52 protein-coding genes, 2 tRNA genes and 1 pseudogene (1 of these 55 cut by a window edge) are annotated in these 55987 nt (G+C 70.8%); 36 read left to right on the top strand and 19 right to left on the bottom strand.

Annotation, left to right across the window (positions count from 1 at the left end; genetic code table 11):
- Positions 1–135, top strand: partial view of a catalase gene (locus AQY21_RS12735; RefSeq protein WP_058098022.1) — the 3' portion only. The gene continues 1914 nt to the left of window position 1, outside the view; 135 of the gene's 2049 nt are visible here — the last part of the coding sequence; its start codon lies beyond the left edge, outside the window; it ends in the stop codon at positions 133–135.
- Between the two features lie 125 nt (positions 136–260).
- Here AQY21_RS12735 and AQY21_RS28645 read toward each other — a convergent pair whose 3' ends face one another.
- Entirely contained in the window at positions 261–524 is a 264-nt protein-coding gene (locus AQY21_RS28645) for a DUF4102 domain-containing protein (RefSeq protein ID WP_152988214.1), read from the bottom strand.
- Between the two features lie 193 nt (positions 525–717).
- The gene (locus AQY21_RS12730) at positions 718–1404 is read right to left on the bottom strand and encodes a response regulator transcription factor (protein ID WP_058098021.1); all 687 of its coding nucleotides are present in this window, start codon (positions 1402–1404) and stop codon (positions 718–720) included.
- Positions 1405–1537: 133 nt separating this feature from the next.
- Between AQY21_RS12730 and ribA the strand changes: the two genes are divergently transcribed.
- Together ribA and AQY21_RS12720 are read left to right on the top strand one after the other, a co-directional pair.
- Complete coding sequence (gene ribA, locus AQY21_RS12725; RefSeq protein ID WP_058098020.1) at positions 1538–2599, top strand: GTP cyclohydrolase II; 1062 nt, start codon at positions 1538–1540, stop codon at positions 2597–2599.
- The gene (locus tag AQY21_RS12720; protein ID WP_238986768.1) at positions 2596–3132 is read left to right on the top strand and encodes a L,D-transpeptidase; all 537 of its coding nucleotides are present in this window, start codon (positions 2596–2598) and stop codon (positions 3130–3132) included. The genes ribA and AQY21_RS12720 overlap by 4 nt, the downstream gene beginning before the upstream one ends.
- 4 nt (positions 3133–3136) lie before the next feature.
- Here the strand turns inward: AQY21_RS12720 and AQY21_RS12715 are convergent, their stop codons facing one another.
- On the bottom strand, positions 3137–3886 hold the full coding sequence (locus tag AQY21_RS12715; RefSeq protein WP_058098019.1) for an SDR family NAD(P)-dependent oxidoreductase: 750 nt from the start codon (positions 3884–3886) through the stop codon (positions 3137–3139).
- 101 nt (positions 3887–3987) lie between these two features.
- Complete coding sequence (locus AQY21_RS12710) at positions 3988–5187, bottom strand: class I SAM-dependent RNA methyltransferase (RefSeq protein WP_238986767.1); 1200 nt, start codon at positions 5185–5187, stop codon at positions 3988–3990.
- Positions 5188–5351: 164 nt separating this feature from the next.
- On the opposite strand from AQY21_RS12710, the gene AQY21_RS12705 reads away from it, so the two are divergent.
- Complete coding sequence (locus tag AQY21_RS12705; RefSeq protein WP_058098062.1) at positions 5352–6146, top strand: VOC family protein; 795 nt, start codon at positions 5352–5354, stop codon at positions 6144–6146.
- An 89-nt stretch (positions 6147–6235) separates the two neighbouring features.
- On the opposite strand, the gene AQY21_RS12700 is transcribed toward AQY21_RS12705, so the two are convergent.
- Positions 6236–7024 carry a metallophosphoesterase gene (locus AQY21_RS12700; protein WP_058098018.1) on the bottom strand — a complete coding sequence of 263 codons (789 nt, stop codon included), beginning with the start codon at positions 7022–7024 and terminating at the stop codon, positions 6236–6238.
- Positions 7021–8001 (bottom strand): diacylglycerol kinase family protein, encoded by a 981-nt coding sequence (locus AQY21_RS12695; protein WP_058098017.1) that lies wholly within the window; start codon positions 7999–8001, stop codon positions 7021–7023. The genes AQY21_RS12700 and AQY21_RS12695 overlap by 4 nt, the downstream gene beginning before the upstream one ends.
- Before the next feature lie 364 nt (positions 8002–8365).
- Between AQY21_RS12695 and AQY21_RS12690 the strand changes: the two genes are divergently transcribed.
- The 3 genes from AQY21_RS12690 to AQY21_RS12680 are packed head-to-tail and all read left to right on the top strand — an operon-like array spanning position 8366 to position 10988.
- A complete protein-coding gene (locus tag AQY21_RS12690; protein WP_058098016.1) occupies positions 8366–9571 on the top strand; it encodes an isochorismate synthase MenF in 1206 nt (401 codons plus the stop codon).
- Positions 9571–10227 (top strand): isochorismatase family protein, encoded by a 657-nt coding sequence (locus AQY21_RS12685; protein ID WP_058098015.1) that lies wholly within the window; start codon positions 9571–9573, stop codon positions 10225–10227. Before AQY21_RS12690 ends, AQY21_RS12685 begins: the two co-directional genes overlap by 1 nt.
- Positions 10218–10988 carry an SDR family oxidoreductase gene (locus AQY21_RS12680; protein WP_058098014.1) on the top strand — a complete coding sequence of 257 codons (771 nt, stop codon included), beginning with the start codon at positions 10218–10220 and terminating at the stop codon, positions 10986–10988. The genes AQY21_RS12685 and AQY21_RS12680 overlap by 10 nt, the downstream gene beginning before the upstream one ends.
- Positions 10989–11026: 38 nt before the next feature.
- Here AQY21_RS12680 and AQY21_RS12675 read toward each other — a convergent pair whose 3' ends face one another.
- Positions 11027–11269, bottom strand: a complete 243-nt coding sequence (locus tag AQY21_RS12675; RefSeq protein ID WP_238986766.1) for a phosphopantetheine-binding protein — start codon at positions 11267–11269, stop codon at positions 11027–11029.
- Between the two features lie 11 nt (positions 11270–11280).
- Positions 11281–12900, bottom strand: a complete 1620-nt coding sequence (locus AQY21_RS12670; RefSeq protein ID WP_058098012.1) for a (2,3-dihydroxybenzoyl)adenylate synthase — start codon at positions 12898–12900, stop codon at positions 11281–11283.
- 197 nt (positions 12901–13097) lie between these two features.
- On the opposite strand from AQY21_RS12670, the gene AQY21_RS12665 reads away from it, so the two are divergent.
- Both AQY21_RS12665 and AQY21_RS12660 read left to right on the top strand, forming a co-directional pair.
- Positions 13098–14447 carry a condensation domain-containing protein gene (locus AQY21_RS12665; protein ID WP_058098011.1) on the top strand — a complete coding sequence of 450 codons (1350 nt, stop codon included), beginning with the start codon at positions 13098–13100 and terminating at the stop codon, positions 14445–14447.
- 59 nt (positions 14448–14506) lie between these two features.
- Positions 14507–14959 carry a GNAT family N-acetyltransferase gene (locus tag AQY21_RS12660; protein ID WP_058098010.1) on the top strand — a complete coding sequence of 151 codons (453 nt, stop codon included), beginning with the start codon at positions 14507–14509 and terminating at the stop codon, positions 14957–14959.
- Here AQY21_RS12660 and AQY21_RS12655 read toward each other — a convergent pair.
- Entirely contained in the window at positions 14956–15390 is a 435-nt protein-coding gene (locus AQY21_RS12655) for a hypothetical protein (RefSeq protein ID WP_058098009.1), read from the bottom strand. The two genes, AQY21_RS12660 and AQY21_RS12655, sit on opposite strands and share 4 nt — an antisense overlap.
- Positions 15383–16003, bottom strand: coding sequence for a DUF5671 domain-containing protein (locus tag AQY21_RS12650; RefSeq protein WP_058098008.1), 621 nt, complete (start codon positions 16001–16003; stop codon positions 15383–15385). The genes AQY21_RS12655 and AQY21_RS12650 overlap by 8 nt, the downstream gene beginning before the upstream one ends.
- Before the next feature lie 200 nt (positions 16004–16203).
- Here AQY21_RS12650 and AQY21_RS12645 point away from each other — a divergent pair.
- The 8 genes from AQY21_RS12645 (at position 16204) to der (ending at position 24255) form a co-directional block, all read left to right on the top strand.
- Positions 16204–16278 (top strand) — tRNA-Gly (locus AQY21_RS12645).
- 242 nt (positions 16279–16520) lie between these two features.
- The gene (locus tag AQY21_RS12640) at positions 16521–17783 is read left to right on the top strand and encodes a class I SAM-dependent methyltransferase (RefSeq protein WP_058098007.1); all 1263 of its coding nucleotides are present in this window, start codon (positions 16521–16523) and stop codon (positions 17781–17783) included.
- A gap of 158 nt (positions 17784–17941) precedes the next feature.
- Entirely contained in the window at positions 17942–19339 is a 1398-nt protein-coding gene (gene gndA / locus AQY21_RS12635) for an NADP-dependent phosphogluconate dehydrogenase (protein ID WP_058098006.1), read from the top strand.
- 160 nt (positions 19340–19499) lie between these two features.
- Positions 19500–19573, top strand: a tRNA-Cys gene (locus AQY21_RS12630).
- Positions 19574–19725: 152 nt separating this feature from the next.
- Positions 19726–20637 carry an EamA family transporter RarD gene (gene rarD / locus AQY21_RS12625; RefSeq protein WP_058098005.1) on the top strand — a complete coding sequence of 304 codons (912 nt, stop codon included), beginning with the start codon at positions 19726–19728 and terminating at the stop codon, positions 20635–20637.
- A 41-nt stretch (positions 20638–20678) separates the two neighbouring features.
- Positions 20679–21386: a tetratricopeptide repeat protein gene (locus AQY21_RS12620; protein WP_058098004.1), complete on the top strand. Its 708-nt coding sequence runs from the start codon at positions 20679–20681 to the stop codon at positions 21384–21386.
- A gap of 83 nt (positions 21387–21469) precedes the next feature.
- Entirely contained in the window at positions 21470–22792 is a 1323-nt protein-coding gene (locus AQY21_RS12615) for a PQQ-binding-like beta-propeller repeat protein (RefSeq protein ID WP_058098003.1), read from the top strand.
- Entirely contained in the window at positions 22789–24255 is a 1467-nt protein-coding gene (gene der / locus AQY21_RS12610; protein WP_058098002.1) for a ribosome biogenesis GTPase Der, read from the top strand. Before AQY21_RS12615 ends, der begins: the two co-directional genes overlap by 4 nt.
- On the opposite strand, the gene AQY21_RS12605 is transcribed toward der, so the two are convergent.
- The 3 genes from AQY21_RS12605 to AQY21_RS12595 form a co-directional block, all read right to left on the bottom strand.
- Positions 24252–25121 (bottom strand): hypothetical protein, encoded by an 870-nt coding sequence (locus tag AQY21_RS12605; protein ID WP_058098001.1) that lies wholly within the window; start codon positions 25119–25121, stop codon positions 24252–24254. The two genes, der and AQY21_RS12605, sit on opposite strands and share 4 nt — an antisense overlap.
- 56 nt (positions 25122–25177) lie before the next feature.
- A complete protein-coding gene (gene serS / locus AQY21_RS12600) occupies positions 25178–26470 on the bottom strand; it encodes a serine--tRNA ligase (protein ID WP_058098000.1) in 1293 nt (430 codons plus the stop codon).
- Between the two features lie 62 nt (positions 26471–26532).
- Positions 26533–26892 (bottom strand): hypothetical protein, encoded by a 360-nt coding sequence (locus AQY21_RS12595; RefSeq protein WP_058097999.1) that lies wholly within the window; start codon positions 26890–26892, stop codon positions 26533–26535.
- Between the two features lie 145 nt (positions 26893–27037).
- Between AQY21_RS12595 and meaB the strand changes: the two genes are divergently transcribed.
- The 5 genes from meaB to AQY21_RS12570 all read left to right on the top strand — a co-directional run bounded on the left by meaB (position 27038) and on the right by AQY21_RS12570 (position 30220).
- On the top strand, positions 27038–28051 hold the full coding sequence (gene meaB / locus AQY21_RS12590; RefSeq protein ID WP_152988218.1) for a methylmalonyl Co-A mutase-associated GTPase MeaB: 1014 nt from the start codon (positions 27038–27040) through the stop codon (positions 28049–28051).
- Entirely contained in the window at positions 28035–28616 is a 582-nt protein-coding gene (locus AQY21_RS12585) for a methylated-DNA--[protein]-cysteine S-methyltransferase (protein WP_058097997.1), read from the top strand. The genes meaB and AQY21_RS12585 overlap by 17 nt, the downstream gene beginning before the upstream one ends.
- Positions 28617–28771: 155 nt before the next feature.
- The gene (gene rpmB, locus AQY21_RS12580; RefSeq protein WP_011748713.1) at positions 28772–29047 is read left to right on the top strand and encodes a 50S ribosomal protein L28; all 276 of its coding nucleotides are present in this window, start codon (positions 28772–28774) and stop codon (positions 29045–29047) included.
- Positions 29048–29450: 403 nt separating this feature from the next.
- Positions 29451–29867: a DUF6484 domain-containing protein gene (locus tag AQY21_RS12575; protein WP_058097996.1), complete on the top strand. Its 417-nt coding sequence runs from the start codon at positions 29451–29453 to the stop codon at positions 29865–29867.
- A complete protein-coding gene (locus tag AQY21_RS12570) occupies positions 29867–30220 on the top strand; it encodes a hypothetical protein (RefSeq protein ID WP_058097995.1) in 354 nt (117 codons plus the stop codon). Before AQY21_RS12575 ends, AQY21_RS12570 begins: the two co-directional genes overlap by 1 nt.
- Here the strand turns inward: AQY21_RS12570 and AQY21_RS12565 are convergent.
- From AQY21_RS12565 to tssH, 5 genes are read right to left on the bottom strand one after another with little or no spacing between them, the layout of a single operon-like run.
- Positions 30208–31152, bottom strand: a complete 945-nt coding sequence (locus AQY21_RS12565) for a hypothetical protein (protein WP_058097994.1) — start codon at positions 31150–31152, stop codon at positions 30208–30210. The genes AQY21_RS12570 and AQY21_RS12565 overlap by 13 nt on opposite strands.
- A 1-nt stretch (position 31153) precedes the next feature.
- Positions 31154–32125 carry a DUF4150 domain-containing protein gene (locus tag AQY21_RS12560; RefSeq protein ID WP_058097993.1) on the bottom strand — a complete coding sequence of 324 codons (972 nt, stop codon included), beginning with the start codon at positions 32123–32125 and terminating at the stop codon, positions 31154–31156.
- Positions 32122–33186, bottom strand: a complete 1065-nt coding sequence (locus tag AQY21_RS12555; RefSeq protein ID WP_058097992.1) for a 3-oxoacyl-ACP synthase — start codon at positions 33184–33186, stop codon at positions 32122–32124. Before AQY21_RS12555 ends, AQY21_RS12560 begins: the two co-directional genes overlap by 4 nt.
- The gene (locus tag AQY21_RS12550) at positions 33183–34289 is read right to left on the bottom strand and encodes a DUF2169 domain-containing protein (protein ID WP_058097991.1); all 1107 of its coding nucleotides are present in this window, start codon (positions 34287–34289) and stop codon (positions 33183–33185) included. Before AQY21_RS12550 ends, AQY21_RS12555 begins: the two co-directional genes overlap by 4 nt.
- Positions 34290–34297: 8 nt before the next feature.
- Entirely contained in the window at positions 34298–37117 is a 2820-nt protein-coding gene (tssH, locus tag AQY21_RS12545; protein WP_058097990.1) for a type VI secretion system ATPase TssH, read from the bottom strand.
- Between the two features lie 174 nt (positions 37118–37291).
- Between tssH and AQY21_RS12540 the strand changes: the two genes are divergently transcribed.
- From AQY21_RS12540 to tagF, 14 genes are all read left to right on the top strand, one after another.
- A complete protein-coding gene (locus AQY21_RS12540) occupies positions 37292–39397 on the top strand; it encodes a serine/threonine-protein kinase (protein WP_058097989.1) in 2106 nt (701 codons plus the stop codon).
- Positions 39398–39496: 99 nt separating this feature from the next.
- Positions 39497–40687, top strand: coding sequence for an ImpA family type VI secretion system protein (locus AQY21_RS12535; RefSeq protein WP_058097988.1), 1191 nt, complete (start codon positions 39497–39499; stop codon positions 40685–40687).
- 57 nt (positions 40688–40744) lie between these two features.
- The gene (gene tssB / locus AQY21_RS12530; protein ID WP_058097987.1) at positions 40745–41290 is read left to right on the top strand and encodes a type VI secretion system contractile sheath small subunit; all 546 of its coding nucleotides are present in this window, start codon (positions 40745–40747) and stop codon (positions 41288–41290) included.
- A gap of 3 nt (positions 41291–41293) precedes the next feature.
- Entirely contained in the window at positions 41294–42808 is a 1515-nt protein-coding gene (gene tssC / locus AQY21_RS12525) for a type VI secretion system contractile sheath large subunit (RefSeq protein ID WP_036760981.1), read from the top strand.
- Positions 42809–42948: 140 nt separating this feature from the next.
- Entirely contained in the window at positions 42949–43437 is a 489-nt protein-coding gene (locus AQY21_RS12520; RefSeq protein ID WP_058097986.1) for a type VI secretion system tube protein Hcp, read from the top strand.
- Between the two features lie 26 nt (positions 43438–43463).
- Complete coding sequence (locus AQY21_RS12515; RefSeq protein ID WP_058097985.1) at positions 43464–44210, top strand: type VI secretion system baseplate subunit TssE; 747 nt, start codon at positions 43464–43466, stop codon at positions 44208–44210.
- The gene (gene tssF, locus AQY21_RS12510; protein ID WP_058097984.1) at positions 44210–46072 is read left to right on the top strand and encodes a type VI secretion system baseplate subunit TssF; all 1863 of its coding nucleotides are present in this window, start codon (positions 44210–44212) and stop codon (positions 46070–46072) included. The genes AQY21_RS12515 and tssF overlap by 1 nt, the downstream gene beginning before the upstream one ends.
- The gene (gene tssG, locus AQY21_RS12505; protein ID WP_058097983.1) at positions 46036–47073 is read left to right on the top strand and encodes a type VI secretion system baseplate subunit TssG; all 1038 of its coding nucleotides are present in this window, start codon (positions 46036–46038) and stop codon (positions 47071–47073) included. The genes tssF and tssG overlap by 37 nt, the downstream gene beginning before the upstream one ends.
- Positions 47073–48293: a type VI secretion system-associated FHA domain protein TagH gene (gene tagH, locus AQY21_RS12500; protein ID WP_058097982.1), complete on the top strand. Its 1221-nt coding sequence runs from the start codon at positions 47073–47075 to the stop codon at positions 48291–48293. Before tssG ends, tagH begins: the two co-directional genes overlap by 1 nt.
- Positions 48290–48763, top strand: coding sequence for a type VI secretion system lipoprotein TssJ (tssJ, locus tag AQY21_RS12495; protein WP_058097981.1), 474 nt, complete (start codon positions 48290–48292; stop codon positions 48761–48763). The genes tagH and tssJ overlap by 4 nt, the downstream gene beginning before the upstream one ends.
- An 11-nt stretch (positions 48764–48774) precedes the next feature.
- The gene (gene tssK, locus AQY21_RS12490) at positions 48775–50109 is read left to right on the top strand and encodes a type VI secretion system baseplate subunit TssK (RefSeq protein ID WP_058097980.1); all 1335 of its coding nucleotides are present in this window, start codon (positions 48775–48777) and stop codon (positions 50107–50109) included.
- A gap of 9 nt (positions 50110–50118) precedes the next feature.
- Positions 50119–51513, top strand: coding sequence for a type IVB secretion system protein IcmH/DotU (icmH, locus tag AQY21_RS12485; RefSeq protein ID WP_058097979.1), 1395 nt, complete (start codon positions 50119–50121; stop codon positions 51511–51513).
- Complete coding sequence (gene tssM, locus AQY21_RS12480) at positions 51514–55044, top strand: type VI secretion system membrane subunit TssM (protein ID WP_058097978.1); 3531 nt, start codon at positions 51514–51516, stop codon at positions 55042–55044.
- The gene (gene tagF / locus AQY21_RS12475) at positions 55026–55517 is read left to right on the top strand and encodes a type VI secretion system-associated protein TagF (RefSeq protein WP_058097977.1); all 492 of its coding nucleotides are present in this window, start codon (positions 55026–55028) and stop codon (positions 55515–55517) included. The genes tssM and tagF overlap by 19 nt, the downstream gene beginning before the upstream one ends.
- On the opposite strand, the pseudogene AQY21_RS12470 reads toward tagF, so the two are convergent.
- Positions 55504–55987 (bottom strand): annotated as a pseudogene (locus tag AQY21_RS12470) (type VI secretion system tip protein VgrG); the annotation flags it as partial. The gene tagF and the pseudogene AQY21_RS12470 sit on opposite strands and share 14 nt — an antisense overlap.

Genomic DNA, 55987 nt, shown 5'->3' with positions numbered 1-55987 from the left:
ACGCCGGGCGCGCAGCCGCTGCTGGACCGCGCGGGGATCGAGCCGGACGAGGGCGTCACCGACCTTGCCGCCCTGCCCCGGGCGGCCGCCCGCCGCTACTGGGCGCGCGAGCCGAAGGTCCGCGACCTGGCCTGACCCATGGCCCGCGCCCGTGGGACGGCATGACGGCTGGGCGATGTGTCATGGCGACAAGCGGAGCGGGATCCCATGCTCTGCTTGTCCTGGCAACCTTGCGCCCCGCCGCGCGCTCCGGCGCCGGTTCAGAAAGGCAACATGACCCGTCCTCCGACAGGAAACCGAAATCCCTGTTCATGCGCCTTGCGATGAGCGCAAGCAGCATCGCGACCTGCCGGATCTGCGCATTCCGAAGCGATTTGCATCCAGCGGACCTGCTCCGGCAACCAGCCGCGTGCCGCCTGAAGCCGCAGCAGGACTGCCGGCTCACGCGCCGCCTTCCGGCTCAGATCGGGGAAATCGCCCAGGCCAATCCGGACCCGGCCGCCGGCGCTGCTCAAAATCCGCATGGCGGGCCGTCTTCCGTGTGGAAATATCCTCGGGGGGTGCGGGGGGCGAAGCGCCCCCGCGCGGCGGCGCAAAAGGGAAACCTGGCCGCCGGTCTGAGCCGGGGCCGGGTCATCATGTGGCCGCATCCTCCGGCCACCGGGCTTCGCAATCAGAACCCGCCAGCCCGGCGCGGGTTCCCCCGATCAACATAGATCAAGCCACCAGGCGATAGCCGCCGGATTCGGTGACCAGCAGCCGGGCGTTCGAGGGATCGGGCTCGATCTTCTGGCGCAGGCGGTAGATATGCGTCTCCAGCGTATGCGTGGTCACGCCGGCATTGTAGCCCCAGACCTCGTGCAGAAGCACGTCGCGCGGCACTACCCCGTCCTGGGCGCGATACAGGAATTTCAGGATGTTGGTTTCCTTTTCGGTCAGGCGGATCTTGCGCTCCTTCTGGTCGATCAGCATCTTCATCGCCGGCTTGAACGTATAGGGGCCAAGCTGGAAGATCGCGTCCTCGGACTGCTCATGCGTGCGCAGCTGGGCACGCAGCCGCGCCAGCAGCACCGGGAACTTGAACGGCTTGGTGATGTAGTCGTTCGCGCCCGAATCCAGGCCCAGGATGGTGTCCGCGTCGGTATCGTGGCCGGTCAGCATGACGATGGGGCACTTGACGCCCTGCTTGCGCAGCCGCTTGCACAGTTCGCGCCCGTCCGTGTCGGGCAGGCCCACGTCCAGCACCACCAGGTCGAAGATCGCGCCCTTGGTCCTTTCGACCGCCTCATGGCCCGAGCCCGCCTCGAACACCTCGAAATCCTCGGTGGCGACCAACTGCTCGGCCAGCGCCTCGCGCAGGTCTTCCTCGTCATCGACCAGCAGGATCTTTTTCAGTCCGGCCATTCTTGCCTCCTTTGGCGTTATGGCGGAAAACTGTGGCGCGGCGCGGCAGGCGTCCAGCGGTTTGCAGCAATTCTCACATGGAGTTGTCGGAAATCCGCCCTATGTTTCAGATTGTTTCAACCATGCTGGCCCGATGACCCTGATCCCGACCCTCACCGAGACCCTTTCGCGCGCCCGCGCCGACCTGCGCATGGGCCTGCCCGTGGTCATCGGCGGCCAGCTTGTCGCCGCGGTCGAGACGCTGCGCGCCGACCGGCTGGCATCCATGCGTGCCCTTGGCCCGGCCGTGCTGGCCATCACCGAGCCGCGGGCCGAGACGCTGAAGGCCCGGGTCTACGACCGCGATCTGGCGCGGATCGAGGTGCCGGGCGATGCGGACCTCGCCTGGTTGCGGGCCGTGGCCGATCCGGCGGGCGACCTGATGACGCCGATGAAGGGGCCGTTCCGCAGCCCGCGCGGCGGCGAGGTGGACGCGCATCGCGCCGGCATCGCGCTGGCGAAATCGGCGCAACTCCTGCCCGCCGTGCTGGTGGTGCCCGTGGCCAGCCCGCCCGAGGGGCTGACCCGGCTCTCGCCCGGCCCGGCGCTGGCGCAGATGGCGACCGAGGCGGCGATGGCCCCCGTCGCCGCCGCCCGGCTGCCGCTGCTCGCGGCCGAGAACTCCAAGCTGCACATCTTTCGCCCCGACAATGGCGAGGCCGAGCATTACGCGGTCGAGATCGGCGCCCCCTCGCGCGCGGCGCCGGTGCTGGCGCGGCTGCATTCGGCCTGCTTCACCGGCGACGTGCTGGGCAGCCTGAAATGCGATTGCGGACCGCAATTGCACGCCGCGCTGACCGCCATGGGCCAGGCGGGCGAGGGCGTGCTGCTCTATCTGAACCAGGAGGGGCGCGGCATCGGCCTGGCCAACAAGATGCGCGCCTATGCGCTGCAAAACCAGGGTTTCGACACGGTCGAGGCCAATCACCGGCTGGGTTTCGAGGATGACGAGCGCGATTTCCGCATCGGCGCCGGCATCCTGAAGAAGATGGGCTTCGACGCGGTTCGGCTGATGACCAACAACCCGAAAAAGGTCGCCATGCTGGAGGGCCACGGCATCCGCGTGGCCGAGCGCGTGCCGCTGATCACCCCCAGGAACCGCCACAATACCAGCTATCTGGACGTGAAGGCTTCGAAATCGGGCCATCTGCTGTGAGGCTGCTCTTGACGCCCATGGGGCTGCGGGCCGGGCCGCGGGTCATCCCCTGCGCGGTCGGGCGCGGCGGCATCCGCGCCGACAAGGCCGAGGGCGACGGCGCGACGCCCATCGGCCGGCATCGCATCGTCGGCCTGCTCTACCGCCCCGACCGGGTGGCGCGGCCCAATGGCTGGGCGCGGCCGATCCTGCCGGGCGACCTGTGGTGCGACGCCTCGGGCCACCCGGCCTATAACCATCCGGTGCGCGCGCCTTTCGGCCCCAGCCACGAGGCGATGCGGCGCGCCGATCCGCTTTACGACATCGTGCTGGTGACGGACTGGAACTGGCCGCAGGCCCGGCCCGGCGCGGGGTCCGCCATTTTCCTGCACCAATGGCGCCGGCCGGGATTCCCGACCGCAGGCTGCGTCGCCATGGCGCGGCGCGACTTGGCTTGGCTCGCCTCGGCCGTTACGCCGGGCGATGTGCTGGAGATCCCCGCCCTGCCGCGCTGGCCGGCGCGCAAACCCGCCAGCCAGCACGGCAAGGACTGAGGCGTCACAGCGCCGTATAGCCGCCATCCACCAGGTGATAGCTGCCGGTGATAAAGCTCGCGCGGTCCGAAAGCAGGAAGACGACGAGGCCCGCAACCTCATCCGCCCGGCCCAGCCGGCCGATGGGATGGCGGGCCACCAGCGCCTGCTTGACCTCCTGATCCAGCTGGTCGAGCAGCGGCGTGTCGATGAAGGCCGGGCCGACCGAGTTCACCCGGATGCCCTGCGCCGCATATTCCAGCGCCGCGTTCTTGGTCATGCCGACCACGGCATGCTTGGCCGAGACATAGGCCCCGGCCCCGTTGAACCCGACCGAGCCGAGGATCGAGGCCATGTTCACGATCGCCCCGCCGCCGGCTTCCAGCATGGCCGGGATGCCGTAGCGCATGCCGTAGAAGACGGCGTTCAGGTTGACGTCGATGACCTTTTGCCAGCCGTCCAGCGGGTATTCCCCGACCGGGGCGCTGGGGCCGCCGATGCCGGCATTGTTCACCAGCAGATGCAGCCCGCCCAGCCCCTTGGCAACCTCGACGGCCTTGCGCACCGCATCGGGGTCGGAGACGTCGCCCGCCACGGCCTCGGCCCTGCCGCCCGCTGCGACGATCCTGTCGGCGGTGGCGCGGGCGGTCGCTTCATGCAGGTCGGCGGCCACCACCGTGGCGCCCGAGGCCCCGAGTTCCAGCGCGATCGCCTCGCCCAGCCCCGAGCCGGCGCCGGTCACCAGGGCGATCTTGTTGTCGAAACGAATGTCCATGCGGTTCTCCTGCGCGGTTTTCGGGCAAGCATAGCACCCGCAAGGAACCAGTCCCTGCGACCAATCGTATCAATGCAGCCGCCCCGGCCGGGGTTCCCCGTTCACAGCGGCCCGGTCTGCCACAGCCGGATCTTCAGCCCGCCATGGGCGACATAGGTCCCCGGCTCGCGAAAGGGCAGGCCCGTGGCGCGGGCCAGCGGCGCCTCGCTGGTGACCAGCCCGACGCGCCAGCCCCGGAACCGCTCGCGCAGCACCTCGCCCATGGCGGCATGCAGGCCGAAAAGCGGTCCCTTGTTGCCGATGCGGGCGCCATAGGGCGGGTTGACGATGACCAGGCCCGGCGGCCCTTCGGGGCGCTGAAGCTCGCCGATGGCGCGATTCTCGAAACTGGTCCAGCCGTCCAGCCCGGCGCGGGCGGCATTCTCGCGGCTCATGCGGATCGCGCCGGGGTCGCGGTCGCTGCCGTGGTAACGAGGCTGCGCCGGAACGGGCGGAACCGGCGCGCTGCGCATCGCCTGCCATGCCTGCGCGTCATGGCCCGGCAGCTGTTCAAAGGCGAAACGCCGCAGCCGTCCGGGGCGCAGGCCCGCCGCGATCTCGGCCGCCTCGATGACGAAAGTGCCCGAGCCGCACATCGGGTCCAGCACCGGCTCGCGCCCGTCGAAACCGCATTGGCGCAGGAACATCGCCGCCATGGTCTCGCGCATCGGCGCCTTGCCGACCGCCTGCTTGTGGCCGCGCCGGTGCAGCGACTCGCCCGAGGTGTCCAGACTGATGGTGCAAAGGTCGTCCTCGATGCGGATCTTCAGCGTGACGGGTGCATCCTCGGCGATGGGGGCGCCCAGCGTGTCGCGGATGGCCGCCTCGATGCGCTGGGTGATGGCGCCGGCGTGGTAGATGCGGGACTTGCGGCTGCTCGCCTCGATGCGGACCGGCACGTCGGGGCGCAGCCAATCGGCCCAGGGAAAGCGGCGGGCGCGCTTGTCGAGCTGCGCCGGATGCAGGGCGCGAAAGGCGCCGATGCGGGCCAGCACGCGCGTCGCGCCGCGGATTTCCAGGTTGGCCCGCCAGACATCCGGCCAGCCGCCGGTGAAGGTCACCCCGCCCGGCTGGACCTGCGCGTCCCAGCCGAGCGCGCGGGCCTCCTCGGCCAGCGGTTCCTCCAGCCCCGGGGTGGCGACCAGGAAGATCTCCATCCGCGCCGGATCGGCGGCAAGCGGCGCCGGTTCGGGCTGCGGCCGGGGCGCGATGGGGGCGGCGGGGGTCTTGGCGGGACGTGTCTTGGGGGCGCGGGGCTTCATCGGGTTCCGGCTGGCAAAAAAGGCCCCGCATCATGCGCCGCGGCGCGGGCGAAGGCAATCCGCGCTTATTGTCGCCGGAATGGCGTCAGTATTCCCCGATTGACGCCATTTCAAGCCATGCGCTTCGCGCCTATCTTGGCTGCAACAAGATCAAGGAGAGCATGATGGCCACGAGTGACGCCCCCATCCAGATCGGCCGGGTGGCCCTGATCGTCAACGACCTGGGCCGGGTCGGGGATTTCTATCGCTCCGTCATCGGGCTGGAGCGGATCTCCGGCAATGGCGAGGAAATGGTGCTGGGCGCCGGCGGCAAGCCGCTGCTGGAGCTGCGCCACGACAAGGCCGCCCGACCGCGCCCGCAAGAGGCGGGGCTGTTTCACACCGCCTTTCTTCTGCCGGATCGCCAGGCCCTGGGGCGCTGGCTGCGTTTCGTCGCCGATCAGGGCATCAGGCTCGACGGCGCCTCGGACCATCTGGTCAGCGAGGCGATCTATCTGCGCGACCCCGAGGGCAACGGCATCGAGATCTATGCCGACCGCCCGCGCGAAGCCTGGCAGCATGACGGCAGCGAGGTGCGGATGGATACCATCGCGCTGGACCTGGCCGACCTCATGGCGGCGGCCGACGGCGATTGGACCGGCGCGCCCGCGGAAAGCGTGGTGGGGCATGTCCACCTTCAGGTCGGCGATGTGGCCGCGGCCGAGGATTTCTGCATGAACCGGCTGGGCATGGAGCGCATGGCGCATCGCTTCGGCGCCAGTTTCTTCGCCACCGGAGGGTATCACCATCACCTGGCGGGCAATGTCTGGAACAGCCGCGGCGCCGGGCCGCGCAGCGCCGATTCGGCCGGGCTGGCCGAGGTGGTGCTGGCCGCCGATCCCGATCGGTTGCAGGCGCTTGGAGCGGCGGAGCTGCGCGATCCCTGGGACACGGTCTTCCGCGTCGAGCCCAAGGGCTGAGCCGGAATGGGGGCTCTGCCCCCGCGCCTCTCCGGCCCTTCGACGGGCCGGAGAGGCGCTCCCCCGGGATATTTCTCCACGAAAGAAGCTCAGACCGGGCGCCAGAGCCTGTTCCGGCGGGTGAAGCGCAGATATTCCGGAGCGCGGAAACCCGGCTCGGTCATCGGCGCGACATGGCGTTCGACCAGCAGGTCGGTGCCGGCGAACTCCAGCACGGCGAATTCGTTCTGGCGGTCGCCGGGGCGGGCGCAAAGGGCGGTTCCGGCCTGTACTTGCAGGATCGGCCGCCCCTGTTCGCCCAGGAAGGCGCCGATCGACCACAGGTGCAGGTGGCCGCTGAGCACCAGCTGCACCTCCTCGGCCTCGAAACGGGTCAGGGCCGGGCCTGCGCCCTGCATCAGCGCCTTGTCCACCTGCGGGCGCTGCTGCATCGGGTGATGCAGCGCGACGATGTTGATGCAGGCCGGGTCGAGCCCCGCGATCACCCGCGCCACCTGCACCGGCGTGATGATGCCGCGCTGCCAGGCCATCGGATCGACGCTGTTCACGCCCTGCACCCGCAGATTGCCGACATGGCCGACCGGTTCCAGATTCCCCGCGATGGCGCGGCGCCAGCGGCGATAGGGGCGCATCATCCGGTCCGCCAGCTTGTAGAGCGGGATGTCGTGATTGCCGGGCACCGCCAGCAGCGGCGCCTCGATCCGGCGCAGGAAGGCCGCGGCCTGCGCGAATTGCGCCGAGCGGCCGCGATGGGTCAGGTCGCCCGTCACCACCACCAGATCGGCGCGCGCGGCATTGATCCTGTCGAGCAGCGGCTCGACCAGCGGCTCGCGTTCCAGCCCGAAATGCAGGTCCGAGAGGTGCAGGATGCGCGTCATCCGGCATCCCGCCCGCCGCTTTCGGCCGGGACCAGCACGTTCAGCGCGCCCCGGCGCACGCGGATGCGAAAGGGCGAATCCATCCAGGTCTTCTCGCCGTCATGGGCGACATATTCGTGGCGCGGCACGGTCTCGAGCTCGAATTCATCGGCACAGATCAGGTCGAAATCGGCATAGCGCGCCGTCTTGCCCAGGGCCAGCCGCAGCGCCGAGCGCACCAGCGGCCCCGGCCGCTTCGCCCGCGCCAGCAGCAGCGCCATCTGGCCGCGCCGCACGCAATCGGCCCCTTCCAGCCCGAAGGTGTCGAGCTGGAAGGCGCTTTTCGCCACGAAGGCCAGTGCGGTGGTGAAGCGCCGTTCCTCGCCATTCGCGCGCACCGTCAGATGCAGCGGCCGGCGCAGCGTCCATAGCGCCGCCACCGCCGACCAATAGGCCGCCAGCCGCGAGCGGCCCCAGCGGCGATAAATGCTTTCGCGGCGCCGCAGGATCTCGGGATAGGCGCCGAAGCTGACATTGTTCAGGAAGATCATGCCGTTCATCTCGCCGACATGGACGCGGCGGATGCGGGGCGCGTCGAAGATCTTCAGCGCCGCCTCGACCGTCTCACCCGAGCCGAGGTCGCGGGCGAAATAGTTGAAGGTGCCGCCGGGGATCACCGCCATCGCCGCAGGCGTGCCGGCGACCGCGCCGGCGACGGCCGCCTGGGTGCCGTCGCCGCCAGCCGCGACGATCAGGTCGAACCCCTCGGCCACCGCCGCGCGGGCCATGGCGGGCAGGTCGGCGCCCCGGCCGGTGCCGCGGACCTCAAGCGCGGCCACTCGGCCTTCCAGCGCGGCGCGCAACTGGCCGGCGATATCCTCGCCCGCCTCGCGCCCCGAGCCCATGTTCACGATGGCGCAGATCCGCGCCTTGGCCAGATCGAAATCGGGGCTTTCGGCCGGATCGCCTTGGCTGGTCATCTCGTCGTCTTTCCGCATTGCCACGCCTCGCAACCCCCTCGGCCGGCCCCGGGTTCCGGCCCCGTGCCGGGCCGTGGCTGCGACAATTCGCCGGCGGGAAATAATCCTGATCTTTTTACTTGCCTTTCCGGGAGTGCTTTGACAGATTGCGCCCGGGAAGCTGAGGGGCGGGATTTCCAGACACCCACCCGACCGGCCGCACCCCTTGGGGATCGCGGCGGTCCGCCACCCGAGACATCAGTTGCCTAACCCTGCGCAGGAGAGCTCTGCCCCGGATATCTGATCGCAGCATCATCCATGCCTGCGCAACCCGCGCCATGTTCATCGTCGCGGGCCGCCACCGGGATCGGGGACGAAATTTCTTTGAAAAACGAGATGCATCATGAACATCCGCCTGTCCGAGGCGCCGAAGAACACGGCGTCGCCTGTGCCTGATCCGGTTCTGTTCGGTTTCGACGGCCCTTCGGGGCGTATCCTGGGCCGAGGCCCCGCGCGGCAGATCGCCCCCGGAAATGCCGCGACGCTGGAGACGCGGGTGGCGGCGGCCCTTGCCGCGGCCGCGCCGGGCGAGATGATCGGCGGCGCCCTGCCCTTCGACCGCGAGGACGAGGACTGCCTGTGGCAATGCCGGCGCAGCGAGGCGCCCGCACCGACCGGCATCGCGCCGCAGGGCCTGCCGCTGCCGGGCTGGCGCCTGGCGGCCGAGCCCGCCGCGGGCGATTATGCCGGCGCCGTGGCGCGCGCGCTTGGCATCATGGCCGAAGAGGCGGGCAGCCGGAATGCGCTGGAAAAAATCGTGCTGGCGCGCACGCTGCTGGTCGAATCCACCGCGCCGATTCCGGTCGAGGCGCTGATGGCGCGGCTGCGCGCCGACCGCAGCGTGACTGCCTTTCGCGTGGCGCTGCCCACCGGGCCGAACCATCCGCAGGGCCGCGCGCTGTGCGGCGCCACGCCCGAACTGCTGGTCGAGAAACAGGGCCGGCGCATCGCCTCGCATCCGCTGGCGGGCTCGGCACGCCGGCTGGCCGATCCGGTCACCGACCGCGCCGCCGCCGAGGCGCTGTCCGGCTCGGCCAAGGACCACCGCGAGCATGCGCTGGTGGTCGAGTCGATCCTGGACACGCTGGCGCCCTATTGCCGCGAGCTGGGCTGCCCCGAGGGCACCTGCATCACCTCGACCCGCAGCATGTGGCATCTGGGCACGCGGATCGAGGGCCGGCTGAAGGACGAGGGCACGCCCTCGGTCGTGCTGGCCTCGGCGCTGCATCCGACGCCAGCGGTCTGCGGCGTGCCGATGGCGCGGGCGGCGGGCTTCATCAAGGCCCTTGAACCCCTGGCGCGGGATTTCTATGCCGGCGCGGTCGGCTGGTGCGACGCAAGCGGCGACGGCGCCTGGCATGTCGCCATCCGCTGCGCCGAGATCAGCGGCCGGCAGGCGCGGCTATACGCGGGCGCGGGGATCGTCCCCGGCTCGGACCCGATGGCCGAGGCCGCCGAGACCGGCGCCAAGTTCGGCGCGCTTCTGGCCGCCCTGGGCCTGCCGCAGGACGCGGCGCTTCAGGGCGTGCCCTGCAACGGAGAGACCTGATGGCCCTGCCCGGCATCGCCCCATACGCCCCCCCGACCGAGGCCGAGCTGCCCGAGGCCCGCGGCCCCTGGCAGCCCCGGCGCGACCGTCTGGCGCTGCTGGTCCATGACATGCAGCGCTATTTCTGCCGCATCTATCCCGAAGGTGCGCCGCTGGCGCCGGTGGTCGGCAATATCGCGCGGCTGATCCATGCGGCGCGGGCGGCGGGCGTGCCGGTCTTCTATACCGCGCAGAAGGGCAACCAGTTCCGCCCGGATCGCGGGCTTCAGGCCGATCTCTGGGGGCCGGGGATGAGCGCCACCCCCGAACATGAGGAGATCCTGCCCGAACTGGCCCCGGCGACGGGCGACATCGTGCTGGTCAAGCACCGCTACAGCGCCTTCCAGCGGTCGAACCTGGAACATCTGATGCGCGCGCGCGGCCGCGACCAGCTGATGATCTGCGGCGTCTATGCCCATATCGGCTGCCTCGCCACCGCCGTCGAGGCGTTCCAGCGCGACATCGAGGCCTTTGCCGTGGCCGATGCGCAGGCCGATTTCTCGCGCGAGAAGCAGGACATGGCCATGGAATGGATCGCCGCCACTTGCGGCGTGCCGCTGTCCACCCGGCAGGCGCTGAACGCGCTGGAAGCGCAAGAGGTGAAGTCATGCGCCTGACCGGATTCGAGGGCCGGACCGCCATCGTCACCGGCGCGGCCGGCGGCATCGGCCGGGCCGTGGTCGCCGCGCTGCTGGACGCCGGCGCGAAGGTCGTCGCCAGCGATACCGAATCGGCGCTGGCCGCGAACCCGGTCGCGGGCGCCGAGAACCGGGCGCTGGACGTGCGCGACGGCGATGCCGTCGAGGCCCTGGTGACCGAAGTCGAGGCCGCGCATGGCCCGCTGGCGCTTGGCGTCCATGCGGCCGGCGTGCTGGCCATCGGGCCGCTGCTGGATCTCACGCCCGAGGAATGGGAGCGGGTGATCGGCGTGAACGCCCGCGGCACCTTCCATGTCACCCGCGCCTTTGGCCGGGCCATGGTGCGGAACGGCGGCGGCGCCATCGTCGCGGTCAGCTCGAACGCGGCGGGGATTCCGCGCACGAACATGGGCGTCTATGCCGCGTCCAAGGCGGCGGCGACCATGCTGGTCCGCTGCCTGGGACTAGAACTGGCGGCGCAAGGCGTGCGCTGCAACATCGTGGCGCCGGGCTCGACCCTGACGCCCATGCAGACCGGTATGTGGACCGAGGACGGCGGCGCCGGCGAGCGCGCGGTGATCGAGGGCAGCCTGGAAGCCTATCGCACCGGCATCCCGCTGAAGAAGCTGGCGACGCCCGAGGACATCGCCGGCGCGGTGATGTTCATGCTGTCGGACCAGGCGGGCCATGTCACCATGGCCGACCTTTACGTCGACGGCGGCGCGACCCTGCGCGCCTGACCCGCTTCACGGCCGGCCCGTCACGGCCGGCCGGTCATTCACATCCGGGACGCGATCAGCGCCCACCAATTGTCCAGCGTCGGCTCGCGGGCCAGCTCCTCGAAGCTGGCCTCGATGCCCATCTGCTTCAGTTCGGACGAAAAGGTCATCACCGCGATCGAATCGAGCCCGTAAAGGACGAGGTTCTCGCCCGGCTCGATCTCGCATTCGTCCTCGATCATCTTCTGCACGCGGGCGGCCAGCCATTCGGGGCTGAGATCGGTCTTTTCGGCAATATCCATCATTGGTCCTTTCAGGCGGTTTCGGCCACGAGGCTGTCGCGCAGGCGGCGCTTGTCGATCTTGCCCACCGCGGTCAGCGGCAGTTCGGGCAGGAAGCGGAAACGGTCAGGCAGCTTGTATTCGGCCACGCCCAGCTCCAGCAGGTGCCGGCGCAACGCCGGCGGGGAGAGCTTGCCCGCCCCCTCGCGCAGCACCAGGAAGGCACAGCTTTTCTCGCCCAGATGCGCGTCGGGCGCGGCGACCAGCGCGGCATGGGTGATGTCGGGATGGCGGACCAGCAGGTTCTCGATTTCCTCGGCGGCGATCTTTTCGCCGCCCCGGTTGATCTGGTCCTTGATGCGGCCGACGACGCGCAGGTTGCCGCCCTGCCACACCACCACGTCGCCCGAGTGATAGAAGCCCTCGGCATCGAAGGCTTTTTCATTGTGCTCGGGGCTGCGGTAATAGCCGCGGAAGGTATAGGGGCCGCGGGTCGCCAGCGCGCCCGGCGTGCCGTCGGGAACAGGATTGCCGTCCTCGTCCAGGATGCGCACCTCGTCGTCGGGGCTGATCGGTCGGCCCTGGGTGGTGAAGATCACCTCGGGCGGATCGTCCAGCCGGGTGTAGTTCACCAGCCCCTCGGCCATGCCGAAGACCTGCTGCAAGCGGCAGCCCAGCAGGTCGGGGACGCGGCGCGCGGTCGCCTCGGCGAAGCTGGCGCCGCCGACCAGCATCAGCTCCAGGCTGTCCAGCATGGCGCGGCGGGCGGAATCCTCCTCGACCGCGCGCAGCCACAGCGCCACGGCGGGCGGCACCAGCGGCACCATGGTGATCCGCTCGCGCGCGACGATCTGGAAACAGGTCAGCGGCTCGGGGCTGGGGGCCATGACCACCGTGCCGCCGGCATGGAACACCCCCAGCGTGCCCGGCGAACTCATGGTGAAGTTGTGCCCCGCCGGCAATGCGCAAAGAAAGCGCGTGGCCGAGGTCACGCCGCTGATCTCGACGCTGGCGCGGATGCTGTAGTCGTAGTCGTTATGGGTGCGCGGGATCAGCTTAGGCGTGCCGGTGCTGCCGCCCGACAGCTGGAAAAAGGCGACCTGATCGGCCGGGGTCGGCCCCGCGCCCTCGGGCAGGTCGCCGCCAGGGGTCAGCCAATGCTCCAGGCTGCGCTCGGGCTCGTCCTCGCCCAGCAGCAACAGATGCGCGACGCCGCCGGCCCGCAGTTCCTCGGCAAAGGCGTCGTCGCGGAACAGCTCGTGCTGGCGCGAGGCGATGACCACCCGCGGCGCGATCTGGCGGACATATTCGGTCAGCTCCAGCCGGCGATGGCTGAACAGCGCGTTGACCGGCACCACGCCGATTCGCAGCAGCGCGAAGAAGGCGACGAAGAACTCGGCCACATTAGGCAACTGCACCACCGCCGTATCGCCATGGCCCAGCCCCTGCTGCGCCAGGCGGGCGGCCAGGTTGCGCGACAGCCGGTCCAGATCGGCATAGCTGAAGCGCCGGTCGCCGCAGACCAGCGCCTCGGCCTCGGGATTGGCGGCCAGCTGCGCGTCCAGGATATGGGTCAGCGGCTGGTCGATCCAGTAGCCGGCCTCTCGATAGCGTTGCGCGAGATCCTGAGGCCAGGGACTGAATTCGATCATGGGACACCTGCTTTTGGACGGCTATTCCGGCTGGCAACAACCCGCACAAGGCACCTGCGGCACCTTGACGGGCGTCAATAGTTGAGTATTTTTATCCCGCTTTCTCTCTCGAAGCAAGCCAGCCGCCGCCCCCGGGTTGCAACCAAGCCAGCACTCTCTCGTTCAGATCGCCAAACTCCCGCATGGGAGAGGATTTCATGACGCATCATCACGCCGAGGGGCTGTGGCTGCCCCTGACGCTGGCCCAGCTGGATTTCTGGGAAGAGTTCCGGTTCCATCCCGGCGAGGCGGTCTCGACCGTCGCCCATGCCATCGAATTGCGCGGGGTCGCGGATCCCGGGGCGCTGGCCCGCGCCATAACGGCCACCATCGCCGAGACCGACATCATGGCGCTGCGCTTCAGCCTGGGTGCCGATGGCCGGCCGGTGCAGCGGGTCGATCCCGCGCGCCGCCCCGCGCTGCGCCATCTCGACCTGTCGGACCGCACCGATGCGCGCGAGCATGCCTTTGCGCTGATGCAGGCCGATGTGGACGCGGCGCTGGACCTGCTGGACCAGCCCATCGCGGCGCAATGGCTGATCCGGCTGGCCGAGGGGCATTGCCTGTGGTTCAACCGCGGCCATCACATCGCGCTGGACGGCTATGCCATGGGCCTGATCGAACGGCGCTGCGCCCAGCTTTACGCCGCTCTGGCCGAGGGCGCGGATCCGGGCCAGCCGCTGCGCCCGCTGGCCGATTATCTGAACGAGGAGACCGACTATCGCGCCAGCCCGCGCCACGCCGCCGATGGGCGGCATTGGGCCGAGGTGCTGGCCGCCGAGCCGCGCCCCAAGGTGCTGCGCAAGGGGTCCGAGGACTATCCCGCGGAGGCGCTTTGCGCCGCGCATGACCTGTCGGCGCTGCGCCCCGCGCTGATGCGGCAGGCGCAGGAGGTCGGCATGGGCTGGCCGGACCTGCTGACGGTGCTTTGCGCCGCCTGGGCGGCGCTGCATCTGCGCGACGGCTCGGCCGAGCGGCTGGCCGAGGACCGGGGCCGCATCGCCATGCCGGTCTGGCTGCCCTATATGAGCCGCATGGGCAGCGTCGCCGTCTCGGTCCCGGCGCTGGTGGTGAACATTCTGCCGCTGGACGTGACCCTGCACCCGGACGAACCGCTGGCCGGGGCGCTGGACCGGCTGGGCGCGCGGCTGCGCAAGCTGCGCCGCCATGGCCGCTATCGCATCGAGCAGATCGCCGAGGATTACGGCATGGAGCCGCGCAGCCGCTTCTTCTTCTCGCCGCTGATCAACGTGCTGCCCTTTGACGAGGCGCGCTTCGCCGGCTGCGAGACCGCGCGGCATGTGCTGTCGAACGGGCCGGGCGACGGGTTCAACATCACCATTCGCGGCGATGGCGAGGCGCAGGGGCTGGAGCTGCTGGTCGAGGCCGATCCGACCCTGACTCCGCCCGAGGATTTCACCCGGCTGTCCGGGGGCCTGCCGCGCTTTCTTTCGGCAGCGCTGGCGCCCGAGAGCCTGTCGCGCCCGCTGGCGGGCCTGCCGGGCTGACACGCCCTTGCCCGCCCCCTTTGCCCGGGCGCAGACTGCGCCGGACGGGAGGGGACGGGATGGACAGCGACATGCGCCTCGCCACGGCCGGCGATCTGGCCAGGGTCAGGGAACTGGTGGACAACGCCTATGGCCATTACATCGCCCGCATCGGCCGCAAGCCGGGGCCGATGCTGGACGACCATGCCGCGTGCATTGCCGCCGGCCGGACGCATCTGCTGGAACGGGACGGCGCGCTGCTGGGCCTGATCGTGCTGGTCCCGCAATCCGATGCGCTGCTGGTCGAGAATGTCGCCGTCTCGCCCGCCGCGCAGGGGCTGGGGCTTGGCCGCCGGCTGATGGATTTCGCCGAGGCCCGCGCCCGCGCGCTGTGCCTGCCCCGGCTGCGACTCTACACCCATGTCGCGATGATCGAGAATCAGGCGATCTATGCCCGGCTGGGCTATGCCGAGACCTGCCGCGTGCACGAAGCCGGGCTACACCGGATCTACATGGAAAAGCCGCTGGCCTAGTCGCGATAGGGAATCGTCGCCCCTGCCCCCGGCCGCTGCGGCCCGGCCGGGATGAAGCTGCGCGCGCTGCAACCCGTCTCATCGCGCTCGGCCAGCCCGGGCGAACGGCGCGGCGGCAATTCGAACCCGGCGCAAAGCCGATAGCTGCGCGGCCCGGTCACTTCGTAGCGATAGGGCACGCCTGTGAAGGGATCGGCCAGCCGCACCTGCCAGTCGCAGGGCGGCGTGGTCTCCAGCGCCTCGGGCAGGCGGTCGCCGTTCTCGCGCGCCAGGCAGACCACCAGCCGGCCGAGATCGGCCAGGTCGCTTTCGCGCTCGCGGTCGCGGCGCTCCTTGCGGGCATGGCCGGGGCCGCCGGTCAGCGCCAGCCCGGCGACGACGGCGACCGCAGCCAGCAGCGCGATGGCGATGGTGGCCCAGCCCTTAATCATTCAGCTCGTCCCGGTAATAGGCAAAGACCAGCCCTGCGACCCCGGCCACCAGCGCGGCCTTGGCAGCGAAACGCGCGGTCAGATCGCCATTGAGCAGCGTGTAGATGACGTAGATGCCATCCGCCAGGAACACCAGCGCCACCACCAGCAGCGTCAGCGAGGCGAACCATTTGCGCACCAGCGACCGCCGCCGCCCGGCATCGCCCAGGCTCATCCGCGCCACCCTGCGGTTGAGGAGCAGAAACAGCGGCACGAAGGCGATCAGCGAGGCGATGGACCAGCGCATCGAGCTGCCCGGCCCGTAATAGGGCCTGTCGGCCGGGTCGGGGAGCAGCCGGTCGATCAGCGCCATGCCCAGCTCGCAGACATGCCAGCCGATCATGCCCAAGGACAGGAACAGCAGGCCGTAAAGCAGCGCCTCCTGCGCCGAGGCATAGGGTCGCGGGCGCGGCACCGGCGGCAGGCCGGGGACCGCCTCCCAGCCGCCCAGCGCCTCGTCGATCTCGGGCGCGGACCAGCCGGCATGGGCCAGCGCCCGGGCGATGCCGTCGCGGTCGCCGCCCTGCGCCATGGCCCGGCGGACGAATTCGGAAAGCTGGTCGGATGGTTTCATCGGCACCCCCTGTCTGGCCGGCAGGTTTCGCCATGCGCAAGGCCCGGTCAAGCCTGTCTGGACCCTGCCCGTGGGCAGTTTCGCCCTGCCCCGGCGTCGCGGCGAAAATTTTCCCGAAGGCGCGATTTTTCCCCTTGCACCCCCCGGCGCGCTCCCATAAATGACGCCTCACCGAAGGCGAAGCGCCATCGGGACGGAGCGCGGGCGTAGCTCAGGGGTAGAGCATTACCTTGCCAAGGTAAGGGTCGTGAGTTCGAATCTCATCGCCCGCTCCAAAATTCTTCCTTCGGGATCAAGCGAAAAGCGGCCTTCGGGCCGCTTTCGGCTTTTCGGCCCCGGCCTTCAATCAACCTGAAGCAGATCGTTCACCCCGCCTCTGGCCATTTTCCGGGAATTGGCGCTAGTATGGCAATCGGAGTTGCCCCGGCTGCCATGTCCGGGACAGTCGTCAGGAACAAGCTGCCGCGCGTCGCAACCACAATCCCCCGAATCGCGGCCAGCCAAGCGTGAGGTAATCATGCCGGCTCTGGAAGCTCTGATCGAACGGAAACTGCAACGACTCGACGTGCCGCTGGCCGTCCGCCTGCCCTCGGGACGGCAACTGGGCCCGCCCGATGCACGCGTGACCATCGCCTTCAAGGACATGGCCGCGCTGGCGCCGCTGGCCTCGGCCCGGCTGGGCCGGCTGGGGGACGAGATCGTCCGCGGCCGCGCCCGGATCGAGGGCTCGATGCGCGACCTGATGCGGGTCGTCGCCGCCCTGGTGCCCGGGGATGGCCAGCCGATCACGCCCAAGCCCTGGCAGCGGCTGTTCTATCATCTGCTCTCTGTGCTGCACCACAGCCGCAGCCGCGATGCAAGGCAGATCCGCGCGCATTACGACGTCTCGGACGAGTTCTATGCGCTCTGGCTCGATCCGCGCCGGGTCTATTCCTGCGCCTATTTCGCCAAGCCGCAGATGACGCTGGCGCAGGCGCAGGAGGCCAAGCTGGACCTGATCTGCCGCAAGCTGGACCTGCGCCCGGGCGAGCGCTTCGTCGATATCGGCGCCGGCTGGGGCGGGCTCTTGCTGCATGCGGCGCGCCATTACGGCGTCGATGCCACCGGCATCACCCTGTCGCAGAACCAGTTCGACCATGTCAGCCGGATCATCGCCGACGAGGGTCTGGGCGATCGGGTGCGCATCCGGCTGTGCGACTATCGCGACCTGGTGCCCGACCGGCCCTTCGACAAGCTCGCTTCGGTCGGCATGTTCGAACATGTCGGGCGCGCCAGGATGGGCACCTATTGCGAGACCCTGCGCCGGCTGCTGCGGCCTGGCGGGCTGGCGCTGAATCACGGCATCGCCGCCTCGGGGCTGGACGATGCGATGGTCGCTGGCGGCCTGGGCGATTTCATCGAGAAATACATCTTCCCGGGCGGCGAGCTGATCCATGTCAGCCAGGCGATTCGCAGCCTGTCCCAGGCCGGGCTGGAAATGGTCGATACCGAGAATCTGCGGCCGCATTACGCCCGCACGCTCTGGGCCTGGTCCGACGCGCTGGAGGCGAAGCTCCCCGAAGCCGAGCGGGTTCTGGCGCGCTCCATGCCGCCCGACCGCGCGGCCGAGGTGTTGCAGGCCTATCGGCTGTATCTGGCCGGCTGCGCGCTGGCCTTCGAGCAGGGCTGGGTAGCGCTTTACCAGATCCTGCTGATCCATCCCGATCCCGCCATGGCGACGCCGGACCTGCCCGGTGCGCAATCCGCCTATCCCTTCAGGCGGGACCATATCTATCGCTGATCCGGCGCGATGCGCCTTCACAATGCGCAGGCCGGCCCTTGGCAAGCGGGGCCGCCTGCGCATAGTTAACGGTAACATCGGCCGAAAGCCGAGGATCTGGGACATCCATCGCCCCGGCAGGGCCCGGGCGATGCCAAGCGAAACGGAGCGGAACCGAAATGACGAAGGCGGAAATCGGCCTGATCGGCCTTGGCACGATGGGCGCGGCCTTGGCGCTGAACATCGCCGAGAAGGGCTTTCCCATCGCGGTCTGGAACCGCACGGCCGAGGTCACGCGCCGCTTCCACGCCCAGGCCGGCGCTCTGGCGGATCGCGTGATCCCGACCGAAAGCCTGGCCGAGCTGGTGGCCGCCATCGCGCCCCCTCGCGCCATCATCCTGATGGTCCCCGCCGGCCCGGCCGTCGACGACCAGATCGCCGCGCTGGCGCCGCTGCTCGGCCCCGAGGATCTGGTGATCGACGCCGGCAACGCCAATTTCCACGACACCAACCGCCGCGCCGCCGCAGGCCTGCCGATGCGCTTCCTGGGCATGGGCGTCTCGGGCGGCGAGGAGGGCGCGCGCCACGGCCCCGCCATCATGGGCGGCGGCGCGCGGGCCGACTGGGACCGCATCGCCCCCGTCATGCAGGCCATCGCCGCCCGGGCCGAGGACGGCACCCCCTGCGCCACCTGGATGGGCGAGGCCGGCGCCGGGCATTTCGTCAAGACCGTGCATAACGGCATCGAATATGCCGACATGCAGATGATCGCCGAGGTCTATGGGCTGATGCGCGACGGGCTGGGTATGCCGGCCGCCGCCATCGGCGAGACCTTCGCCGGCTGGAACCGGGGGGCGCTGAAATCCTATCTGGTCGAGATCTCGGCCGCCGTCGCCGCGGCCTCCGATCCGCTGACCGGGGCGCCGATGCTGGACGTGATCCTGGACGCCGCCGGGCAAAAGGGCACCGGGCGCTGGACCGCGATCGAGGCGCAGCACCTGGCGGCGCCGATCCCGGTGATCGAGGCGGCGGTGATGGCGCGCAACGTCTCGGCCCGCATCGACGAGCGCAAGGCGGGCGAAGCGCGTTTCGCTGCCGCCCCGCAGGCGCTGGAGCTGGCGCTGCCCGAACTGGAGGCGGCACTGATCGCCGGCAAGATCCTGTGTTATGCGCAGGGTTTTGCGATGATCGAGGCGGCGGGCCGGGCCTTCGGCTGGCAGCTGGACCTGCCGGGGATCGCGCGGGTCTGGCGCGCGGGCTGCATCATCCGCTCGGCGATGCTGAACAACATGGCCACGGCGCTGGCCGAGGACCCGTCGCGCAACCTGGCGCTGGCGCCGTTCTTCGCCGAGAAGCTCGAGACCGCGATGCCGGCGCTGCGGGCGGTGGTGGCGCAGGGCGTGCTGCACGGCCATGCCTTGCCGGCGCTGGCCTCGGGGCTAGGCTGGTTCGATATGATGCGCACCGGCCGCGGCACGGCGAACATGATCCAGGCGCAGCGCGACTTCTTCGGCGCGCATGGCTTCGACCGCCTCGACGGCCGGGACAGCCACCATGGGCCCTGGGCGGCGAAGTGAATCCGTCCCACGGATCTGCGGTTACGTGACGAGGATCGGGCGAACGCCTTCACCGACCCGGCCTCGGAAGCGAATGCCAGGCGGTTTTCGGGAAAGCGGCGAGCAAGGCAACAACCCCCTTGACCGCGCCCGACGAAAACCCTAGCAAACGCGAGGCTCCGGCGGGTTGGCGGAGAGGTTACGCAGCGGATTGCAAATCCGTGAAGACCGGTTCGATTCCGGTACCCGCCTCCAAAATCCTCGACAACCTGTTCGAGCTTTCCGGCCTCGCTGCAAGATCGGCGCTGGCCGGGACTTCGCGCATGGCCCGTCCCGACGAAGCCGCGCCTGCCCTTGCCCTCGCAGCGAATCGGACGCATGGCTGGCCGCACGGAAAGGAATTGCGCATGAGCGAATGGACCAAGGGCTTCTGGGCGATGATCGGGGTCTGCGTGACCTGGGGCCTGTCGCCGATCTTCTACCGCGCCCTCACCGGCGTGCCGACCGTCGAAGTGCTGGCGCATCGCACCGTCTGGTCGCTGGCGCTGTTTCTGGTCATGCTGGGCGCCCAGGGCCGGCTGGGCCAGCTGCGCGCCGCCCTGGCCGGCCGCCAGCTGGGGCGGATCGCCTTTGCCGCGCTGACGGTCTCGACCAACTGGGGCATGTTCATCTGGGCGGTGCAGGCCGGCCATGTGGTGCAAAGCTCGCTGGGCTATTACATCTTCCCGCTGGTCGCGGTGCTGACCGGGGTGCTGGTCTTTGGCGAAAGCCTGACGCGGACGCAGGCGCTGGCCGTCCTGCTGGCCGCCCTGGCGGTGGCGCTGCTGACCTGGGGGCTGGGGGTCGTGCCCTGGATCAGCCTGGGGCTGGCCACCACCTTCGTCCTCTATGGCGCGGTCAAGAAGGCGCTGCCGCTGGGTCCGGTGCTGTCGGTCGCGGCCGAGGTCGCCCTGCTGACGCCGCTGGCGCTCGGCTGGCTCATCGCCCAGGCGCTTGGCCTGATGCCGGCGCCGCTGGCCGAGCCGCTGGGCTTCGGCGCGAATCTGCCGGTCACGCTGCTGCTCATCGCCTCGGGCGCGATCACGGCGGTGCCGCTGATCCTGTTCAGCTATGCGGCACGGCGGGTGGAAATGGCCACGCTGGGGCTGATGTTCTATCTGAACCCGACGCTGCAATTCCTCTGCGCCGTGCTGCTGTTCGGCGAGAGCTTCACCGGCTGGCACATGATCGCCTTCGCGATGATCTGGGCGGCACTGGCGATCTATTCCGTCTCGGCCCTGCGCCAGTCCCGCCACGCCCCGCCATTGGCAAACGGGTGAAACCCCGTATAGAACAGCGCGAAAGAACATCCGGGGGCGACATGGCCAATCAGAACGACAGCTTCATCGACGAGGTCACCGAGGATCTGCGCCGCGACCGGCTGTTCGCGCTGTTCCGCCGCTATGGCTGGATCGCGCTGCTGGTGATCCTGGCGATCGTCGGCGGAGCCGCCTGGCGGGAATATTCGAGCAGCCAGGCCAAGACCCGGGCCCAGGCCTGGGGCGACGCCGTCCTGGCCGCCCGCCAGGGCCAGGATCCCATCACCGCCTTGACCGCCGTCGATGCCGCCGGCTCGGCGGGCCGCAAGGCGCTGTCCGAGATGCTGGCCGCCGGCGCCGAGGCCCAGGCCGGCCTGCCGCAAAAGGCGGCCGAGCGGCTCAAGGCGGTCGCGGCCGGCCTTCAGGACGATCCGGTGCTGCGCGACCTGGCGCTGCTCAAGGCGGTGATGGTGGCCGGCCCGGCCATGGATGCGGCCGAGCGCGACCGGCTGCTGGCCGATCTGTCCAAGCCCGGCGCCCCGTTCGAGCTGCTGGCGCTGGAGCAGAAGGCGGTGGCGCTGATCGGCGCCGGCCGCACCGAGGATGCCGTCATGCTGATCGGCCAGATCCAGCAAAAGGACGGTCTCTCCGAACCCTTGCGCCGCCGCCTGTCCGAGATGATGATCACCCTGGGCGTCGAGCCCGAGCGCGGCGAGACCCCCGGTCCGCAGACCATGCCGCAGACAATGCCGGCCCCCGCCACGAATTGATGGCCGGCCCCGCCGGCAAACCGAACCAAGGCGCCCGTGGCCGAATCCCGATTTCACGCCCGGCCCGGATAGAGGAGAAAGCGATGACGAGGCTGTCCCTGATCGCCGCTCTGGCTGGCCTGACCGCCCTTTCGGCCTGCACCCAACGCGAAACGCCGCTGCCCGGAGAGCGGCTGGATCCGCGCGCCGTGCTGTCGCCCGACGGTCCCGCCGCCGAGGGCGCCCAGGCGCCGACCACCGCCGCCCTGTCCCTGCCGCCGGTGCGCGCCAATGCCGACTGGTCGCAGCGCGCCGGCAACGCCGCCCATGCGCCGGGCAATGTCGCGCTTGGTGCCGGCACGCGCCGGGTCTGGGCAGCGCCCATCGGCACCGCGTCGGACAAGCGCCACCGCATCACCGCCGAGCCGGTGGTCGCGGCGGGGCTGGTCTTTGCCCTGGACAGCCAGTCCACCGTCACCGCCACCACCGCCGGCGGCGGGCGGGTCTGGAGCGTCGATCTGCGCCCCGCCGGCGAAAGCGACCGCAGCGTCTCGGGCGGCGGGCTGGCCTTCGAGGGCAACCGGGTCTTCGCGACCACCGGCTATGGCGAGCTGGTGGCGCTGGACGCCCGCACCGGCGGCATCGCCTGGCGGCAGAAGGTCGAAGCGGCGATCGGCGGCGCGCCGACGGTCGCGAACGGCGTCGTCTATGTGCTGGACCGCGAGCAGACCGGCTGGGCGGTGCGCGCCAATGACGGCAAGGTGCTGTGGCGCAGCTTCGGCAACAAGGACATGGCCGCGGTGATGGGCGCCTCGGCCCCCGCGCTCTCGGGCGGCACGGTGGTGTTTCCGTCGAACACGGGCGCGCTGACGGGCGTCGACGCCTCGGACGGCAGCCAGCTTTGGGTCGCCAATGTCGGCGGAACCCGGCTCGGCCGCGCGGTCAGCTATTTCCGCGACATGACCGGCGACCCGGTCATCCTGGGCAATACGCTTTACGCCGGCACCAGCGCCGGCGGCGTCGGCGCCTATGACCTGAGCACCGGCATGATGAAATGGCACGCCCGCGAGGGTGCGGCGAGCCCGGTGCTGGCCGCCGGAAACTCGATCTTCCTGGTGAACGACCAGGCGCAGCTGATCCGGCTGGACGCGGCCAATGGCGGCCGGGTCTGGGCGCAGAAACTGCCCTATTTCACCGAACAGATCGTCCGCAAGCAGGACCGGGTCTGGAACCATTACGGCCCGGTTCTGGCCGGATCGAAGCTTTACCTCGCCTCGTCGGACGGCTATCTGCGCGTCTTCGATCCCGCCTCGGGCGCGCTGATCGGCACCGCCCAGATCCCGGGCGGCGCCGCCGCAGCCCCGGCCGTCGCGGGCCAGACCCTTTACGTCGTCACCCATGACGGCCAGTTGATCGCATACAGATGAGCTTTACCCTCGCCATTGTCGGGCGCCCCAATGTCGGCAAGTCCACGCTGTTCAACCGCCTTGTCGGCAAGCGGCTTGCCCTGGTCGATGACCAGCCCGGCGTGACCCGCGACCTGCGCGAGGGCGCGGGGCGTCTGGGCGACCTGCGCTTCATCGTCGTCGATTCGGCCGGGCTGGAGATCGCCGAGGACGACAGCCTGCAAGGCCGCATGCGCCGCCTGACCGAGCGCGCGGTCGATGAGGCCGATGTCTGCCTGTTCGTGATCGATGCCCGCGCGGGCGTGACCGCGGCCGACGAATATTTCGCCGATATCCTGCGCCGGCGGGCCAGGCATGTCATCCTGGCCGCCAACAAGGCCGAGGGCCGCGCCGGCGAGGCGGGCGCGATGGAAGCCTATGCGCTCGGCCTGGGCGAGCCCCTGCGCATCTCGGCCGAGCATGGCGAAGGCATGGACGACCTCTACCGCGCCCTCGTGCCGCTGGCCGAAGCCTTCGAGGCGCAGAACGTCCAGCAGGCGCCCGAGACCGACGTCGCCGTCGAGGATGGCGAAGAGGCCGAGGATTGGCGCCCATCGGCAAGCAAGCCCTTGCAGATCGCGGTGATCGGCCGGCCGAATGCCGGGAAATCGACGCTCATCAACAAGATCCTGGGCGAGGACCGGCTGCTGACCGGACCCGAGGCCGGCATCACCCGCGATTCGATCAGCGTCAGCACGAATTTCATGGGCACGCCGGTCCGCATCTTCGACACTGCCGGGATGCGCAAAAAGGCGCGCGTCACCGATAAGGTGGAAAAGCTTTCCGTCGCCGACGGGTTGCGCGCCGTGCGCTTCGCCGAGGTGGTGGTGGTGCTTCTGGACGTGGGTATCCCCTTCGAGCAGCAGGACCTGCGCATCGCCGATTTCGCCGAGACCGAGGGCCGCGCCGTGGTCGTCGCCGCGAACAAATGGGACCTCGAAGAGGACAAGCCCGAAAAGCTCAAGGAGCTGCGCGAGGCCTTCGAGCGGCTCTTGCCGCAGCTGAAGGGCGCGCCCCTGGTCACCGTCTCGGCCCGCACCGGCAAGGGGCTGGACCGGCTGCACAACGCCATCCTCAAGGCGCATGAGGTCTGGAACCGCCGCATCCCGACCGCGCGGCTGAACCAGTGGCTGGGCGCGATGACCGAGGCGCATCCGCCGCCGGCGCCGGGCGGCCGCCGCATCCGGCTGCGCTACATCACCCAGGTCAAGACCCGGCCGCCGGCCTTCGTGGTCATGGCGACCCATACCGACAAGCTGCCCGACAGCTACCAGCGCTATCTGGTGAACGGGCTGCGGCAGGATTTCGACATGCCGGGCACGCCGATCCGGCTGACCTTCCGCGACCAGGGAACCAAGAACCCCTACAAGGACAAGGCCAGCAAGATCAACCAGTCCGGTGCGCTGTCCAAGCACAAGCAGCGGCAGAAGCCAAAGGGCGCCTAGGTCGTCACCCGCACCAGCGCCACGGCGATGATGGCGATGGCGATGACGGTCATGGTGGCGATGGCGGCATCGGTGGTGACGGTGGCGGCGGCAATACCGATCAGCCCCCAGATCAACGCCACGCTGAAGCCGATCCGCCGCCCCAGCCGCAACTGCACGCTGACGGCGGCGACCGAACCGATCAGCAGGGCGATCACCGCCGCGGCCTCCTGCGGCACGCCCAGCCGGTCGCGCAGCAACCCGGTGAACACGGCGAAGCTGACCAGCAGCCCCCAGCCCGCGACGAAGCCCAGCAAGGAGCTGCGCCGCACCAGGCTGCCGACCCGGATGCCCCGCAGCGCCGCCGCCAGGAAGCCCGCCAGCATCGCCGCCGACAGCAGGAAGGCGATGACCGGCTGGCCGGGCAACAGCCAGGGCCAGACCGCCCCCGCCAGCAGCCCCAGGATCAGCGGTGCATGCTCGACCAGGCTGTCGTCCTGCTCGTGCAGCCGCAGCAGATGGCCCGGGGTCGGCGGGCCGGCGCTTTGCGGTGGCAGTTCGCGCTCCTCCTCCCGGGCGGCCGCGCGCGCCAGGCGCATCCGCCGCCTCTCGAACCAGCGCCGACCGGCGTGATAGGCCAGCGCCGCCCAGGTTGTGCCCAGCAGCCCGGCCATGCCCAGCCCTTCGGGGCGCAGGAACAGCGCCGGCAGATCGACCCGCGGCGCCGGGCCGCCGGGAAAGCCCTGCCAGGGCGACAGCGCAAGCCCCGGGTCGGCGATGGCCGCCGGCGCCATGGCCCGCTGGTCCGGCAGCAGGGCGTGAAACAACGTGCTGGCAATGAAGGCCAGCACCGCCAGGATCAACAGCAGGGCGCCCAAGCGAGACATGGGCAGGAAACGCCGCCCGCTCGCGGCGGGTTTCGCGCGATCCAGCTTTTGTTAAGTCAGGCCAGCACCCCGTCGGCGCCCAGCCGCGTCTTGCCGCCCAGATAGGGATGCAGCCCATCGGGCAGGATGACCGACCCGTCCGCCTGCTGGCCGTTTTCCAGCACCGCGATCAGCGTCCGCCCGACCGCCAGCCCCGAGCCGTTCAGCGTATGGACGAACTCCGGCTTGCCGCCGCCCGCCGGGCGATAGCGCGCGTTCATCCGCCGGGCCTGGAAGTCGCCGCAATAGCTGACCGAGGAGATCTCGCGATACTTGCCCTGCCCGGGCAGCCAGACCTCGAGGTCATGGGTGATGCGGGCGCCGAAGCCCATGTCGCCGCCGCACAGCACGATGGTGCGATAGGGCAGGCCCAGCCGCTCCAGCACGGTTTCGGCGCAGCGGGTCATACGGGCATGCTCCGCGACCCCCGATTCCGCATCGGTGATCGAGACCATCTCGACCTTCTCGAACTGATGCTGGCGGAGCATCCCCGAAGTGTCGCGGCCCGCGCTGCCGGCTTCCGAACGGAAGCACTGGCTATGCGCCACCATGCGCCGCGGCAGGCTGGCATGATCGACCAGATCGCCGTTCACGGTATTGGTCAGCGTCACCTCCGAGGTCGGGATCAGCCACCAGCCCTCGCGGGTCTGATAGCTATCCTCGCCGAATTTCGGCAATTGCCCGGTGCCCTCCATCATCTCGGACAGGACCAGCACCGGCGCCCAGGTCTCCTCCAGCCCATGCTCCGCGACATGCAGGTCCAGCATGAACTGCGACAGCGCGCGATGGAGGCGGGCGACACCGCCCTTCAACACCACGAATCGCGATCCGGCCAACTTCGCGGCGGTCTCGAAGTCCATGCCGGGCCGGACGCCCGCGATCTCGAAATGCTCGCACGGGGTGAAGTCGAAGCTGCGCGGCTCGCCCCAGCGCCGGATCTCGACATTGTCGTTCTCGTCCTCGCCAGCAGGCACGCTGTCCAGGGGCAGGTTCGGAACGGTCAGCAACAGCTCGCGCAACTTGGCATCCAGCGCCGTGGCCTCGGCCTGCAACCGGGCGGTCTCGTCCTTCTTGGCGGTGACCAGGGCGCGCAGCCGCTGGAACTCGGCCTCGTCGCCGCGGCCCTTGGCGGCGCCGGCCTCCTTGCTGGCCCTGTTCTGCTCGGCCTGCGCGGCCTCGGCGGCGGCGATGCGGGAACGGCGGTCGGCATCCAGCGACAGGATCTCGGGCGAAACCGGGGCCATGTTGCGCAGCGCAAGCGCAGAGTCGAAAGCGGCGGGGTTTTCGCGGATGGCGCGGATGTCGTGCATGGCCCATTCCTCTGACAGGTTACGCGGCCCCGGATAACCCAAAGCGGCGCAAGGCGAAAGCCTCAGCCCGCCGCCTCGGCCAGCATGTCGCGCAGCACGCCGAAGAACCGCTCCCGCCCGGGATAGCCCTCGAATCGCACCAGTTCGACCCCGCCCTGCAACAGGATGAAGGTGGGCGTCAGCCAGGGCCGCCGCGCCAGCACCAGACCGTCCGGATAGGGCCCGTCCAGATCGACCATCAGCAGCGGCGCCGCGCGCCCTTCGGGATGCTGCCCATAGACCGGGGCGATCTCGCGGTCCCACTGGGCGCAATAGACGCAGCCCTTGCGCCGCACCATCAACAGCTGCAACCCGGCGGCGGCCGCCGCCGGCCCTGCCGCCATCGCCGCCATCCCGGCCAGAATCGCCCGCCGTGTCAGCATGACCCGCTCCGTTTCCCGCGCCAGACTTACCCCCCGCGCCGATCCGCCACAACCGCCCGGCGTTTACATGTCTTCCGTGTGGAAATATCCACGGGGGTGCGGGGGCAATCGGCCCCCGCGTCGCAAGGATGCAGCCGGGATGGGCATGGACGAACTGACCGAACCCCTGACGCAGGGCAACCGCCGCGCGCTGTCCCGCGCGATCACGCTGATCGAAAGCACCCGCCCGGACCACCGCGCCCGCGCCGTGGCCCTGCTTGCCGAGCTGCCCGAGCGGCAGGCGCTGCGCATCGGCCTGTCGGGCACGCCGGGGGTCGGCAAGTCCACCTTCATCGAGGCTTTCGGCAAGCTCTTGACCGCGCAGAGCCTCAAGGTCGCGGTGCTGGCCGTCGATCCCAGCTCGGCGCGCTCCGGCGGCTCGATCCTGGGCGACAAGACCCGGATGGAGACGCTGAGCCGCGATCCCAACGCCTTCATCCGCCCCTCGCCCTCGCGCGCCGAACTCGGCGGCGTCGCCCGCCGCACCCGCGAAACCGTGCGGCTCTGCGAGGCGGCGGGCTTCGACGTGGTGCTGATCGAGACGGTGGGCGTCGGGCAAAGCGAGACCCTGGTGGCCGAGATGTCCGACCTGTTCATCCTGCTGCTCGCCCCGGCCGGCGGAGACGAGCTGCAAGGCGTCAAGCGCGGCATCATGGAGATCGCCGACATCATCCTGGTCAACAAGGCCGATGGCGAGCTGCGCGACACCGCCATGCGCACCGTCGCCGATTACGCCGGCGCGCTGCGGCTGTTGCGCAAGCGCCCCTACGACCCCGAGGGCTTCCCCAAGGCGCTGCCGGTCTCGGCCTATACCGGCGAGGGGCTGGACAAGGCCTGGGCCAACATGACCTGGCTGGCCGACTGGCGGCGCGAGCACGGGCATTTCGAGAGCCGCCGGGCCGAGCAGGCGCGGCACTGGTTCCTCTCGGAACTGCGCACCGGATTGCTGGCGCGTCTCGACCGGCCCGAGGTGCGCGCCCGCCTGCGCGAGCTGGGCGATGCCGTGGCGCGGGGCGAGAGCGATCCCGATTCGGCGGCGGCCCGGATGCTCGACTGGCTGGGCGCGGCGGAATGCGATTCGCTGATCGCCGAGCGACAGGCTCATGAGCGCCGGGCCTGACCCGCAGGCGGATCCCGGCGCCCTGCTGGCCGAGATCCTGGGCCAGCCGCAGGGACCGGCCGAGCTTGCGGCCGCATGGTTCGACACGCCCTTGGGCGCCATGATCGCGGTCGCCGACCGGGATAGGCTGCACCTGCTGGAATTCCTCGAACGCGCGGCGCTGCCGGCCGAGCTGCGCCGCCTTGCCGCCAGGGGCCGCATCGCCCCCGGCCGCACCGCCGTCACCGACCGGACCGAGGCGCAGATCACCGGCTATTTCGCCGGCGACCGGGCGATGTTCGACCTGCCGCTGGCCCTGCATGGCACCGATTTCCAGCAGCAGGTCTGGCGGAAATTGCAGCGCCTGCCCGCGGGCGCGACCATCAGCTATGCCGAACTGGCACGGCGCATCGGCCGGCCCTCGGCGATCCGCGCCGTGGCGCGGGCCAATGGCGCCAACCAGATCGCGGTGGTGATTCCCTGCCACCGGGTGATCGGCTCGGATGGCGGGCTGACCGGCTATGGCGGCGGGTTGTGGCGCAAGCAGGCGCTGATCCGCCACGAGGCCGAACGGTTCGCGCCCTGAACCGCCGTGGCAGGGTGGAAAAGCCCGGCAAAAAGGCTTGACGCGCCGCCCGTCTGGCTTTATCCCCCGCAAACGGATTTCCGGGCGCTGCCACGCGGCGCCCTTTCATATTGCGGGCCCACGCCCGTGCAGGATCGAATCGAAGGAACAAGATCATGTCGCGCGTTTGCGAACTGACCGGCAAGGGCCCGATGAGCGGCAACAACGTCTCCCACGCCAACAACAAGACCCGCCGCCGGTTTCTGCCCAACCTGAACGAAGTGTCGCTGCTGTCGGAAAAGCTGGGCCGCAGCTACCAGCTGCGCATCTCGGCCGCGGCGCTGCGCTCGGTCGACCACCGTGGCGGCCTCGATGCCTTCCTGGCGAAAGCCAAGGATGCCGAGCTGTCGGATCGCGCCCTGAAGATCAAGCGCGAGCTGGCGAAAGCCTGATCCCCTTCGACCGCGCCCGCCGATTCCGGGCCCCGGTCACATGCGATGCGCCCCGCCGGCAACGGCGGGGCTTTTCTCATATCCCGCCTCGCTGTTCCGCGGGCCGACATCTAGCCCCCCGGTCCGGCACCATCCTGGAGCAAGCCTTGTACGCCGCTGAGCCGTGACTTGCGTGACGCGCTGCCGCGGCAGGCTGCCGCCGGCGGCCTGTCCCCCCAGGACGACGAGGCAACCCTGCCCGGCATGGCGGGCATCGGGCCGGTTTGCTCCCGCCCGCGCCGGCAGCGATGTCCCGGATATGCCAGCAATCGCAGATGGCTCCCGGGGATTTCGGCACGGGAATCCCGGTGAACTTGGCCCCCGACCATGCTATCATCGTTGCAGCCGGGGCGGAGGGCTGGACATGATCGGCGAAGATATTCGCGGCGGCGTGGTGATCGGCATGCTGCTTGGCCTCGATGAGGGGCGGCCGCTGGTGGTCTTTCCCGGCAATCCCTCGGCCCAGGCGGTTCCGGCGCGCAGCCTGGTGCGGTTCGATCCGGGCGATATCGGCGCCGAGCTTGCCATCCTGTTCGAGGATGGCGATGCAACTCGGCCGCTGGTGATCGGCCGCATCGTCTCGGCCCGGCCGCCCGGCCCGGTCGCCGCCGCCGATGGCGAGCCCGTACGCATCACCGCCCAGCAGCGCATCGAGCTGCGCTGCGGCAAGGCCTCGATCGTGATGGAGGCGGACGGCCATATCACCATCCGCGGCACCTATCTGGTCAGCCACGCCTCGGCGGCGAACCGCATCCGCGGCGGCTCGATCAATCTGAACTGATGTATCCCCCCGCCCCTGCCCTGCCCGAGATCCTGCGCCAACACGCCGAGCAGGCGGCCTTCCTGTGGACGCTCTACGACCGGGCGATGCTTTTCCCCGAGGAAAACCCCGAGATGGACGCCCTGCGCGTCGCCCGCCTGCTGGAACGGCTGGAGGCGCATTTGGACGGGCTGCGTGTCGCCGGCGCCGAGGGGCTGCGCATCGCCGAGGCGCGCTTTGCCGAGTATCCCGAGCCGGGCGAGCTGTTCGTGCTGCGCATGCTGCAACCCGGCGCCGAGGGGCTGCGGGTGGCCGCGCTGGACCTGGACAAGGTCAGGGCCTATCTGGCCGAGCGGCTGGGTCAGCCGCCGTAATCCGCCATGTCGAGCCGGCGCAGGAAGATATTGCCGTCATAGCCCATCTCGAACCCTTCCCAGGTCTCGCCGTCGAAGATGAAGATCTCCTTCCAGCCCGAGACCACCAGCTTTTCGGGCGAGGCGTGCATGTAGAACCCCTGGCCGAGATTGCGGAAGGGCCGCAGCGCGTTGCCCTCCTGCACGCTGATGCCATAGGAGGAATCGGTCCAGTAGCGGCGGCCCCTGAAGCTGCAAATGCCGAAATAATCCCAGGGCGCGGCCTCCAGCGCGATCAGTTCCTCGTCGATCAGCGCAAAGGCGGTGCCCTCGGCGCCGCCGAAATGCATCGCACCATCGGCCGAGACCTCCAGCGCATAGAGATTGCGCTGGTCCGGGATCTCCACCGGCACCCAGGCCCGGCCTTCAAGCCGCAGCACTAATCCGCCATGGCCGCAGGCATGCACGTTCTGGGCCGAGCTGCCGTGAATGTCGCGCAGCACCGCCAGATCATGGGGGGCGATCAACTCCCAGCCGCCGCCCGGTTCGCGGATATAGGCCACGCCGCGGTCGCCAAAGACGAATTGCGGCCCGTCTTCCAGATGCCAGATCCGCCGCAACACGCCTTCGGGCAAGGCGGTGATGCCGTCGCCCGCGGGCGTCAGGTCATGCATCAGCCCGCCCAGTTCCAGCACGACATGCCTGTCCGGCGCCAGCGTGGCATGGGAGTTGATCGCATCCTCGATCTGCAACCGCACCGTGAAGGTCAGCGTCTCGCCGAAATCGATGTCGAGCAGGAAGGACCGCGAGAACTCGCAATGGATGTCGGTCAACTCGAAACTGGCGGCATAGCGCGTGCCGCCCAGGTGAAAGGCGTCCACGGCCTCGATCCTCACCTCGGCGGGATCGAGATCGTCCAGCGGATTGCCCGAGGGCGCGTCGGTATCGGCCATGTCAGTTCCTCAGCTGGGTGTTCAGGACGTCCTGCGTCGATGGCTGGCTGGTCGAGCCGTCGGCGTTCTGCTTGGGCTTGGCCACGCTTTGCAGATAGGTCACGACCACCACCTCGATGCATTCCAGCGCCGCCTTCTTGTCCTCTTCCGAAGTGGGCGGTTGCAGCTTGTCATGGTGATCGCCGTAGGCTTGCTTGGTCTCGTCCAGCGCCTCGCGCACGGTCGGCTTGGGGTTCTTCTTCAACAGATCGCGGTTGGCCTTGGATTTCATCGGATGCGGCGCGCCCTTCATGCTGCCCCCGCCGCTTTTGGGCGTGCCGTCGGGGTTCAGGTTGAAGGAACGCATGCAGATGCACGGCGCCTTGTCCACATGATAGCCCGGAAAGGCGGCATAGTTCGTGCCGCCCCGCGATTTCTGCATCATCTGGTTTTCCAGCGGATGCTCGGACTGGTCGGGATGCTTGCAGGGCGACTTGCCATGTTCGTGCAGCTGCATTTCCAGCTTGTTCAGCAGCGCCACGCAATCGGCAAAGGCCTGGTTCGCCGCACAGATCTCGGGGAAGGGCGGCGTCTGCCCGGTGGGCGAGGCGTGGTTGTGCGTGGCGAGGTCGGAAAAGCGGATCACCGGCTCGCCGTCGAATTTCACGTCGTTCGACCAGGAGGTGAAATATTTCTTGCCGGTATTCTTCGAGGTGATGATGCCCTTTTTCGCCGCGCAGCCCGCCTCGGTCCCCGAGGTGCGGCTGATGTCGGACTTGTTCTTGATGTTCACCGTCTTGCCGCCGATGAACACCGTCCCGGTGCCGTTTTCCGTGTCCGAGGCCATGCCGAAGCTGGGATAGGGCACCGGCACGCCCGGCGGCGTGGCCGGGTTCTCGGGCGGGGTAAAGCAGGTGTCGGGAAAGGCGGCGATGGTCTGGGCGTTGACCGCCTTGCCGCTGATCTCCAGCCCGTTGGCGAAAACCCCGCTCATGGTGCCGCCCCCATGGCGAAACGATCCTCGGCCGAGACGCGCCGGGCCGGGCCCCGCGCCTCGTGCAGCACCGCCGCCCCGCAGGCGCCATCGTCGCCCGAGGCCTCGACCAGCACCGGCGAGCCGGGGGCATAGCCCTTGCGCACCGCCGCCAGCGCCATGCCCAGCATCGCCGGCACCACCGCCGCGCCGATATTGCCCAGGCTCTCGGCCGGGCTCCACAGATCCTGGAAGGCCGAGCGGCCGCGTTCCAGCCGCAGGGTCATCAGTGCAGTCTGGCGGAAGAAATGCTGCTCGCCCGGCAGGTCCGAGATGCGGTATTCGACATGGGCCAGGTCGGTCTCGGCCTCGGCCAGCGCGGCGCGATAGGCCGCGGCCATGCCGTCGCCGCGCAGGGGCAGGTCCGCGCCGTCCCCGCCCCGGCCGTTGCCCAGGAAGGCCGCCTCGCGCGCCAGGCCCAGCCCGGTCAGCCGCAGGGCGCCGCCCGGCCCCAGCAGCACCGCCGCCGCCGCCTCGCCGGGGATGAACCCGTCGGCATTGCCGTCCTGAAGCAACCGCGCAAGGCCGGCATAATGCGCCAGCGCCGGCCCGGTCAGATAGCTGTCGAGGCCCAGAAGCAGCACCCGGCCCGCCTGTCCCGTGGCGATCATGCGCCGCGCCCGATCGAGCCCGACGAAGCCCGAGGGCCGGCCATGCGCCACCACATGCGCCCGCCGCTCGGGCAGGTCGAGGATCCGCGACAGCATGCGCAGCAGCGCCGAGGGGTCTTGCACCGGCCGGCCGGGCCGGCCCTCCTCGGCCAGGCACAGGATCAGCGCGGCCTCGGCGGCTGCGGGCTCCTGGCGCAGGATGTCGGCCACGGCGCCGGCGGCCAGATGCGCCATGCGCCGCTGGCCGATCCAGTTGCGCGGCAGGGGCACCGGCGCACCGATGCGCCAGCCGCCGGGTGCGGTAAAGCGCGTCTCGGCGAACCCGTCCAGCCGCGCCCGCATCGCCGCCGCCGACGCGGCCCAATCGAGCCCCACAGCCGTCACCATGCCCGCCGCCAGCACGCCGATCATGGGCCGTCCCCCCCATCCTCGCCCGCGCCCAGCACCGCGGGCAGGCGGATATAGCCGCGCCCCTCGCGCTCGGCGCGCAGCATGGCGGCGGTCGGCTCGCCGATCCAGGCGCGCGAGAATTCGGCGATGGTGCGGCGGATCGGCACCTGCACGCGCCAGGTCAGCATCAGAACTCGCGCCTCGGCGTCGATGGCCAGCGTGTCGGGCAGCGCCACGGTGTCGAGGCAGCAGTCGCGCCCGCGCCAGACCCGGAACGGCAGCCGGGTGTCGGGCAGGCGGAACGCCTCGCGCCCGCGCGGGGTCAGATGCACCAGCGCCACCGGGGCAAAGGGCACGGGCGGCGCGATCTGCTGGTCGGGCGGCGCCGTCTGGTAGTAACGCTCGTCGAAGTCTCGCGGCAGGAAGGGCGCGGTTTCGGCCACCCAACGCTCGTCATAGGTGCCGCCATAGGGCAGGCGCAGCGGCCAGCCGCGGCCATAGGGCCCCAGCGCCATCGGGCGCCAGTCGCCATAGGGCGAGGTGATCTCCTGCCCCGGCGCCTCGGTATTGGGCAGGGCGAGGCCGGCCGGACTGCCGCCCGAGGCGGTGGCCCAGCCCAGCCCGACCGGGTTGGCGGCATGGACCGGCACGTCGGGGCCGGGCGGGCGGCTGCGGTCGGGACCGCCGAAGGCGGTGTCATAGGAAAACGGCATCCGGGTGAAGGGATAGGGCCGGGTCGCGGCAATGGCCGGCCCCAGCACGCGCCATTCGCGCTGGCCGACCACGTCGAGCTGCTTGGACCAATTGCCCACCGCCAGCCCCACGCGCAGCCGCTCGACCGGGCGGCCGCCGGGGGCATGGGCGGCGCCGTTCAGCACCACATCGCAGAAGAGCTTGCGAAAGGCGAAATCGCTTTCCCAAAGCGGCGCGGAAAAGCCCGGCGCGCCGGTATATTCGTCGGCCATGACCAGCGGGCGCTGGTCCTTCAGCGGCAGGGGCGGGTCGGTTTCACGCTCGGGAAAGGCGAAGCTGCCCTTGACCACCAGCAGCATGTAGGCCTGCCCAGCCACGTCCATGCCGGTCCCCATCTGATGGGGAAAGCCGGTCTGGTCGAAAATCTGCACGGCACGCCTCAGTCAAGGGCATAGGCAAAGCCGTCCGGCCCGCCGGTCACCGTCACCCTGCCGATGCCGCGCCCCTCCAGCCTGGCGTCCAGCACCCGGCGGCTGAGTTCGGGCAGGATCGCGCCGGTCAGGATGGCGTCGATCATGCGGCCGCCCGATTCGACCTCGGTGCAGCGGGCGCGGATCTGGTCCATGACGCCCGCGCCGATCACCAGCTCGGCGCCATGCGCGGCGGCCAGCCTGCGGCCGATGCCGGCCAGCTTCTGCCCGGCGATGGCCTCGATCATCGCATCCGAAAGCGGCAGGTAGGGGATCGTCACCAGCCGCCCCAGCAGCGCCGGAGGGAACACCTGCAACAGCGGCGGGCGCAGCGCCGCCGACAGGCTGTCGATCTCGACCCGGCTGCGGCCGGCATCGGTCAGCGCCATGATCTCGTCGGTGCCGACGTTTGAGGTCAGCAGGATCAGCGTGTTGCGAAAGTCGATCCGCCGCCCCTCGCTGTCGTCCATCATCCCCTTGTCGAAGACCTGGAAAAAGATCTCGTGCACGTCGGGATGGGCCTTTTCCACCTCGTCCAGCAGGATCACCGAATAGGGCCGGCGCCGCACCGCCTCGGTCAGCACGCCGCCCTTGCCATAGCCGACATAGCCCGGCGGCGCGCCCTTGAGGGTCGAGACGGTATGCGCCTCCTGGAACTCGCTCATGTTGATGGAGATCAGGTTCTGCTCGCCGCCGTAAAGCGCATCGGCCAGGGCCAGCGCGGTCTCGGTCTTGCCGACGCCCGAGGGGCCGCAGAGCATGAAGACGCCCATCGGCTTTTCCGGCGCGCCCAGCCCCGCCATACCGGTCTGGATGCGGCTGGCGATGGCGGCCATGGCATGGTCCTGTCCGACCACGCGCTGCGCCAGCAGGCCGGCAAGGCCCAGGGCGCGCTCGGTCTGGCTGGCCAGCATCCGGCCCAGCGGGATGCCGGTCCAGTCCTGCACGACCGCCCCCACCGCCAGCCGGTCCACCGAGGGCAGGATCAGCGGCCGCTCGCCCTGCCGCTCGGCCAGCTCGGCCATCTTGGCCCGCAGAAGCGCCAGCCGCGCGGCGGGATCGGGGTCGGGGTCCGGGTCAGCGTCCGGGGCTTCGGCACCCGCATCAGCGGCCGGCGCGGCCCCGGCGGGTGCATCGGGCGCGGCCTCGGCCGCTGCCCCCTCGGCAGCGGCTTGCGCGGCGTCGCTCTCCGCTTCCGCTTTTGCCGCATCCGCCCCGGCCTCGTCCAGCGCCATGCCCTCGCCGCGCAACTCGGCCCGCAGGGTCAGGATGTCCGAGACCAGCGCCTTTTCCGCCTCCCAGCGTTCCAGCGCGGCGGTGCGCTCCGCCTCGGCCGCGGCGCGGGCGGCGTCGTTGGCGGTCTGGCGCTCGGTCGTGTCGATGCCGATGGCGGCCTCGCGGGCGATGATGCCCGCCTCGATCTCCAGCGCCTGCAAGCGGCGCTCCAGATCCTCCAGTTCGGCGGGCGTGGCGTGCTGGCTGACGGCGACGCGGGCGCAGGCGGTGTCGAGCAGGCTGATCGCCTTGTCGGGCAATTGCCGCGCCGGAATATAGCGATGCGACAGCGAGACGGCGGCGCCGATCGCCTCGTCCAGGATCTCGACCCGGTGGTGCTTTTCCAGCACGCCCGCCACGCCGCGCAGCATCTCGACGGCGGCGGCTTCCGAGGGCTCCTCGACCTTCACCACCTGGAAGCGCCGGGTCAGCGCCGGGTCCTTTTCGATATGCTGCTTGTATTCGGCCCAGGTGGTGGCGGCGACGGTGCGCAATTCGCCCCGCGCCAGCGCGGGCTTCAGCAGGTTCGCGGCATCCCCCGTCCCCGCCGCCCCACCGGCGCCGATCAGCGTATGCGCCTCGTCGATGAACAGGATCGCCGATTTCGCCGAGGCCTGCACCTCGTCGATCACCGATTTCAGCCGCTTCTCGAACTCGCCCTTGACGCTGGCGCCGGCCTGCATCAGCCCGATGTCCAGCAGCCACAGATCGACCGCGGCCAGCTGCGGCGGCACGTCGCCGCGCGCCAGCCGCAGGGCAAAGCCCTCGACCACGGCGGTCTTGCCGACCCCGGCCTCGCCGGTCAGGATCGGGTTGTTCTGCCGCCGCCGCATCAGGATGTCGATGATCTGGCGGATTTCCGGGTCGCGGCCCACCACCGGGTCGATCTTGCCGGCCCGCGCCCGCTCGGTCAGGTTGGTGGCATATTTCGCCAGCGCCCCCTCGGGCGGTTTCGGCACATTGGCCGGCGCCATCTCGGGCGGGGCCGTCCCCTCCGCCTCGGCCGAGCCGGCCAGGATGCCGGGCAGGTCCGGCGCCATGCGGTCGGGGTCGATGCGGCCGAATTCCGGGCTGATGCGCAGCAGCAACCCCTCCAGCACCGGGGTCTTGAGACAGGCGACCAGGATATCGCCCGAACGCACCCGGTCGGTGCCCCGCTCCAGCGCCGCCAGCGTCCAGCCCTCCTGGATGGCGTGGAAGATGTGGTCGGAGAACTCCTCGACCGCGCTGGCCCCGCGCGGCAGGGCGTCCAGCGCGCGGGCCAGGTCGCCCTCCAGCCGGGCGCCATCGACCCCGGCCGCCGCGGCGATCAGCGCCAGGTCCGAATCCGGCACCCCGGCCAGCGCGGCGATGAAATGCACCAGCTCGACATAGGGATTGCCGCGCGCCTTGGCGTTGCGCGCGCCTTCGGAAAACGCCCGCAGGCACAGCGGGTCCAGCCGCCCGACCAGCTCCTTGCGCTTGACCGTCTCTCTGGAACCTCTGGCGGGGGCGCGGGGCGTCACGGTCGTCATCCTGGCCATCCTTGCAAAGCTGGCAAAAGAACCGGAGCGATAAATCGGGCTTGCCACGGGCAGGCTCGGGGGGAAAATGACCCTCGGGGAAAGTGTATTTCAAAACCGCGGCTTTCGGAAATCTTTTCGCAAGGAGCCAGCCATGCCCAGCCTGCCGCAAAACGGAATGCCGCCATGATCCCGGCCCTGCCGGGAGACATCTTCCACGAGGGCCAGGTGCTCAACAACACCTGGGCCGTCGAGGGCGTGCTGGGTCGCGGCGGCACCGGCGAGGTCTATCGCGCGAAAAGCCTGGTCACCGGCCGGGTGGTGGCGATCAAGGCGCTGTCCGCCGGTTTCTCGGGCGATCAGGGCTATCTGGAACTGATGCGCCGCGAGGAGGCGATGCGCGACATCCTGCACGATGCCGTGGTGCGCTACAGCGACTGCTCGCGCACGCCCGAGGGCCATGTCTTCCTGGTGATGGATTTCATCGACGGCCCGGCCCTGTCCGAGGTGATGGCCGAACGCCGGCTGGGGGTGCGCGACTTGCTGATCGTCGCGCATCGCGTGGCCGAGGGGCTGGTCGCCGCCCATGCCCGCGGCGTGGTGCATCGCGACCTGTCGCCGGACAACGTGATCCTGCGCGACGGCCGGGTCGAGGGCGCGACGGTGATCGACTTCGGCATCGCCAAGGACACGGCCGCCGGCGCGCATACGGTGGTCGGCAATCAGTTCGCCGGCAAATACGAATATGCCGCGCCCGAACAGTTCGACGGCAAGGCCGAGCCGGCCAGCGATCTTTACGCGCTCGGCGCGCTGCTGCTGGCGGCGGCGCGGGGCGAGGTGCCCTTTGCCGGCGCGACACCCGGCGAGATGATCCGCCGCAAGGCCGAGCCGCTGGACGTGACCGGCCTGCCCGAGCCGCTGGCCGGGCTGATCCTGTGGCTTTCGGCGCCGCGCATCGCCGACCGCGCGCCCTCGGCGGCGGCGGTGGTGGCGCGGCTGGACGCGCTGCTGAAGGGCGGAGAGGCCGCGCCGGCCCGGAAAGCCGTCACGCCACGCCAAAGCCAGCGGCGGGCGGGGGGCAGGCGCGGCCGGATATGGCTCATCCCGCTGTTGCTGGCCGTGGTGCTGGCAGGCGGGTTCTTTGCGGCAAGGTCGCTGCTTGTCCCCGATCTTCCGCTGGTCCAGCCTTGGCGGCTGGAGGCGGCGGGCGGCGAGGCGCCGCGCCTGTCCGGGCCGGCGCCGGATGCCGCCAACGCCGGACGAATCGCCGCCGCCTTCGCCGCCGCGACCGGAAGCGACCCGCCGCAGGATGCGCTGGCCCTGGCGCGCGGCATGCCCACCCCCGGCTGGGCCGAGGCGGTGGAGCGGCTTTTCCCGGCGCTGCAAGGGTTGCAGGACTGGACGGTGCAGATCACCGACATGCGCGCCGAGATCGCCGGCAGCGCCGCCACCCCGGCCGAGCGCGACGCGATCGCCGCTCGGCTGGCCGAATGGGCGCAAGCGGCAGGCATGGAACTGGTGCCGCGGCTGGCCACCGGCCCCGCGCCGCTGATGCCCGTCGATCTGGACGCATTACTGGCCGGCGCCGCCAGCTGCGGCCCGCTGGCCAGCGACCTTCCCGCGGGCGGCGGTGCGCCCGGCGCCGCTGTGACGATCCGCGGCGCCCTGCCCGATGCGGCGGCCGCCGCGGCGCTGGCCGAAACGCTGCGCCCGGCGCTTGGCGACCGCGCCCTGCGGCTGGAAACCGAGACGCTCAGCCCCTCGCTTTGCCAGATCCGCGCTGCGGCGGCGGGCCTGCCCGAGGGCGGCATCGGCATCCGCCTGTCCGAGGCAGGCCGGCCCGAACCCTCGCTGACCGGGATCTATCGGCCCGGCGACAATCCGGTGGCCGATGTGCTGATCCCCGCCGAGCTGGCCGCGACGCCCGGGGCCGAGCTTTGGGTCGCGGTCGAGGAAACCGGCCAGGTCTTCAACGTATTGCCCAATGCCGGCGATCAGGAAACCCGGCTGGACCGCATAGGCCAGCCCGAAGGCGCGCTGCGCCGCGTGCGCGTGCTCTGGCCCGCCGACGATCCCGGCCTCGGCCAGGGACGCATCGCCTTTCGCGTCAACGACCGGGATTTCGGCAAGGCGGGGATCTTCGCCTTCGTGACCCGCGGCCCGCTTTTCGACGAGCGCCGCCCGGGCGACGAATCCGCCACCGCCTTTGCCGAGGCGCTGACGGCGCGGCGCGCGGCCGAGCCGGACCGGATCCTGGCCGCCACCCATCGCATTCTCGACCTGCGGCCCTGACATCCCCCGCGGCGCGGCATGCGCCGGGCGGCCGCGCGCCCGGCCGGGGCCTATCGGCCGATCCGCAGGATTTCATTGCGCAAAGCCCGAGTCCGTGAGATGATTTTCTCATTTCGAGAAGAACATAATGCGGCCTTTGAAAAGGTTTCCCCTATGTTTCTCGCTCCGCTTGCCGTGCCGGATTCCGCCGGTATGGATCTTCGCAACGACATGAGATTTCTGGCACTCGAGCGGGCGCTGGACGGGGCCTCTCGGGCGGCACGGGCCGAACAGCTGGCCAAGGGCAATACCGGCGACGTGGCGCTGGACTGGGCGCATCAGCTGGAGGAGGCCGAGGCGCTGGCCCAGACCGGCCGCGACCTGCGCCTGCTGGTCGTCGTGGCGCGGATCATGACCAACATGCGCGGCCCCGAGGGGCTGGCCGAAGGGCTGGACCTGCTGGCCGAGACGCTGGAGACCTGGTGGGACCACCTGCACCCCGCCCTGCGCGAAGGCCAGCTGGTGCGCGAGGGCGCATTGCGCCGCATCAACGCGCTTTACCAGATCGAGAATGCCGATGCCGGCATCCTGGGCGATCTGGAATTCAACACCGTGCTTGCCCCGCGCGGCCTGCCGGTGGTCTCGGGCGGGGATCTGGCGGCGGGGGCGGTCACGCCCTCGATGCTGGCCGCCGAGGGGCCGACCGGGCTTTCCGCCGCCGAGCAGGCCGAGCGCGAGGCCCGCCATGAGGCGAGGGTGACGCGGGTGCTGACCGCCTGCCGCGCCGCGCGCGACATGGAGCCCGAGGCGGTGGCGGCGCTGGAGACGGGGCTGGCCGCCGCGCTGCGGGCGCTTGCCCGGCTGGAGGCGGCGCTGGCCGCGCGCATCGGGGAGGATCCGCCGACCCGCTTCCCGGCGCTGCACCGGCTGCTGGAGCGGATGACGGCGACGCTGGCCAGCCCGCAGGCGCAATTCACCCGCGCCCCGGCCGCGCAGCCGGCCACGCAGCCGGGCGGCGAGACGCCCGCGGGAACGGCCGCTGCCAAGCCCATGCCCGTGCCGGCCCCGGCCGTTCCCGCATCGGCGGGACTGCCGGCAAGGCTGGCCTCGCGCGCCGAGGTCGAGACCTGTCTCGACCTCATCATCGACTTCTACGAACGCAACGAACCCGCCTCGCCGCTGCCGCATCTGGCGCGGCGGATGCGGAAGATGGTGCCGATGAACTTCCTGCAACTGATGGAGGAACTGGCGCCGGGAGGGATGAAGGAATTCCGCAATGTCGCCGGAGTGACCGAGGACAAGGGACGCTGACGGCAGGGCGCAATCGGGGCCGGCGCCGGATGGCGCCGCGACAGGGAGTAACCCGCGATGAGCGAGAGCAAGGCCAAGGTAATCGAGCGCAATCGCGCCCCAAGGGTGCAGATCGCCTATGACGTCGAGCATTACGGCAGCCCGACCACCATCGAACTGCCCTTCGTCATGGGGGTGATGGCGGATCTGGCGGGCAAGTCCACCTCGCGCGAGGCGCAGAAACCTCCCGCCGAGCGGTCCTTCGTCGAGGTGGATGCCGGCCGCTTCCCCGCCTTCATGGAGGCGCTTTCGCCCCGTGTCACCGCCCGCATCCCGAACCGCCTGCCCCGCAAGGAGGGCGAGGAGGAGGCCGGCGAGGAGGAGATGTTCGTGGACCTGACCTTTCGCAACATGGGCGATTTCGCCCCCGACCGCATCGCCGAGCAGATCCCCGAACTGGCCGAGCTGATGAAGATGCGCCGCAAGCTCGAGGAACTGCTGAGCTATATGGACGGCAAGGCCAGCGCCGAAAAGCGCATCGCCCAGCTTCTGAACGACGAGCCGCTGCTGGCCCGCGTCGCCGAGCAGGCGGTGAGCCCGGCCAGCGACGGGACGGAGGGCTGAGCCATGGCCGAACAGGAACTCAAGGGCACCGAGGCCGCCGCCGAAGCCGAGGCCGTCGATCTGGACGAATTCGGCACGCTTCTGGAAAAGGACTTCCGCGTCAAGGAACAGGACGACAGCGCCAAGCTGCGCGAACTGGTCGCCAACCTGGCCCTGGCCGCCCGCGAAAAGGCCGGCAGCGCCACGATCTCCGGCAATGCCGTGCGCTCGATCAAGTCGCTGATCGCCGGCATCGACGAGCTGCTGACCACGCAGATGAACGAGGTGCTGCACGCCCCCGAGATCCGCCGCATGGAGGGAAGCTGGCGCGGGCTGCATTACCTGGTGAACAACACCGAAACCGACACCATGCTCAAGATCCGGGTGCTGAACATCACCAAGGACGAGCTTGCCGACCAGCTGGAGGACTTCGAGGGGCAGATGTGGGACCAGTCGCCCATGTTCCGCAAGCTCTATACCGAGGAATATTCCAGCTTCGGCGGCGCCCCCTTCGGCAGCATCGTCGGCGATTACGAATTCAGCCACCATCCGCGCGACGTCGGGCTGCTGCGCAACCTGTCGGGGATCTGCGCCTCGGCCCATGCGCCCTTCATCGCGGCGGCCTCGCCCCGGCTGTTCCGCATGGAAAGCTGGCAGGAACTGCCCAATCCGCAGGACCTGAAGATGGTCACCTCCTCGCCCGATTACGCGGCCTGGCAAAGCCTGCGCGAAAGCGAGGATGCGCGCTATATCGGCCTGACCCTGCCGCGCGTGCTGGCGCGGCTGCCCTATGGGCCGGACACCATCCCGGTCAAGGGCTTCGACTTCCGCGAGGAGATCGACGGCAAGCATGACCATTACGTCTGGATGAACGCGGCCTTCCCCATGGGGGTGAACATCAACCGCAGCCACAAGCTTTATGGCTGGGGCAGCCAGATCCGCGGCGTGGAATCCGGCGGCGCCGTCACCAACCTGCCGGTGCATACCTTCCCCAGCGACGACGGCTCGGTGGTGATGAAATGCCCCACCGAGATCGCCATCGACGACCGGCGCGAGCACGAACTGGCCAAGCTGGGGCTGATGCCGATCCTGCATCGCAAGAACACCGATGTCGCGGCCTTCCTGGGCGCGCAGACCTTGCAGGATTGCGAGGCCCGCGCCGGGCGGCTGGTCGATCCCGACGCCCAGGCCAACGAGCGGCTGTCGGCGAACCTGCCCTATCTGCTGCCGGTCTGCCGTTTCGCGCATTACCTCAAGGCCATCGCCCGCGACAAGATCGGCACCTTCAAGGAACGCGCCGACATGGAGGTCTGGCTGTCCGAGTGGATCAACCGCTATGTGCTGGCCAATACCGCCATGGCCGACGACAAGGCCAAGGCCAAGCGGCCGCTGGCCAAGGCCGAGGTGCAGGTGGACAGCGTCGAGGGCCGGCCGGGCTATTACGCCGCCCGCTTCTACCTGCGCCCGCATTACCAGCTGGAAGGCATCAACGCCTCGCTGCGGCTGGTTTCGGAACTGCCCTCGGTCAAGGGGCCGTGACGCGCTTTGCCCGGGGGGGCGCGGGCTCCCGGGCACCGGGTCGCGGGCGCCATGACGCGCGCGGCCCCTGACGCGGCCCCGACGGGCCCCGCCATGTCTGAAACCCGGCTTGCCGAACAGGCCGAACAGGGAGATGTGAGATGGCTTTCACCGGATACCTCAAGATCGACGGCATCGACGGCGAATCGCGCCGGGCCGATCACGAGGGCGAAATCGACATCTGGGGCGCCGACCTGAAGGCCGAGCAGAAAAGCTCGGCCGCGACCGGGTCGGGCCGCGTGCGCGGGCGCGCCACCGTCAGCGACCTGACGCTTTACAAATGGTATGATGCCGCCTCGCCCTATCTGGCGCTGGCCTGCATGCAGGGCAAGGCCTTCGAGACGATGACCTTCACCGTCCGCAAGGATTCGGGCGAGGCGCATCTGGACTATTTGACCATCACCATGACCAACTGCCTCATCGCCTCCTATTCGATGAGCCAGAGCCAGCCCGCCCCGGAAATCGACACGATTGCCGAGCAGATCGGCATCTCGTTCGAAAAGATCGCCATCAAGTACGTCGTGCAGGCCGACGACCATTCGAAAGGCGACGAGCACGAGGTCGAATACGACCTGATGGCCGCCAAGTGACCGCATAGGATGCGCGCAGGATCGCCATGGCCAGCCCCGCCCCCGACCGCCCCCGCACCGCCGCGCCCCTTCAGGCGCGGCGCGAGGAGGTGCAGCCCAGCCTGTGGGACCGGCTGATCGACGACCTGCCCGCGCTGTCGGCCGAGATCACCCGGCGCGAGGCGGCGCTGGCTACGCGCCACGGCGCCGCCCGGCTCGCGGCGCTGCTTGCGGGCGAGGGGCGGGACGGGCTCGACCCCGAGCAGGCGCGAGACCTCGCGGCGCTGGCGCAATTGCAGGCCCGCCGCGCCGCCTTGCGGGAACGCGGCATCCTGGTCACGCCCGACGTGCTGCGCGAGGCGGTGCGCCGCGACATCGAGGACCTGTTCGGCATCGAGCGGCTGGAGGTGCGCTATCTGCTGACCCGGACCGAGCGCCGCGCCGCGCCCCCCGGCATCGCCGGCGGCGCCGAGGATCCGGCCGAGATGCTGGCCGATTTTCCCCAGGTCCGCGCCTCGGTGCTGAATTACGGCGTGCCGGCCTTTGCCGGGCGGCGCGCGGGCGATTTCGACCACGAGGCGCTGGCACGCGAGTTGCGCGAGGTGCTGGCGGTGTTCGAGCCGCGCCTGCGCCGCGACACCATCCGCGTCAGGGTCGAGCCGGGCACCCGCACCGGCCTGCGCGTGCGCATCGAGGGGCTGTTGCTGATGGCCCCGGCCCCCGAACGGCTGCGGCTGCTGACCACCATCGACCTGGACACGGGCGCCGCCGCCACGGTGCTGGAGGAGGGCTGATGGACCGCGCCTTCCTGGCCGCCTACGAGGCCGAACTGGACCATATCCGGGTGCTGGCCGGCGAATTCGCCGCGCTGCATCCCAACGTGGCGCGCAACCTGTCGCTGGACGCGGTGCCCTGCCCCGACCCCTATGTCGAGCGGCTGCTGGAGGGCGTGGCCTTCCTGGCCGCCCGCACGCGGATGAAGGTCGAGGCCGAGGGCCAGCGTTTCACCGCCGGGGTGCTGGACGCGCTCTGGCCCGACCTGGCCGCGCCGGGGCCGGCCATGGGCATCGGCGTGCTGCAACCCGGCCCGCAGGTGCAGGCCATGGCGGGCGGGCATCCGGTGCCGCGCGGCAGCCGCTTCACCGCCGCCGCGCGCGAGGGGCTGGCCACCCGCGCCACCTATGCCACCGCGCAGGCCGTGACGCTGTGGCCACTGGCGCTGGCGGCGGCGGATTACCTGCCCGACCGCGGCGCGCTGGCCGCCGCCGGCCTTGCCGCGCCGGGGGCCGAGGCGGGCATCCGCATCAGCCTGCACGCGACGGGTCCGGCCGCGCTGTCGGCACTGGCGCTGGAGCGGCTCGACCTGTGCTTTGCCGGCAGCGCGCGGGCGGGGGCGCTGTTCGACGCGATCTTCGGCAACGGGCTGGGGGCGCTGGCCCGTCCCGCCCGGCCGGGCGCGCAGGCGCTTTCCCTCGACCGGCCCGAACTGGTCGGCACCGGCGACGACGAGGGGCTGACCCCGCGCCTGCGCCGCAGCTTCGAGGGCTTTCGGCTGCTGCGCGACTATTTCCTGATGCCGGAACGCTTTCACTACCTGCGGCTGGACGGGCTCGCCCCGGCCGCCCGGCAATGCGGCGAGGGCGTGGCGCTGGAGCTTGCCGTGCCGCTTGCCCGCCCCGAGCCGCTGCTGGAGGGGCTGGGCCGCGACGATTTCCGACTGTTCGCGACGCCGCTGGTCAATCTGTTCGAAAAGGAATGCAATTTCGTGGAACTCGACGCGCGGTCCACGGCGCATCCGGTCCATCCCGACCGCGCCCGCACCCGCGATTTCGAGGTCTATCGCCTGCTCCGCGTCGCCGATGCCGACCGCGAGGGCGCGGACGGGCTGCTCTGCCCCGCCCATGCCCCCGAGGCGCCGCGCCATGCCGGCCCGGTCTGGTGGGCCGAGCGCCGCCCCCGCCGCCCGGCCACCGACGAGATCCGGCGCGGCCAGATGCGCAGTTCCTATGCCGGGCACGACCTGTGGATCTCGGTCTCGCGCGCCGGGGACTGGATGCCGCGCCGGCTGGACATCCGCGCGCTTTGCACCAATCGCGACCTGCCGATCCTGGACGACACCCCCCGGCTGACGCCCGAGGGCGGCGAGCCGGTGATGCGGGTCGATCTGTTGGGCCCGATGCGCCGGCCGCAACCGGCGCTGGCGGGCGCGCCGCCGCAGGCGGGCCAGGGCGGCGCGGCGGGCCTGGACGACCTGACCTGGCGGCTGGTGGCGCAGCTTGCCTCGGGCCATCTGTCGCTGGCCGAGGCCGGGCGCGACGGCGCGCCGCTTTGCGCGCTGCTGGCGCTTTACGCCGATCGCGGCGATCCGCAACTCGCCCGCCACGCCCGCGCCGTCGCCGCCATATCGAGCCGCCCGGTGATCGCACGGCTGGACCTGCCCGGCCCGCTGGCCTTCGGCCGCGGCACCGAGATCACGCTGGAGATCGACGAGGCGCCGCTGGCCGGGGCCAGCCGGCTGCTTCTGCCGGCGCTGCTCGACCGGCTGTTCGCGCGCCATGCCTCGGTCAACGCCTTCGTGCGCACCCGCACCCGCCTTGTGCAGAAACAGGAGGAGATGTCATGGCCGATGCGGCCCGGCCTGCGCCCCCGGATCTGACCGGGGAACCGCCCCCGCCCCCCGGCATCGAGGCCTTCGCCCTGATGCGGCGGCTGGAAGCGCCCGGCCACCGCTTCGGCCATGTCGGCGGCCCGGAACAGGAGCCGGCGCGGCTGGGCCAGGAAATCCGCCTGGGCCCCGCCGCCTGCGAGGTCGCGCGCTTCAGCCCTGCCGAAGGTGACGCCCCCGCCCGCATCGCGCTGGAGATCACCGGGCTTTTCGGCCCCGAAGGCCCGATGCCGCTGCATCTGAGCCGCCGTATGCTGGAACGCATGTCCGAACGCTGGTTCGCCGGCTCCGCCCAGCCCGAGCCGGGGGCGGATCGCGCCTTCCTGGAGTTCTGCAACCTGCTCCAGCACCGGATGATGGCGCTTTACTACCGCGCCTTTGCCGAGGCACAGCCTGCCCTCGCCGCCGATCACGGCCGCGAGGGCAGGCTTGCGGCGATGATCGCGGCGCTGGCCGGGCTCGGCCTGCCCGGCAGTGCCGAGGCGCTGGACGATCCCGCGCCGGTCCTGCGCCATGCGACCGGGCTGGCCGGCCAGGTTCGCAGCCCCGAGACGCTGGCGGCGCTGCTGTCGGACCTGCTGGACGCGCCGGTGCGGGTGGACGAGTTCGTGCCGCATTGGCAGGACATCCCCGCCGCCCTGGCCAGCCGCCTCGGCCGTGCCCGTGCCGGGCTGGGCCGGGGGGCGATGCTGGGTCCGCGGGTCTATCAGCCGCAGGCGCGGGCCGAGATCGTCGTCGGACCGCTGCCACTTGCGCAATATCGCCGGCTGGCCGAGGACGGCCCGGAACGGGCGGCGCTGCGCCGCCTGCTGCGCTTTGCCATGGGCGAGGAGATCGGCTTCGACCTGCGGCTGGTGCTTTCTGCGCCCGAGGTGCCGCCGCCCGCGCTGGGGCGGGGACCGGCGCTGGGGCGGACCGGCTGGCTGGGCGGGGGTGCGGCGCGGGACCGCGACGACCTGCGCCTGCCGCTGGATGAAAGGCAGGCTGCCTGATGACCCTGCGCCTCACCGTCCTCACCAGCCCCGTCCCCCAGCCCCAGGCCGAGTTGCGGCTGGACAGCGGCCGCGCGGTGCTGGGGCGCGAGCCGGGCTGCGACTGGCAGATCGACGACCCCGAGATGTTCGTCTCGCGCCGCCATTGCATCGTCGAGGCCACGGCCGAGGGCTGGACCGTCACCGATACCAGCACCGGCGGGCTGTTCCTCGACGGGGCGGCCGAGCCGCTGGGACCGGGCCGCAGCGCCGTGCTGCGCGACGGGATGCGGCTGCGGCTGGGCGACGTCACGCTGGGCGTGGGCATCGAGGCCGAGGTGCAGGGGGCAGCGGCTGTGCCCGCCGAGCCGGGCATCGGCATCGACCCGTTCTTCGCGCCCCGCGATCCGCCGCCCCCGCCGCCGCCGCGGCCCTCGGAATTGCCCGAACCCTTCGAGCGCACCACCGGCCGTTTCGCCCCGCAACCGCCGCCCGCGCCGCCGCCGGGCTTCGACGATCCCTTCACGCTCGACCCGCTGCCGGCCGCGCAACCTGCGGCCCCGCCGCATCCGGGCGATGACTGGAACTGGGGGCCGGCTGGCGCGACGCCGCCGCAGCCCGATCCCGTGCCCGCCATGGAAACCCCTGCACCCACGGCCCCGCCTCCGCCATCCGACGCGGCCGCCGCCTTTCTGCGCGGCGCCGGGCTGGACCCGGCGGATGTCGAAAGGGTGGATATCGAGGCTCTCGGCCGGCGCTACCGGATGCTGACCGAGGGGCTGGTCGCGCTGCTGCGCGCCCGCGCCGAGGAAAAGGGCTCGCTGCGCGTCGCCCGCACCACGCTGGGCGCAGCACAGGTCAACCCGCTGAAATTCCTGGCCATGCCCGACGAACAGGTGGCCGCGCTGGTCGCGCCGCGCGGGGCGGGCTATCTGGAGCCCGACGCGGCCATCGCCGAGGCGTTCCGCGACCTTGCCGACCACCGGATGCGCAGCTGGCACGGATTGCAGGCGGCGCTGCGCCGGATGATCGACCGCTTCTCGCCCGAGGCGATCGAGGCGCAGCTGGCCGATGCCGGGACGCTGCGGGCGCTGCTGGCCGGCGGGCGCTCGGCGCTGCTTTGGGACGCCTATGCCGCCCGCTGGGCCGAGATCGCCCGCGCCGCCGAGGACCGCTTCCTGGGCGAGGTCGGCGCCGAATTCCGCGATGCCTACGAAACCCCTGAGAGGAGCGAGCCATGACCACGATCTTCCCTATCCTCACGCGCCGGGCCACGCTGGCCGGGCTTGGAACGCTGGCGCTGACCGCGGCCTGCGGCGGGCCGGCCGGTCCCGGCTCGGTCAACCTGGCCATGTCGGCCTCGGCCGGGGTCAATCCCGGCCCCGACGGCAGCGACCGGCCGCTGACGCTGCAGATCCTGCAATTGCGCGGCACCGCCGGCTTCGACGCCGCCGACACGCTGGCGCTGCAAGACCCCGCCGCCGCCCTGGGGGCCGATCTGGTCAAGGCCGAGACGGTGACGCTGGCCCCCGGCGGCAGCGCCGAAAAGGCGCTGGTGCTCGACCCGGCCACGACGGCGGTGGCTGTGGTCGCCGGCTATCGCGACCCGGCCGGCAAGACCACGCGCGCCAAGGCCGCCGTCTCGCCCACCGGGACCGCCAGCTTCACCGTCACCGCCGGGCCGGGCGGCGTCACCATGACACCAGCCTGAAGGGAAAGCGCATGACCGAAGGCAGCCGCGTCGTCTGGTCCGAGGGCCTGTTCCTGCGCCCGCAGCATTTCCAGCAGCAGGACCGCCACGCCGCGGCCCAGCTGCGCGCGCTGCTGCGGGCGCGGCCGCGGCAGGCCTGGGGCTTTGTTGCGCTGCGGCTGGACCCGGCGGCGCTGGAGGCCGGGCAGGTCGCCATCGCCGAGGCCGAGGGGCTGTTTCCCGACGGCACCGGCTTTCGCATCCCGGCCGAGGCCCCGGCGCCGCCGCCGGTCGCGGTCGGCCGCGCCACGCCCGCCGGCGCGGTGCTGCTGGGCGTGGCCCCGCGCCAGCCCGGCACGGCGGCGGTCGATCCCGCCCATGCCGAGCCGGGCGGGGCGCGCTGGCGCGGCGAATGGGCCAGCCTGCGCGACGAGATCCGCGGCGGTGCCGAGCCCGCCGAGGTCGAGATCGCCCGGCTTTCGACCCGGCTGTTCCTGCCCGGCGAGGCGACGCAGGGCGCCGTCACCCTGCCCTTGGCCGGGATCGAGGGGCTGGCCGCCGACGGCCGCGTCGCGCTGGCCGAGGGCTGGCTGCCCCCCGCCCTGACCCTGGCCGCCGTGCCCTGGTATGCCGGGCTGCTCAAGGAACTGGTCACCGGGCTCGACCGCATCATCGAGGCGCAGGGCGGCATGGTGCTGGGCGGCGCCGGCCGCTCGGTCGAGAACCTGCTGATCCTGGAGCTGGCCAATGCCGCCCGGCCAAGGCTGCAACACCTGCTGGCGCAGAACCTTGCGCATCCGTCCGAGCTTTTCGCCGATCTGGCCGAGCTGGCGGGGCGGATGGCGACCTATGGTTCCTCGACCCGGCGGCTGTCGCCCCTGCCGGATTACGACCATGCCGACCCGCAGCCGGGTTTCGCCGCGCTGGCCGATGCGCTGCGCTCGCTGATCCTGTCCCTGCGCCATGTCGAGCCGAAATCCCGCGCCCTGCCGGTCGCGCGCCACGCGCAGAACGTCTGGAAGGTGCGCATCGACAATCCCGAGATCCTGCAAAACAGCCGCATCGTGCTGCGCATCGGCTCGGACATGTCGGACGAGGGGCTGATGCAGCTTTTCACCCGCCAGGTCACCGTGGGCGCGGCCGAGGAGTTCGAGACGCTGTGGACCTCGCGCCTGCCCGGCATTCCCCTGCGGCCGCTGCATTCGCAGCCGCGCGAGATCCCCTATGACGGCGACCGGCTGTGCCTGGAACTGGACCGCAAGTCCGAGCACTGGGCGCGGCTGCAAGCCTCGCCGGGCTTCGTGCTGGGCGTGTCGGGCAAGCTGGACCGCGAGCCCGAAATCGACTGCTACGCGGTCAGCAGATAGGGGCGGGGAATGGGCGACCAGAACGATCCCTTCGGCCTTGGCGATCCCGGTCGCACCCGGATCCGGCCGCTGGGCGCGGGCCGGCCGCAATCCCTGCCCGATCCGCCCGGTCCCGGTCCCGCGCCGCCGCGCCCCGTCTGGCAGGCGCCGCCCGATCCCGTCGCGCCCGAGGCCGCGCCCCATGCCCGGCGCGGGCGGGCGCATGCCAACCCGCTGGTCGCCGCCCATGCCACGCTGCTGGAACTGGCGCCCGAGCTTGAGCGCGCCAATCCCCCCGCCCGCCCCGAGGCGCTGCGCGCGCGGCTGCAATCGGTGCTGGTCGAGGGGCGCGACGCCTCGGTCGCCGCCGGCGTGCCGCTGAGCCGGGCCGATCAGGGCGCCTGGTTCGTCGCCGCCCTGCTGGACGATCTGGCCCTGAACACGCCCTGGGGCGGGCAAAGCGACTGGCCGCGCCAGCCGCTGGTCACGCAGATGACCGGCGAGGTCGATGCCGGCACCCGCTTCTTCGACCGGCTGGACGCGCTGATGCGCAACCCGGTGGGTGAGCGCGACCTGCTGGAGCTGGCCTGGCTGTGCCTCTGCCTGGGCTTTCGCGGCAAGTATCGCGTGCAGGGCGGCGCCGGCGAAGGCGCGCTGGTGGCGCTGCGCGCCCAGATCGCCCGGCTCTTGCGCGACCCGGAACGCGAGGCCGCGCCCCTGGCCCCGCATGGTGCCGGGGTGATCGCACCCGACACGCCGCGCCGTTTCGCCGTGCCGCTGTGGACGCTGTGGCTGGGGGCGCTTGGCCTGATCCTGGCGATCCATACCGGCCTCTCCATGCATCTGTCGGGCAAGGCGGAAAGCCTGTTCACCCAGGCCGCCGGTCTGCCGCCGGCCGAGCGCGCCGCGATCTTCCGCCCGGTCCGCCAGACCGTCGAGCCGGCCCCGGAACTGCCGGCCACCGTGATCGACCCGCTGCTGCCCGCCTTCGAGGCCGCGCTGCCCGCCGCCCTGCGCGCCGCCATGAAGGGGCGCGAGACCTCGGGTCTCGTGGTGCTGGTGGTGCAGGCCAGCAATCCCGAGGTGTTCCGCTCGGCCAAGGCCAGCCTCAACCCCGCCTATCAGCCGCTGGTCGAGGCCATCGGCAGGACCGTCGTCGCCAACGCGCACCGCATCGGCGCGGTCGCGGTCAGCGGCCATACCGACAACGTGCCGGTGCAGCGCAGCAATCCATTCGCCTCGAACCAGGGCCTGTCCGAGGCGCGGGCCGAGACCGTGGCGCAGGCGCTGGCGGCGGCCGGCGTGCCCGCCGAGCTCATCAGCGCCGAGGGCCGCGCCGACAGCCAGCCGGTGGCCGACAACGCCACCCGCGACGGCCGCGCCCAGAACCGCCGGATCGAGATCCGCATCGAAAAGAGGCAATAGATGCGCGTGCTCAAGGCCATATTCCGGTTCTTCCTGTCCCGCGGCTTCTGGACCTTCGTCGGGCTGGCGCTGCTGGCGGCGGCGATCTGGTTCTATGGCCCGCTGGTCTCGGTCGGCGAGGCGGCGCCGCTGGAAAGCGCCGAGATCCGCGCGCTCTGCCTGGGCGCGATCCTGGTGCTGTGGCTGCTGATCCTGCTGGTCGGCCAGATCCGCGCCGCGCGGCGCAACCGCATGTTCGTCACCGAACTGGCCGCGCCGCCGCCCCTGCCCGACGCGCCCGATGCCGCGGCCGAGATCGGCGGCAAGTTCCAGGAGATCCTGACGACGCTGGCGCGCTCGCGCCTGGGCAAGCGGCGCTTCCTGCGCGAGATGCCCTGGTATGTCATCATCGGCCCGCCCGGCACCGGCAAGACCACAGCGCTGCGCCAGTCGGGGTTGAATTTTCCCATCGCGCTGAACGACGACCTCAAGGGCGTCGGCGGCACCCGCAACTGCGACTGGTTCTTTACCGAAACCGCGGTGCTGGTCGATACCGCCGGCCGCTATACCGACCAGTCCAGCGAGCCCGAGCGCGACGCGGCGGAATGGGCCGGCTTCCTCGACCTGCTCAAGAAGCATCGCGGCCGGCGGGCGCTGAACGGCGTGATCGTGGCCCTGTCGCTGGACGAGCTGCTGGGCCCCGAGGACGCGCTGCGCCGCCACGCGCGCGAGATCCGCAAGCGCCTGACCGAGATCGGCGAGCGGCTGGAGATGCAGCTGCCGGTCTATCTGATGCTGACCAAGACCGACCGGCTGCCGGGCTTCGAGGCGTTCTTCGGCGCGCTGACCTCGGCCGAGCGGGCACAGGTCTGGGGCGCCACCCTGCCGGTCGATGCCCTGCCCGAGCCCGAGGCGATCACCCGCGAGTTCCGCAGCCTCGCCGCCGTGCTGGAGGGCCGGCTGGACGCGCGGCTGGCCGAGGATGCCGACCTGCCGCAGCGCGCCGCGATCTTCCGCTTCCCGGCCGAGTTCGAGCGGCTGGAACCGCCTTTGCGGCTGCTGATCGACACCGCCTTCGGCGAAAGCCGCTATGAGCAGACCCCCTGGCTGCGCGGCTTCTACCTGACCTCGGCCACGCAGGAGGGCTCACCCCTGGACCGGATGCTGGCAGGGATGGCGGCGGGCTTTGGCCTGGCCCCCGCGCCCATGCCGCATCGGATGATGGGCGAGCGGCGGTCGTTCTTCCTGCACGACCTGCTGGCCGGGGTGATCTTCGGCGAGGCGGGCTTGGGCCTGTTCGACCCGCGCGCCGAGGAGCGCCGGACATGGCTCTGGCGCGGCTCGGCGGCGGCGGCGGCGCTGCTGGTGCTGCTGGCGGGCCTGGGGTTCCTGTTCAACACCATGCGCCAGTCCGGCGCGGTCGCGGATCAACAACGCCTGCTGGCCGACCTGTCGGGGCGGCTCGCCAACGCCGCCTCGCGCCAGGCGCCGACCGAGCCCCTGGACCTGCCCGTCGCGCTGGACGCCATGACCGAGATCGAGGCGGCGCGGACGCCGGTGCCCGGCGGGCCGCTGGCGCTGATCGGCCCCTCGGCCGCGGCCGAGATCGAGGGCGCGGCGCGGCTGGCCCGCGAACGCGGACTGCGCAACCTGCTGGAGCCGCGCATGGTCGCCTTTCTGGAGGCGACCATGTGGCGGCAGATCCGCGACCCGGATTTCCTGCTGGGCGCGCTGAAGGCCTATCAGATGCTGACCGGGCTTGGCCCCTATGACCGGGCTTGGCTCGCGGAATGGTGGCAGGAGGTGCTGCCCGCCTTTGCCGCCGAGCCCCCCTTCCCGACCGAGGCCGCGCGCGTCTGGCAACTTGCCGCGCTGGACCGGCTGGGCGGCGACGAAAGCCGCATCGAGGCCGATCCGCAACTGGTCGAGGCCGCCTTGCAGGCGATCTGCACCGTGCCCTTGTCGCTGCGCACCTATCGCGCGCTGATGTCCGAGCCCGAGATCGCCGCCCTGCCCGACTGGATCCCGGCGGAAAAGGCCGGGCCTCTGGCGGGGCAGGTGCTGACGCGGCTGTCGGGTCAGACCCTGCGCCAGGGCATTCCCGGCGCCTTCACCTGGCAGGGCTTTCACGGCACGGTGTTGCCGATGCTGCCCAGCATGGCCGAGGCGGCGCTGAACGACCGCAAGGTCTTTGCCGGCGGCTGTGCGGAAAGTGCCGATGCCTCGGCCGCCTCGCTGCAAGCCGACATGATGAAGCTTTACCAGGACGATTTCATCAATGCCTGGGAAGGCTTCCTGCGCGACGTGCGGCTGGCGCCGATCCCGGACCTGGCCACCGCCACGGCGAACCTGAAAGACCTTGCCAGCCCCGACAGCACGCTGAAGCGGCTGCTGAACGCCGTCGTGGCCGAAACCGACCTGACCCGCATGCCCGAACAGGGCGACAGCCCCGAGATCAATCCCGGCGTGCTGAAGAAGGTGGCCGGCAAGCTGGGCCTTGGCGCGGCGGCCAGGATCGGCACCAAGGTCGCCGCCGCCGCCCGCCGGCCGGGCGAGCCCGAACCGCCGCCGCCCGGGGCCGAGATCGCCCGGCATTTCGCGCCGCTCAAGGCCATCGTCGCCGAGGTGGACGGCAAGCCGCCGCTGATCCTGGACGCCGAGACCGCGCTGGGGGCGCTGTCCAAGGAGCTTTTGACCGTGCAGGCCAGCCCCGATCCGCAGGCGGCGCTGCTGTCGCGCGGCGGACTGCCGCAACTGACGGGCGATCTGCGCAATGTCGCGGCCACCCTGCCCGACCCGGTCAACGCCTGGCTGGGCGCCATCGCCGGCGACACGATCAGCGTCACGCGCGAGGCGATCCTCGCGCAGCTCAACGCGCGCTGGCGGGCGGATGTGCTGCCCTTCTGCCGCGCGGCGACGGGCGGGCGCTATCCTTTCGTCGCCGATTCGGCCATCGACGTGACGGTCAGCGACTTCCAGCAGCTTTTCGGCCCCGGCGGCCGCTTCGACACCTTCACCAACGAGACGCTGGCGCCCTATGTCGACACCAGCGCCCGGCCCTGGCGCTGGCGGGCCGATCTGGGGCTGGACGCCCGCACGCTCGCCCCCTTCGAACAGGCCCGCGCCATCCGCGACGCGCTGTTTCCGGGCGGCGCCGGCCCGGTCATGGCCTTCACGCTGGAGCCGAAGGACCTGACCCCCAATGCCGCGCGGGTGACGCTGAACGTGGACGGGCAGAGCCTGGTCTATTTCAACGCCGCCGCCCGGCCGATGCCGATGACCTGGCCGGGCAAGGACGGCACCAACCTGATCTCGCTGAGCTTCACCCCCGTCGATGGCACGGGCGAGGCGATCAGCACCGAGACCGGTGCCTGGGCCTGGCTGCGGCTGGTGCGCAAGGCCGGGCTGTCGCCCACCGCGCTGCCCGAGGTCTTTGGCCTGCGGCTGGGCATCGGCCCCTATGCCGCCCGGTTCGAACTGCGCGCGGCCTCGGTCGAGAATCCCTTCGATCTCAGCATGTTCGGCGCCTTCCGATGCCCGGAAGCGTTCTAGGCCCGCAGGCGGGATTCTGGGGCAAGCTGCCGGCGCGCGGCGATTTCGTCGGCCGCGGGTTGCCCGAGCCGTTCCGCCGCCGCTGGGACCGTTGGGCCGCGGCGCATCTGGCCGGGCGCGAGGACTGGCCCGAGGGCGGGCTGCGGCTGCGCATCGCCTCGGGCGGGCGGGCGGCGGCGGGGCTGGTGCTGCCTTCGGCCGATGCGGTGGGGCGGCGCTTTCCGCTGGCGCTGTTCCTGCTGGCCGACAGCCTGCCCGGACCCGAGGCGCTGGAACCCTGGTGCGAGGCCGCGCTGCAAGCCGCCGCCGAGCCCGATCCCGATGCGCTGTGGCAGGCGCTGGCGGCCCTGCTCCCGCCGGCGGGCAAGGCCGAGGCACCGCCGCTGCTGCTGTGGCAACGCGGGCATCCGGCGCTGGCCGCCGATCCCGAGACGCCGGGGCCTGCGCTGGCAGCGATCTTCAGTTCAGATTGACCTTGGAGCCCTTGATCGTGGTCTCGCCCGAGGCCTTCACGTCGATCTTGCCCGAGCCCTTGATCATGATGTCCTTGCCCTCGATGGTGATGGTGCCGTCCTTTTTCAGCACGATGGCGGCCGAGCCGCAGGTCAGCGAGATCGAATCCGCCGCCACGATGGCCAGCGCCGCGCCCACGTCCAGGGCCATCTTGCCGCCGACCTTGTGCAACTCGTCCGCGCCGACCGTGGTGGCCCGCTTGCCGGCGACGTCCAGCGTCGAATCGCCGCCGACCTTCTCGACCCGGTTGCCGCCCGCCTTGTGGCTGCGGTTGCCGCCGACCTCGACGGTCTCGTTCCCCGCCACATTGGTCGAGCGGTTGCCGCCCACCTTCCAGTCATCGTCCGAGGAGATCGCATGGTTCTGCCCGGCCAGCACCGTCACGCCACGCGCGCCGACGATGGTGTTGGTCTGCGCCGCGCCGACATTG

It is taken from the genome of Paracoccus sp. MKU1, from assembly GCF_001447385.1.
In the GTDB taxonomy this organism is placed as follows: Bacteria; Pseudomonadota; Alphaproteobacteria; order Rhodobacterales; family Rhodobacteraceae; genus Paracoccus.
The sequence above is the reverse complement of the archived record's forward strand: the minus strand, read 5'-3'. Positions and strand labels throughout refer to the sequence as shown.

Coding starts and splice junctions, on each gene's coding strand:
- AQY21_RS28645 (WP_152988214.1), bottom strand. CDS start 524: ATGCGGATTTTGAGCAGCGCCGGCGGCCGGGTCCGGATTGGCCTGGGC.
- AQY21_RS12730 (WP_058098021.1), bottom strand. CDS start 1,404: ATGGCCGGACTGAAAAAGATCCTGCTGGTCGATGACGAGGAAGACCTG.
- ribA (WP_058098020.1), top strand. CDS start 1,538: ATGACCCTGATCCCGACCCTCACCGAGACCCTTTCGCGCGCCCGCGCC.
- AQY21_RS12715 (WP_058098019.1), bottom strand. CDS start 3,886: ATGGACATTCGTTTCGACAACAAGATCGCCCTGGTGACCGGCGCCGGC.
- AQY21_RS12710 (WP_238986767.1), bottom strand. CDS start 5,187: ATGAAGCCCCGCGCCCCCAAGACACGTCCCGCCAAGACCCCCGCCGCC.
- AQY21_RS12705 (WP_058098062.1), top strand. CDS start 5,352: ATGGCCACGAGTGACGCCCCCATCCAGATCGGCCGGGTGGCCCTGATC.
- AQY21_RS12700 (WP_058098018.1), bottom strand. CDS start 7,024: ATGACGCGCATCCTGCACCTCTCGGACCTGCATTTCGGGCTGGAACGC.
- AQY21_RS12695 (WP_058098017.1), bottom strand. CDS start 8,001: ATGCGGAAAGACGACGAGATGACCAGCCAAGGCGATCCGGCCGAAAGC.
- AQY21_RS12690 (WP_058098016.1), top strand. CDS start 8,366: ATGAACATCCGCCTGTCCGAGGCGCCGAAGAACACGGCGTCGCCTGTG.
- AQY21_RS12685 (WP_058098015.1), top strand. CDS start 9,571: ATGGCCCTGCCCGGCATCGCCCCATACGCCCCCCCGACCGAGGCCGAG.
- AQY21_RS12680 (WP_058098014.1), top strand. CDS start 10,218: ATGCGCCTGACCGGATTCGAGGGCCGGACCGCCATCGTCACCGGCGCG.
- AQY21_RS12675 (WP_238986766.1), bottom strand. CDS start 11,269: ATGGATATTGCCGAAAAGACCGATCTCAGCCCCGAATGGCTGGCCGCC.
- AQY21_RS12670 (WP_058098012.1), bottom strand. CDS start 12,900: ATGATCGAATTCAGTCCCTGGCCTCAGGATCTCGCGCAACGCTATCGA.
- AQY21_RS12665 (WP_058098011.1), top strand. CDS start 13,098: ATGACGCATCATCACGCCGAGGGGCTGTGGCTGCCCCTGACGCTGGCC.
- AQY21_RS12660 (WP_058098010.1), top strand. CDS start 14,507: ATGGACAGCGACATGCGCCTCGCCACGGCCGGCGATCTGGCCAGGGTC.
- AQY21_RS12655 (WP_058098009.1), bottom strand. CDS start 15,390: ATGATTAAGGGCTGGGCCACCATCGCCATCGCGCTGCTGGCTGCGGTC.
- AQY21_RS12650 (WP_058098008.1), bottom strand. CDS start 16,003: ATGAAACCATCCGACCAGCTTTCCGAATTCGTCCGCCGGGCCATGGCG.
- AQY21_RS12640 (WP_058098007.1), top strand. CDS start 16,521: ATGCCGGCTCTGGAAGCTCTGATCGAACGGAAACTGCAACGACTCGAC.
- gndA (WP_058098006.1), top strand. CDS start 17,942: ATGACGAAGGCGGAAATCGGCCTGATCGGCCTTGGCACGATGGGCGCG.
- rarD (WP_058098005.1), top strand. CDS start 19,726: ATGAGCGAATGGACCAAGGGCTTCTGGGCGATGATCGGGGTCTGCGTG.
- AQY21_RS12620 (WP_058098004.1), top strand. CDS start 20,679: ATGGCCAATCAGAACGACAGCTTCATCGACGAGGTCACCGAGGATCTG.
- AQY21_RS12615 (WP_058098003.1), top strand. CDS start 21,470: ATGACGAGGCTGTCCCTGATCGCCGCTCTGGCTGGCCTGACCGCCCTT.
- der (WP_058098002.1), top strand. CDS start 22,789: ATGAGCTTTACCCTCGCCATTGTCGGGCGCCCCAATGTCGGCAAGTCC.
- AQY21_RS12605 (WP_058098001.1), bottom strand. CDS start 25,121: ATGTCTCGCTTGGGCGCCCTGCTGTTGATCCTGGCGGTGCTGGCCTTC.
- serS (WP_058098000.1), bottom strand. CDS start 26,470: ATGCACGACATCCGCGCCATCCGCGAAAACCCCGCCGCTTTCGACTCT.
- AQY21_RS12595 (WP_058097999.1), bottom strand. CDS start 26,892: ATGCTGACACGGCGGGCGATTCTGGCCGGGATGGCGGCGATGGCGGCA.
- meaB (WP_152988218.1), top strand. CDS start 27,038: ATGGACGAACTGACCGAACCCCTGACGCAGGGCAACCGCCGCGCGCTG.
- AQY21_RS12585 (WP_058097997.1), top strand. CDS start 28,035: ATGAGCGCCGGGCCTGACCCGCAGGCGGATCCCGGCGCCCTGCTGGCC.
- rpmB (WP_011748713.1), top strand. CDS start 28,772: ATGTCGCGCGTTTGCGAACTGACCGGCAAGGGCCCGATGAGCGGCAAC.
- AQY21_RS12575 (WP_058097996.1), top strand. CDS start 29,451: ATGATCGGCGAAGATATTCGCGGCGGCGTGGTGATCGGCATGCTGCTT.
- AQY21_RS12570 (WP_058097995.1), top strand. CDS start 29,867: ATGTATCCCCCCGCCCCTGCCCTGCCCGAGATCCTGCGCCAACACGCC.
- AQY21_RS12565 (WP_058097994.1), bottom strand. CDS start 31,152: ATGGCCGATACCGACGCGCCCTCGGGCAATCCGCTGGACGATCTCGAT.
- AQY21_RS12560 (WP_058097993.1), bottom strand. CDS start 32,125: ATGAGCGGGGTTTTCGCCAACGGGCTGGAGATCAGCGGCAAGGCGGTC.
- AQY21_RS12555 (WP_058097992.1), bottom strand. CDS start 33,186: ATGATCGGCGTGCTGGCGGCGGGCATGGTGACGGCTGTGGGGCTCGAT.
- tssH (WP_058097990.1), bottom strand. CDS start 37,117: ATGACGACCGTGACGCCCCGCGCCCCCGCCAGAGGTTCCAGAGAGACG.
- AQY21_RS12540 (WP_058097989.1), top strand. CDS start 37,292: ATGATCCCGGCCCTGCCGGGAGACATCTTCCACGAGGGCCAGGTGCTC.
- AQY21_RS12535 (WP_058097988.1), top strand. CDS start 39,497: ATGATTTTCTCATTTCGAGAAGAACATAATGCGGCCTTTGAAAAGGTT.
- tssB (WP_058097987.1), top strand. CDS start 40,745: ATGAGCGAGAGCAAGGCCAAGGTAATCGAGCGCAATCGCGCCCCAAGG.
- tssC (WP_036760981.1), top strand. CDS start 41,294: ATGGCCGAACAGGAACTCAAGGGCACCGAGGCCGCCGCCGAAGCCGAG.
- AQY21_RS12520 (WP_058097986.1), top strand. CDS start 42,949: ATGGCTTTCACCGGATACCTCAAGATCGACGGCATCGACGGCGAATCG.
- AQY21_RS12515 (WP_058097985.1), top strand. CDS start 43,464: ATGGCCAGCCCCGCCCCCGACCGCCCCCGCACCGCCGCGCCCCTTCAG.
- tssF (WP_058097984.1), top strand. CDS start 44,210: ATGGACCGCGCCTTCCTGGCCGCCTACGAGGCCGAACTGGACCATATC.
- tssG (WP_058097983.1), top strand. CDS start 46,036: ATGGCCGATGCGGCCCGGCCTGCGCCCCCGGATCTGACCGGGGAACCG.
- tagH (WP_058097982.1), top strand. CDS start 47,073: ATGACCCTGCGCCTCACCGTCCTCACCAGCCCCGTCCCCCAGCCCCAG.
- tssJ (WP_058097981.1), top strand. CDS start 48,290: ATGACCACGATCTTCCCTATCCTCACGCGCCGGGCCACGCTGGCCGGG.
- tssK (WP_058097980.1), top strand. CDS start 48,775: ATGACCGAAGGCAGCCGCGTCGTCTGGTCCGAGGGCCTGTTCCTGCGC.
- icmH (WP_058097979.1), top strand. CDS start 50,119: ATGGGCGACCAGAACGATCCCTTCGGCCTTGGCGATCCCGGTCGCACC.
- tssM (WP_058097978.1), top strand. CDS start 51,514: ATGCGCGTGCTCAAGGCCATATTCCGGTTCTTCCTGTCCCGCGGCTTC.
- tagF (WP_058097977.1), top strand. CDS start 55,026: ATGCCCGGAAGCGTTCTAGGCCCGCAGGCGGGATTCTGGGGCAAGCTG.